Origin of the sequence: Chenggangzhangella methanolivorans (assembly GCF_019797865.1) — a bacterium.
Taxonomy (GTDB): domain Bacteria; phylum Pseudomonadota; class Alphaproteobacteria; order Rhizobiales; family Methylopilaceae; genus Methylopila; species Methylopila methanolivorans.
Genome location: NZ_CP081869.1, coordinates 2,026,485 through 2,084,155, shown reverse-complemented (window position 1 = coordinate 2,084,155; position 57,671 = coordinate 2,026,485). Strand labels below are relative to the sequence as shown.

The window sequence follows — 57,671 nt, the reverse complement described above, 5'->3', positions numbered from 1 at the left end:
CTCCGAGGCCAAGGCGCTCGGCATCAAGATGGGCGACCCCTTCTTCAAGATCCGCGACCTCTGCCGCCGCGAACGGATCGCGGTCTACAGCTCGAACTACACGCTCTACGGAGACATGAGCCGCAGAATGGGCTGGATCTACGAATCCTGGGCTCGCGAGGTCGAGACCTACTCGATCGACGAGAGCTTTCTCGATCTCTCGAACTTCCGGCTGTCCGAACGGGCCGAGCTGGCCCGGGACTTGCGCGCGACCGTGCTGCGCTGGACGGGCGTTCCGACCTGCGTCGGCATCGGGCCCACCAAGACCCTGGCTAAGGCGGCCAACGCCATGGCCAAGAAGGATCCCGAGGCCCGCGGCGTCGTCGACCTCACCGATCCGGCCGAGCGACAGGCCAGGCTCGACCGCTTCCACGTCTCAGACGTGTGGGGCGTCGGACCGCGGTCGTGGGCGAAGATGGAGGCGCTGGGGATCAAAACGGCGGGCGACCTCGCGCGCATGGACCCACGTCAGATCCGGATGAAGTTCACCGTCGTCGGCGAGCGGACGCTCCACGAGCTCCGCGGCGTCACCTGCATCGACCTCGAGACTGTTGTTCCTCAGCGGAAGGGCATCGCCGTCACGCGCAGCTTCGGACGACCGGTGACCACGCTGGAGGGCCTCATCGAGGCCGTGGCCTCGCACGCCTTCCGCGCGGGCGAGAAGCTGCGGCGCCACGGCCTCGCCGCGACGCACCTGTCGGTGTTCGCGCACTCCAACCTCCACAACGGCGACCCGCACTTCTCCGCGGGCGCCACCGAGGACCTAATCGAGGCGACGAGCGACGGGCTGGCGCTCATCGCGGCGGCCTCCCGCGGGGCGCGTCGCCTCTGGCCACCGCGCGGCGCCAAGCTCGCGAAGGCGGGCGTGATCTTGGACGACCTGGTCCGCGCCGACCACGCGCCCGCTGCGCTGATCGGCGGGCGCGACCGCGAGAAGGCCGACCGGATGATGGCCGCGGTCGACGCCGTGAATGCGCGCTTCGGCCGAGGCGCCATCATCTCGGCGGCGGCGGGCATGAAAATGCCGTGGGCGACGAAGTTCGAGATGCGCTCGCCGCGCTACACGACGCGGGTCGACGAGCTCCCGGTGGCGAGGGCGGGCTAGCCCCGGATCAACCCGCGCTCTGACTGACGTAGGCGGCGAGCTCGTCAGGGCTCCCGTTCGGGAAGGCATCCCTCAAGTGGTCCAGGAACGCCGCCACGCGAGCGCTGAGAAGCCGTCGGGTCGGGTACAGCGCCCACAACGTGGTCTCGGGTCCCTCGACGTCGCCCCAGTGCGCAAGTCGTCCGGCGACGATGTCGGGACTGGCGAGCGACAGCGGAAGCCGGGCCGCGCCGACGCCCATGCGAACCGCGTCTCGCACCATGACGAGCGACGACAGCCCCAGCTTGGGATCCACGGCGATGGATGATCGCCCTTCCTGCGTGCTCACCTGCCAGGCTTCGGCACCACCCACCGATCCCCTCACGACGGCCGGGACGGCTTCGCTGCCGATCAAGGGGCGTGCGAGACCGGGACTCGCCACGACCACCAGGCGGTCGCGGAGGAAGACGCGGCCGACCAACGTCGCGTCAGGCTCCGGGTTCACCCGGATGACGAGGTCATAGCCTTCCTCGATCATGTCGACGGGCCGATCCTCGGCCGTGACCTCGAGCCTGACGTCGGGATGCTTCAGCGCGAAGCCCGCGGCGAGTCTTCCCATGGTCGTCTGGGAAAACAGCGACGGCGCGCTGATCCTGAGCCTCCCCCGCGGACGGCCTCCGCGGGATGCGATCTCGGTCGCCGTCTCGTCCAGCTCGGTCAGCATCACAGCAGTCCGCTCGAACAGCGCGCGGCCTTCCTCAGTCAGTTTCAAGACACGGGCCCCTCGCTCGAACAGGCGGAGCTCGAGGCTAGCTTCCAGCTCGGTTACCCGTCGGGACAGCGTGGCCTTCGGGCGTGCGGCCGCGCGAGCGGCCTTTCCGAACCCGCCATGGCGGGCGACGAGATTGAAGTCGGCGAGCGCAAGCAGATCCATCTGTTCCACCAGTGAGACACAGCGTTCAGATATAGCGTCTATCGAGACGAATGTGGATCACTCACTTTCGGGCTGTCCTCAACCCGAACAGGAGCGATTCCAATGACCATTCTCGTCACCGGCGCCACCGGCCGCGTCGGCCGCCATGTCGTCGACCAGCTCGTCAAGCGCGGCGCGGCCGTGCGCGTCCTCACCCGTGACGCCTCGAAGGCGGATTTCCCGAAGGAGGTCGACGTCGCGCAGGGCGACCTTCTCGACATCGAAGCGCTGCGCAAGGCGTTCGACGGCGTGACCACGCTGTTCCTGCTGAACGCCGTCACGGGCGATGAATTCACCCAGGCGATCATCACGCTCAACGTGGCCCGCGAGGCGGGGGTCGACAGGGTCGTCTACCTCTCGGTGATCCACGCCGACCGCTTCGCGAACGTGCCGCACTTCGCGGTGAAGTCCGGGGCGGAGCGGATGCTCGAGCAGGAGGGCTTCAGCGCCACGATCCTGCGGCCGTCCTACTTCATCGACAACGAGGTCATGGTCAGGGACGTCATCGTGAACCACGGCGTCTACCCTATGCCGATCGGCGCCAAGGGCGTCGCCATGGTGGACGCCCGTGACATCGCCGAGGTCGCAGCCATCGAGCTAATCCGGCGCGACCAGGCGCCCGGCAAGCTGCCGATCGAGACCATCAACCTGGTTGGCCCAGACACGCTGACGGGCGCCGATGTGACCGCGATCTGGTCCGACCTCCTGGGCCGCCCCGTCGTTTACGGCGGCGACGACCCCAGCGCCTTCGAGCAGAACATGGCGACGTTCATGCCGAAGTGGCAGGCCTATGAGATGCGGCTGATGGCCGAGCGTTACGTCAGCGACGGCATGATCCCGGAACCGGGCGACGTCGAGAGGCTGACGACAATCCTCGGTCGTCCCCTCCATACCTACCGGGAAGCTGCAGCCAAGCTCGTGCCCACGGTCTGAAGGTCGACGCGCGGGTCGCTTAGCCCGACGCGACGCCTTTTAAGGCCGGATGCCTGAGGTTCCCCAAGGGCGTCCGGCCGCGGTACTCGACCTCGACCAAGGCGAAGCCCTCGGCTGCAATCCGCGCCCTAATCGCGTCCGCGGCGCGCTCGCTTAGGCCCGCCCCGACCGAGCCGACCGAGACCAGGCCACCGTCCTTCAGCTCGGCTAGGTCCAAGGACCGCGAGCCCGGCAGGTAGGCGGTCACACCGAACGTGCCGACCTGCGTGCACTTCACCTTCAGCCAGCTTTTGCTGGGACCCGAGCGATAGGGGGCATCCTGGCGCTTGGCGACGACGCCCTCGAGGCCCATCCGGCAAGCCGCGGCGACGATGTCGGCGGGCGCGCCCTCGACATTTTCCGAGAACCGAATCGCCTCCGGTTCGCCCGCCCTCAGCAGCAGGTCTTCAAGCAGCAGGCGCCGCTCGTCGAGGGGCAGCTCCCGAAGGTCCTGGCCGTCGAGGTGCAGCAGGTCGAACGCGTAGAGAAATGCCTGCGGGGCGCGCTTCTTCGCCAGCGCCGAGTGCAGGGCGAAGAAGTCGCTGATACCGTCCTCGCCGACCATCACGGCTTCCGCGTCGATCACCGCGGCCTCGACGGGCAGCCGCTCGAGGGCGGATCGGATCTTTGGCGCCCGGTCGGCCCAGTCGAGGCCGGACTTCGTAAAAAGCCGGACCGCCCCGTTCACGTGGGCCTGCATGCGGTAGCCGTCGTGCTTGATCTCGAACGCCCAGCCCTTGGCCGTCGGCGCGTCGGTGACGAGCGTCGGCTTGCATGGCGGGACGAACTCTGTGCGGAAGAGCTCCGCCTGCCGCGGATCGCGGCGGCGGACAAGAGGACGGCTCGCGACTGCAGCGTCGGACGCCTCGGTCGACCGCTTGATCTCCCGAAGTCGGCGCGGGGTCTTGGCCATCCACAAGAGGATCACCGGGACCGGTTAAGGGTGGGTGGAGACCCTACGCGCGTTCAGCGGTAGCGCCCCAATTCCAGTGACACGTTACCGGCCTATCGAACGTCTGCTTGTCGGAGAACACACGAAGTCCGCTGTTGATGCTGGACGGCTCTCCGACCCCGAGTGACGGCGCCGCTGATGCGTCCAGCGCCTCGTCCGCGCCAGGGCACCCCTCGAGCATGGGCAGACTAATCGGAAAGAAGGCGGTCCCGCGCCTAGATTCAAAGTATGAGTACATATACTCATCGCAGATAAATGTGAGTATTAATGCTCACGAACAAAACGAAATGTTCACTGTTATCGATATCTATACAAAACAAGAACGCGCTTAGTCAGCGCTATTTATTTCGCCTGACGCAGATATTCCATTTAGACGGTCCGCTTCGCGTTGAGCGTCTTCTTTTATAAGACGGATAAGCAGCCTGTCATCGTCTACGATGGCCCCGACATTATCCACGACGCACCAACTCGCGTCGGTAAAAAAATTGAGCCTTTGAATCGAGTATGGTGGGCGACTTTCGCGTGTGGGGCGCATCGCGCTCGCTCCCTAGAGGGGCGAGAGCGCGTCGCATCTCCCAGTCGCCGATGCCTGTATTTTGTCGACGATGACAGGAACTTAGGTCAGCACAGCAAGCAGGCAACGACGGGTCGTACGCAATCAAAATTTCAAGCCTTGACGACATCGATCCAAGTTAGAGGGAAGAACGATCGTTATTCCATCGCTGGAAGTCGAACGAGGATCGGTCGAAACTCCATGAGCAGAAGCAGCTCAAACGTAGAGACGTGGTCGCCGTCGATTGTTTTCACGTCTATGGTTTCGCGGAATTTGGTCCGCAAAGCTGTAGCCGTTGCAAAGGCCTCAAATGCGCCGAGCACAACAAACGTAGGAAACTCCCGTCTGCCACGTCTTGAGACACAATATGCTTTTTGCCTTAGCATCACGCGCCCCGAGCATGCTCAGAATTCGACCTGCTCGGCAAAATCTTGAGCGGGCTGAGCCGCGATCCTTGAAAAGGATCTGAGGTCCGACAAGCTTCGGAAAATACTTAGGCACCAGTTCCGTCGCTTGACGCGGTGGCTGCGAGACGGACAAGGTCTGGAAGTGATTTCGCGCCGGTCTTGGCCATGATCGCCGCTCTGTGGTTTTCGACCGTTCGCTGACTGAGGCCGAGATCGCTCGCGATGATCTTGTTCGGATGCCCAGCAAGGATTCGTCCGAGGATGTCGTGCTGGCGCATGGTCAGCCCGGCGATCTGCTCCGCTGCGAGACGCCGCGCCGCGTCGCGACGGCCGGCGTCGACCGACTGGTCAAGCGCCTGCCGGACGCTCGCAAGTAAGTCGTCAGGCGTCACGGGCTTTGAGATGAAGTCGGAAGCGCCGGCCTTCATCGCGTCGACCGCCATCGCGATCTCGCCCGCGCCCGTGATCATGATCGTGGGCAGAGGGTCGTGATCCTGACGCAAACGACGAAGCACATCGTGGCCACTCATGCCCGGCAGTCCGACGTCGACAAGCAGGCATCCACTCAACCCACTTCGATAGTTCGCGAAAAAGTCCTCACCGCTCGAATAGGTCAGGACCGTCGCGCCGCTGTGCGCCAGGATTGCGCGCATGGCGTCCAACACCATCGGGTCGTCATCGACGACATACACGACTGAAGTTTCGCTTTGGAGGTCGGCGGAACTGGCCTGTTCTTGTCGCGGCGATGATAGTTGATCAACGAGGTCGAGAAGCGCCGAGGGTTCGACGGGCTTGCTCAAGCGATGGTGGCCGGCGTCGGCGATCTCCCGAAGCGTCGACGTAGAGATGTCGCCGCTCAGGATGATGACCGGGATATCGCGATCCAGTCGGGTACGCAGCTCCTTCGCAGCCTGGACGCCACTGAGCGCCCCGGGCAGATTGTTGTCCGCGAGGATGAGATCGGGTCCTGCATCGCCGCGATTAGCAAGACGCAAGGCGTCTTCGCCGTCGCGCGCCGTGGTGACCTGATGGCCGGCCTGGCTGAGGAGAAGCGCCAAGAGCTCGCGGATCTGCGGATCGTCGTCAATCGCGAGAATCCTGGAGCCGTGCGTTCGCCGTTGCGGCGGCGAGATCCGCCTTCCGACAGTCTCGGACGCCAACCGCGACGACAGCGCTCGATCGGCCGAGATCGAGAACATTGAGCCGCGATACGGCGTCGAACGGACGTGGATGGAATGGCCGAGAAGGTCGGCGAGACGCTTGACGATCGAGAGGCCAAGCCCGAGGCCGCGGCCCCGCCCATGCGCGGGCGAGCCGATCTGGTAATATTCGTCGAAGATCAGAGACAGTTCTTCGCTCGGCATGCCGGCGCCGGTGTCCCACACCTCCAATCGAACCGATCCCGCGCGCCGGCGACAGCCGAGCACGATCCTGCCCTGATCGGTGTATTTGAGCGCGTTCGACAGCAGGTTGCGGAGCATCTGCTCCAGAAGCTGGCCGTCACTCCGAACGGAGAGACTGCACGGGATGACACGCAGCTCGACGCCCTGAGCGCTCGCCGGATAGCTGAACTCGTCCTTCAACCGATTGAGCAGGTCGCCAATCGCGACATCCGCGGCTGCGATCTGGATCGTCCCGGCTTCGATCTGGTTCACGTCGAGCAGCTTGTTGAGCATGCCGGTCATCGCCCCGAGCGCGCCGGACATTCGGACGAGCAGGTTCTGTGCGTCGGGCTGATGGACCGTGGTCGCAAGCAAGCCGTGCAGCAGCGACAGGGTCTGAAGCGGCTGACGGAGATCATGGCTTGCGGCGGCGAGAAAACGGGTCTTGGCGGCGTTGGCCTGGTCGGAAACGCGCCGTGCGGCGTCGAGCGCATGAGCGACGCGACGTCTGTCGGTTACGTCGGTGAACGTGATGACGACGCCTTCGACCGCGCCGTGCTGCGTTCGGTAGGGCTGAATCCGCCGAGTGAACCAGATGTCGTCTTTGGTCTCGATTTCCGTCTCCATCGAGACGGAGGTTCGCATCACCTCGCGGGCGTCGTCGAGCAGGCCGAGGTCGTTCGACAGCGCGCTGAGGTCGGCGAGAGGACGGCCAACGTCGCTCGGGATAACGCTGAACAGTGATCGGATCGCGGGGGTGTAAAATCTGATCCTGAGTTGGGCGTCCAGAAACAGCGTCGCGACGTTGGTGCTGAAGAGGACGTTCTGTAGGTCGTCGCTGGTCCGGCGCTGTTGCTCGAGCGTCTCCTGCAACTGGGTGTTCAGCGTCGTCAGCTCTTCATTCAGCGATTGAAGCTCCTCCTTCGAGGTGACCAGCTCCTCGTTGGTGGACTGGAACTCCTCGCTGATCGAGAGCGCCTCCTCGCGGAACGTCTTCTCCTCTTCAGTCGCCCTCTCGAGCTCCTGGAGCGCGGTCTGAAGATCGAGCCGCGTCGCTGTCAGCTCAGTTTCGAGTTCATCAACACGGACCGTTTCCTGGGGCGAGAGATCCCGCCCGGGCGAGGCGTCGTGGCGCTGTGTTTCGATGAAGCAGACCAGCGTCAAAGGCTCAGCCTCGTTCGGCGCCGCCTGCGCGGTCAGCGTCAGCTCGTACGTGCCCCCGCCATGCGAGACCTTTCCTCCCGTCGCTGTCGCGCGGGCCTGGGTGCGGGCGGCTTCCTCGATGACATTCCTGAGACGCGTGCGAAGCGCCTGTGGGGCCATCGCGAGGAGATCATGCGAGGCGTAGCCCTGCGGGATCTTCAGATATCGGTCGAGCGGTCCAAGCGTGTAGAGGCAAGCATATTGGGCGTTGATCAGGACGGCGGCTGGCGCGTGCTCCGCGAGCACGAGCTCTCGCGTGAGATCCGCGAGCGCTGTCGCGCGGGGCGGAGGTTCACGGCCGGCGGCGCGTAGCGGGCTGCGGACCTCCAGCGCGCCGCCGGCCGAGAACCCGAAGTCCATCGGACGGCTGCGACCGATGCGACGGTACAGCCGCTGGGCCTTGGAGATCGGCTCGAACCGCCCGGCGATGTCGCCGGCGGTCTCGGCCCCGCCAAGCAGAAGCAGCCCTCCGTCTTTGAGCGCGAAGTGGAACAGGCCGATCACGCGCGCATGCGCTTCGGGGCCGAAATAGATCAGGAGATTGCGGCACGAAACCAGATCAAGCCGCGAGAACGGAGGGTCGGACAGGACGTCGTGGACGGTGAAGACCACGGAACCTCTGAGTTCGGGCGACGCCCGGTACCCGGTCTCTTCCTTGATGAAGAACCGGTCGAGGCGTTCGGGCGAGACCTCGGCGGCGATCGACGGATGGAACAGACCGCCGCTGAATGTCGGCATTCAGGACGAGCGGCAACTTCCGTTATTGGCGCCAGGCGGCCGTGCTTCATTGGCCGCGGATGACCCGTTGCGGTCCTTGAGACCGTCCGCTTGATGCAGGCCACACCGGTCACGTTCGGACATCGACGCGACCCCTCTATTCGCTCGCCATTGATGTCGGTCACGAGAGGTTCGGCACGGCATTTCGCGGCACTGAGCGGAAGATTGCGCGCCCTCGACGAGCCATGCGCCGTCGCACAAGCATCGCGCCGGATCCTGGCGACCCGCCCCCGGGGTCGAGGAGACAAGATTGACCTGACGGTGCGGCTCGCCGTCCTCGAAATACGATTCAGAGCTCGCCGGCCCTGACTAGGACCATCTTCCGAGGGGACCGCAGCGCGTCCTCTTGGCCGGATCGGCGCCGCTTGCTCGGCTAAATGAGATCAACAGCGGGCGCCGATAGAGTACGGAAGTCGAGCGCCATCGACAGCAGCCCGCACAAAACTGAACGCCGACAGTACAGTTGTGTCAGTTCCGAAGTAAATTGGCGCAGTTATGTTATGCGCCATCGGCTGAGGCGCGTCCTCCGTAATATTTCCGAAGCCCATAGAGGCGCGCTCTCCGAGCGGCGCATCGGCTCCTGTCGCTTTTGGGGCTGATCACTCCAGCACGGTGTCAGCCAGTGAAGGTAAACGCCATGAGCGCTAGCAACTCACCTGCGCCAGATGTGATTGGTATCCCGACTGAGCCAGACGTCGTAGCGCTGGACCCTCGGCGATGGGCGATGTTCGCTGTGCTGCTGGTCGGCGCTTTCCTGCCTCCGCTCGACTTCTTCATCGTCAATGTCGCTCTGCCTTCCATCCAGCAGGACCTCGGCGTGTCTTCGTCAGTCGAGCAGCTGGTCATTTCCGCTTATGCAGGCCTCTACGCCGTCACTCTGATCACTGGCGGACGGCTCGGCGATCTCTTCGGTCGAGAGCGGATGTTCGTTGTCGGGCTGCTCGGCTTCGCCTTGGCGTCCATGCTCTGTGGTCTCGCCTGGTCTCCATGGGCGCTCGTATCAGGCCGGGCAATCCAGGGCGTGACGGCCGCCGTGATGGCGCCGCAGGCGCTCGCTTCGGTCCAGGCGAGCTTTTCAGAGAAGGAGAAGCATCTCGCGCTCAGCCTCTACGGCGCCGTGTTCGGTTTGGCGTCCGTGGTCGGTCAGGCCTTGGGCGGCGTGCTGATCTCGTTGAATGTCTTCGGACTGGGGTGGCGAGCGATCTTTCTCGTCAACCTGCCGGTGGCGTTCCTGCTCATCGCCTTTGCTGTCCCGCTACTGCGCGCGCCGCGCGCCCGCGATCCGCGCAAGCTCGATCTGGTCGGGGCCGGGCTCTCGGTGGCGACGCTCGCCGCTCTGATCATCCCACTTACTGAAGGCCGAGAGGCGGGATGGCCCCTATGGACGTGGATGTCGCTGGCCGTCGTTCCGATCCTGGCGGGCGCTTTCTGGCGCTATGAAGGGACGCTCGCACGGGCGAGCGGGTCTCCGCTGCTTGACCCCCGCGCCCTGGGCGCGCCTGGACTGGCCCGCGGGCTGACGATCGCGTTGCTGTTCTACACGATCTCGACGTTCTTCCTGCTGTTCTCTGTCTATCTGCAGCAGGCCGTGCGCCTAAGCGCGCTGGAAGCAGGCCTGGTCTTCCTGCCCTATGGCCTGGGCTACCTGCTCGGCCCCCTCATTTCGCCGGCGCTGAGAGGTGTGTTTGGGCTCACCGTCACCCCACTAGGCATGACTCTGGAGGCGATCGCTCTGTTCGGCATCGCCTGGCTGATCGGAACCACGACGCCGGGCGCGCCGCCCGACCAGATTTGGATGGTCGCGCTGCTATTCCTGACCGGAGCCGGTCAGGGACTTGCGACGCCCGGCCTTATGCAGATGGTCACCAGCCGCGTTTCGCCCGCCTTCTCGGGAATGATCGCAGGAGTGACCGGATCCACCCTGCAGGTCAGCGTGGCGCTCAGCGTCGCGGTAATCGGCGGCGTCTTCTATGCGCTCGGCGGAGCACGCGCCGGCGCCAGCCAGATCGCTCACGCTTTCGTCGTGACCCTCCTTGTCATCGCCTCCAGCCAACTCATCGGCGCCGGGCTCGGCCTGACGATCGCCCGACGGCCTGCGCCCGATCCCGCGCACAGATCTCATCCGAACAACGCCAACATCTGACTGGAGGGCGATCATGATCGCGACTTTGAAGGGGTTCACCCAGCGACTGGCGCCGGTGAACGGCATCAAGATCAACGCCGTTACGGGCGGATCAGGACCGCCGATACTCTTGCTGCACGGTTGGCCGGAGACATGGTGGGAATGGCACGACGTGATGCCGCTCCTGGCGGAGCATTTCAGCGTTGTGGCGATCGATCTACGCGGCGCTGGCTTTTCCGACTGTCCGATCGACGGCTACGACAAGGCGACGATGGCGCGCGATGCGCACGAAATCATGGTCGCCCTCGGGCATGAGCGCTACGCCGTGTGCGGACACGACATCGGTGGGATGGTGGCGTTGCCGCAAGCCGCCATCTTTCGAGAGGCTGTCACGCATCTTGCTGTCCTCGATGTGCCGCTTCCCGGATGGAGCGGATGGGAGGCGACGACCTCCAGGCTCTGGCACTTCAGCTTCCATATGAACCGGGATCTGCCTGAGCGCCTGATCCACGGGCGTGAATATGACTATGTATCGACCTTCATGGCCGAGCGGTTCTACGATCACAGCGCATTCGATCCGGCCAACATAGAAATCTACGCCAAAGCGATGGCTCTTCCGGGCCGCATCCGCGGCGGGATGGAATGGTATCGCACGCTCGAAGCCGATCATGCGGCTGCGCTTGAGTACAAGAAGCAGCCGCTTGAGATGCCGGTGCTTGGCCTCGGCGGGGACCAACGGTTCGGCCCGCATATGGTGCCGATGCTCGAGGAGTTCGCCTCTAACGTGAGAGGCGGTTCGATCGCGCAGTGCAGCCACTATGTCGCGGACGAGCGGCCGCATGAAGTCGCGGCCGCTCTCATCGATTTTCTCAAAGCCAACTGAATCTCTGCGCCTGGGCCGCGGTGGCTCCGGCGGGATCGCGACGTTGCCGGTGAAACGCGCCGCAGCGATCGCGATGGATCGACCAAACAAGAAAGGGAAATGTCATGACCAGCCCCGTCATTCGCGGCGTCAATCACATCGGCATCACGGTGCCCGACATCGAACAGGCGAAATCGTTTCTCGTCGAAGCTTTCGGCGGCCAGCTGATCTACCAGTCCTTCGGACCGCAGGACCCGCCGCGGAAGGGTCCCGAGTTCGAGCGGGCCGTCGGGGCCTATCCCGGTACGGTCGTGCGCGCGCAGGCGATGGTCAAAATCGGAACCGGAGCTGACATCGAGCTCTTCGAAATGCATGGCCCCGAGCAAGCTGAGCCTGTGCGGGCGAGCGACTTCGGCATCACGCACTTCGCTGTCTACACCGACGACATCGACGCGTCGGTCGAACGCTTCGAGAAGGCGGGAGGCACACCCTTCACTGCGCCGCGCGCCATCCCCTACGCGACCGAGAAAGGGTCGGGAAACAGGGTCTGCTACGGCCGCATGCCCTGGGGCACGACGATGGAGTTCATCACCACGCCTGACCGGATGGCCTATCGCGATCAGACGGATCTGCGCAGGTGGCAGGACGAGGACTGAGCAAGGCGCAAGTCTGAACAGATGCACCACGCCGTCGATCCAGTCCGCGGCCTCGGCGCGGCGATGAATGCAACCGGGCAGCGCGAAGAGCTTGCCCACAGGCTCCTACTGAAGCACGCGGCCGACGCAGCCATACCGGGCGTCGCGGACATCGCGCCCTACGTGGCCTTCGGCGCCTTCTACTTCCTCGTGTCCCAATCTGGATGACGGTGGAGCAGTTCCGGTCGCCGAGTGAGACCTTCGAACCATCAACCCCGCAGGTGCCGCTCGAGCTCGGCTAAGGGCAGCGAACAGGGAGGTCGGCGGCAGACGCCGGCCTCCAGAAGATATGGCGACCCATGGCGACTCTTTGCGACTTTCCACATAGCCGCTTTAATGTCCGTCTATGAACATCTTAACGACTGCGCGGCTTGTGCTTCGGAGCCCGTCCCCTCACGATTTTCAGGATCTGCACGAACACGTGCTATCTGATCCAGTCGTCATGGGACGAGTTTTCTCTGGCCATGCTCTGCAATTAATGCAGTCCAGAGAATTCTTTGAAGCTAATTTCGATCATGATCAATCCGGTAAGAAGCTCGGTATGTTAGTGGAGCGCGGGACGGGGTCTCTCATCGGCTTCGCAGGCTTAATATCTTGCAGCGCGCTTGATCAGCTAGATTACGAACTTGGCTTCGTTCTGCGTCGGGAAGCCTGGGGCCACGGCTATGCGACCGAGATCGGGCTGGGCCAACTTGACCACGGCTTTAAGACGCTCGGTCTGCCGCGCATTCTGGCCCAGGTTTACCCAAGTAATGCCGCATCGATTTCTGTCATCACGAAAATCGGCATGACGCTTCATTCCAGAGTGCGCAGCCGAGAGCGCGGCGAGCGACACGTTTATATGAAAACGTGTAACTCGCTCTAGCACTCCCGGAAGTACGGTTGAGCCGACCAGTGTGATGGAAGCTATCAGCCTGTCGGCAGAGCTGCCGCAGGTGACAGTCATCCTGATTAGGTCGAAGCGTCTAGGTTGGAGCGCCGAAATCGGTCGCGATGGATATGTCGCGCCAGGCGGCGATGTCAGCTCGGAATGCGTCCAGCTTTCGCTCCGCAATCGCGTGAGCGCGCGGCCCGATCGGAAGGTGCAGCGGCGGATGCTCGGCGTCGATCGCTTGCAGCATGACAGCTACGGCCTTGTCCGGATCGCCCGCCTGCCGACCGTCGTTGGTCTCGCGATAGCGTCGCCTCGCCCTTACGGTCTCCGCGTATGCGTCGATCTCGCGCGCGGCGGTCGCCATCGAGCGGCCCAAGAACTCGGTGCGGAAGGGGCCAGGCTCGACGATGATCACCTTCAGGCCCAGAGGGGCAAGCTCCTGCGCGAGCGCCTCTGAGAGGCCTTCCACGGCGAATTTGGTTGCGTTGTAGAAGCCGAAGCCTGCAGAGCCGGCTATTCCCGCCCCCGACGAGAGATTGACGAGACGGGCGCCTGGACGTTCGCGGAGCGCGGGAAGCGCGGCTCGGGTCGTCTCGATTAGGCCGAAGACGTTTGCCTCGAACATCGGCCGGTATTCGTCGGGCTCCGCCTCCTCGATCGCGCCAATGAAGCCGAAGCCGGCATTATTGACGAGCACGTCCAACCCACCGAACGCGCGCTTGGCCAATGCCACCGCCTTCGCGGCGTCGCCCGCGCGGGTTACGTCGAGCGAGATGCTACGCACCGTCTCGGGATATCGCTCGGACAGGGGCAGCAGGCTATCGGTGGAACGAGCGGTGGCGACAAGCCTGTCGCCGCGCGCGGCGACGGCTTCAGCAAGCCGTTGGCCCAGGCCGGACGAGCAGCCGGTAATCAGCCAGGTCTTCATCATGTTCTCCTTCAGCTTCTGAAGTGGGGCCGGGCGACCCAACGCGATGGGCTTGGTCCGGACCCAAGTCTCGGGATGAGGAGACATGTGCCGATTGAAATCGTTCGATAACTGACAGTATCGTACATTTTTCGTTCGTTTTTGTGGGGGTGCGCGATGGAATGGAGCGATGTCAGAATCTTCCTGGCGGTTGCCCGCACTGGCACGTTGGGGGCAGCCGCGCGCGCTCTTCACCTAAGCCACCCCACGGTCGGACGCCGACTTCGCGCGCTCGAACAGGCTACCGGCCATACGCTGTTTCAAAGAACAGTCGACGGCTTCATTCCAACGGAGGAAGGCGCCGCCGTTATCGCTTTGGCGGAGCAGATGGAGGACGGCGCGCTGGCCATCGAACGGCGGCTCGCAGGCCAGGAGCAGGAGCTCCAGGGCACCTTGCGCATATCCTCCGCCGACTGGTTCGGAGCGTACGTTCTGCCGCCAATCATCAAGGATTATGCGAAGGCGTATCCGCACGTCGACGTCGAAATCCTGACGGGCACACGCCTGTTCAGCCTCGCGCAGCGGGAGGCTGATATCGCCTTTCGGATCGTCCCGTTCGATGGTCCCGACATCGTGCAGCGCCGGCTCGTTCGTCTGGCTTATGGAGCCTACGTGGCGGCGCGCCTACCCGACCCCGAATACGGCTACGGAGAGGGGTTCAGGCTGATCACTCATGACACGTCGACAGGCCAGTTCCCGGATATCGCCTGGCTTCAAGAGAGCTTCCCGAAAGCGATGACGGTTCTTCGCTCGAACAATCGTAACGTTCAGAGCCGCATGTGCAGCCAGGGCATCGGCATCGCCGTCCTGCCGCGGGTGGTGGGCGATCAAATGGCCGATCTGCGCAGGCTCAACCTGCCGACCGAGCCGCCATCGCGCGACATTTGGATGGGGTATCACAAGGACATCAGACGTCTTCAGCGGTTGCGGGCGTTCATCACTATGGCGACCGATCATCTGGCGACCGCGCAAAACCAGACGGAGCGGCCGCAGCCCGACGCGTCAGGTTGAGGTCGGGCGCAAACGCTCACGGTGTCGAGCGTCGGTCGTCAGGCGCGTTTCAATCGATCGAACCGAACGCCGCAACTTCATGGCCCACACAAATGAACGGAGAGCGTTCAAGTTTGTAAATTGAAAGCTGCATTTCATGGGATCAAATACTAGTCCATGACAAGCACAACACTTATCGTGACATGCAGCGGCGGGACATATTTCGATCGCGACTATTACGTCGATGTTCACTTGCCACTGGCGCTCGCATGCTGGGCGCAACATGGACTGGAAAGCGCCAGCGCCTTCTTCCCTCGCGACGCCGACGCCGCAGATGTCTCCGTGGGAATCTATCGGTTTCGCGATGAGGCCGCGCTGCGCACTGCGCTCGCATCCACCGAGACCGAGGCTGTGATGACGGACGTCCCTCGCTTCACCGACGCTGTCGTGTCTCGCAGCATCGGCTTGCCGCTCTGAATGGTCCGGGTAGAGCCCGGCCGCAGATTGGCATCCGCAAATCAGCTTCTTTCACATCGAAGGTTTTTCGCGATGAGCTTTTCTGATCGCAAGGTATTCGTCGTCGGCGGGTAGCCGTGGCATAGGCGCGGCGATCGTGCGGCGCTTCTCGTCAGAGGGCGCGACAGTCACGTTCACTTACGCTTCGTCGGTCGCTACCGCAGCTCAACTCGCCGCCGAAACCGGCGCGCAGGCGCTTCGGGCGGACGCCAGCGAGCGCAAAGAACTCGTCGCGGCGATCCGCGACGCCGGACCGATCGACATCTTTGTCTATAACGCCGGCTTGCTCGTGTACGGCGATCCGCTGACGCTCGCCGCCGGCGACGTCGAGCGGATGATCAACGTCAACGTCAACGGGGCCTATTTCGGGTGTGTCGAAGCTTCGCGCCTGATGCCCGATGGCGGGCGTATCATCGTCATTGGGTCCGACACTGCCGACAGCATGCCGTTCGCCGGGTTGTCGGCCTATGTGATGACCAAGGCGGCGGTGCAGGGCATGGCTCGTGGGCTGTCGCGCGACATGGGCCCGCGCAACATCACGGTGAACGTGGTCCAGCCCGGCCCGACCGACACCGATATGAACCCGGCCGAGGGTCCGCGAGCAGCGTCCATGCTCGGCCCGATGTCGATCAAGCGCTATGGCGCGCCTGACGAGGTCGCAAGCCTCACGCTCTATCTCGCCGGCCCTCAAGCACGCGGCATTACGGGCTCTATGCATACGATCGACGGGGGCTTCGCGGCTTAAGCCCACCAATTTTCGCCCGTGCCATAAGCTGTCGCACATCGCTGCAGCAATGCTTCACGGAATGATCCTGCGTGACGGGTATTCGGCAGCATTGCCTCGCTGTCGCTCCGCAGGCGCGTCCCGCACAACACCCAAAGCTGACACCAATCATGCAAGACATGCTCGTACTAATCGAGCCGGTCATTCCGGCGTTGCGACGCTATGCGAGGGCGCTGCTCCATAATTCGACCGCCGCCGATGATCTCGTTCAGGACAGTCTTGAACGCGCGATTTCGGCATGGGGCCAGCGGAGGGCCGACGGCGACGTCAAATCTTGGCTGTTCACCATTCTCCACAACCTCGCGATGAACAGTTTCACGCAGGCCCGTCGAAGAGGCGAGCATATCTCGCTGGAAGAAGCCGACCCATCGGCCTTCGCGCGCGACGCTCCGCAAGAGAACGGTCTGCGCCATCGCGAACTGGTCAACGCGCTGGCCCAACTGCCGGACGACCAGCGCAGCGTGATCCTGCTCGTGTCGGTGGAAGGGCTGTCCTATGCGCAGACCGCGAAGGTGCTGGCCGTGCCTGTGGGCACCGTCATGTCGCGTCTGTCGCGCGGAAGAGAGCGGCTCGCCACGTTGCTTAAAGCCGATTCTGGGGGCCAAGCGGCGCATAGATCGGCCCCGCATCTGAGGAGGGTAATATGACGGCCGTCCGTCCCATTCTGGAGGACGACCTCCAAGCCTATGTGGACGGCGAACTCGACGCCGGCCGCCGCGCCGAGGTTGAGGCCTATCTCGAAGGCCAACCTGACGTCGCGCGACGCGTCGCGGAGTTCGTCGCCCATCGCGCGGAATTGCAGGCGGCTTTCGGGCCGATCGCTCACGAAACGGTGCCGGTAGAGCTCAGCGTGGCTCGCCTGATCGCTGATCGGCGAAAGGCTTCGGCGTATCCGGGATGGGCTTCGATGGCGGCCGCGGTCGCGATGCTGGTCGTTGGCGCCGGAGCCGGCTGGTATGGCCGTGGAGCGTTCGAACCGCGCCTGGTCGGCGTCGTGGCGCTCGCGCAGGAGGCTTCCGCAAGCTTTGCGACCTACGCGTCCGACCATAGCAGACCAGTCGAGGTCGAGGCCGGTGACAGCGAGGGCCTGCTGAGCTGGATTTCAAACCGCCTCAAGCGCCCCGTCACGGTCCCCGACCTGACATCGTCGGGCTATCGTTTTATGGGCGGCCGCATCGTGGCGACCACGCATGGGCCGGCCGCGATGCTGATGTACGACGACGACCGAGGATCCCGGCTTGTCATGCTGATGCGGCCAATGCGGGAGCAGTTCGTTCCGATGTCGGATCAAAGCGCTGACGGCGTCGCGGGCTTCGCCTGGGCCCAGAACAGCATGGGCTATAGCCTGACTGGAGATATCGCCCCGTCGGTCCTGCACCCGATCGCGAATGAAGCGCGCCGTCAGGCCGACAAAATTTAACGTCGTCGAGATTTGAATAAAAAATTGTAGAGTGCAGGAATAAAGCGCCGATAATACTGTCTAATTATTACGATCGTTTTGGATCGATGGAGACAAGACAATGAAAATCTCACTGATCAAGGCCTTGGCCGTCGCGCTTGCTATTGCGGCCCCAACTGCAGCCTTCGCAGCGCCCCACGACGGCCTGATCCCGGCGTGACGTTCATTCGGCCAACACCGCAAGCGCCGATCACGCCGGCCGCCATGCGAAGCCTGTGGTTGAGCGTGCCGAAAAGGGTGGTGTGCTCGACGAACGCAAAGGCGGGACGCGGCCCGCGCCGCTGGACGACCCCTACGCGCGCTGGGACGCAAACACGAACGCCGGCTGACGGGGCGCGTGGGCGGGCAAGATCATCGTCTTGTCCGCCGCCCTGGCTGGCGCGCTCTGCAGGCGCCCGTATGGTTTTTAAGAGGCGGCCTGACGCCACCTCATGCGGCGCCGCCGGACTTCGGGGCGTTTCGCGGCGAGTGGCCGAAGATGTCCTTGTAAGCCCGACTGAAGGCGGCCTCGGACGCGTAGCCGATGCGCAGGCCGACCTCTCCGGCCCGCGCGTCGGGCTCGGCCAGCATGCGCCGGGCGAGGCCGAGGCGCCATTCGTTCTGGTAGCGCAGCGGGGAGCGGCCGACGAGCGCGGCGAAGCGGTCGCAGAAGTTCGATCGCGACATGCCGGCGGCCTCGGAAAGCGTCGCGACGCTCCAGCGCCGCATCGGCTCGGCGTGGATCATCTTCAGGCAGCGCGCGATGCGCGCGTCGGACAGTCCGCCAAGCCATCCTGACGCGCGGCCGAGCTGAACCCAGGTTCGCAGCACGCGGATCACCACGAGGTCGATCAGCCGCGAAATCATCAAGCCTGATCCCGGCTGCACGTCGTCGGCCTCGATCATCATGAAATGAACGATGCCGTCGATCCAGTCGGCGGCCTCGGCATGACTGAGATGAATACAGGCCGGCAGCGCGAAGACCATGCCGCGCAGGCTGTCCGGATCGAACCAGAAGCGGCAGACCACGATCTCGGCCGAACCGTCGGCAGCCGAAAGCGTCCTGTCGCCGGGGCCATGGGACAGCAGCACGAGGTCGCCGACGTCGATCCGTGAGGGCGCTTGATCGCCGCCCTCCAGACGCACGCCGCCCTTCGTTACGACCACGACATGCGCTTCACCGTCGCTCATCGGCAACTGCTCTCCCGGGGCGAGCGCGCGGGCGAACACATGGTCGCCCGTGAGCCGAATCTGGGACAGCACGCTCGACAGCAGATCGGCCGACGCCGCCGCTGACGTGTCGGGTTCTGGACGAACGATCAAGTTTTCCAGTGAATCGGCCATGGCTGGAAAGCCCCTGACGCCGCAACTTACGGGGCGAAGACGGCGACTATCAGCCTGATATCACGTCGCTTCAAAGTCAGACAACCGCGCCGTCCAGGCGCTTCGGCACCGACCGATATGGGTCGGATCGTCCGATCTCGGACGCCACAATCGTGAGAGCTTCCATGACCATTGAGATGATGCGCCAGCCCGACCGCCTCGCTGCTTCGCGCTGGCTCAGAAACTACTCCTTCGCCCGCGCGGCGTTCTCGATCGCGTGGGTGGCGGCCGCCCTCGCGGTCGGCCGCCAGACGCCGCTCGCCGCCGCGGCGCTCCTTGTCGCCTATCCGGCCTGGGACGCGATCGCCAATCTGGTCGACGCCCGGCGTAACGGCGGTCTCAGCGCCAATCGCAGCCAGAGCCTGAACGTGGCGGCGAGCGCCGTCACGACGCTCGCGGTGGCCGTCGCCCTCGGCTTCGGGCCTAACGAGGTGCTGGCCGTGTTCGGCGTCTGGGCGATCCTCTCAGGGCTGTTCCAGTTGCTCACCGGCGTGCGTCGTTGGCGGATGGGCGCCCAGTGGGCGATGGTTTTGCGGCGCCCAGTCGAGTCTCGCCGGGGCGTTCATGCTTGTCCAGGCGAGCGGCACCAAGCCCGCCAGCATCGCCGACATCGCGCCCTACGCCGCCTTCGGCGCCTTCTACTTCCTGGTTTCGGCGGTCTCGTTGACCGTGAGCAACGCACGCCAACGCAAGGCCGGATTGGCCTAAGCGGCCCCAAAATCACGACCTCCGCAGGAATGACCTGCGACTACGAAAAAGGAATGGATCATGACAGTCGACGTCAAGTATCGCACCGCCGCCACCGCGAGCGGAGGGCGTGACGGATACACCCGTACTGAAGACGGCAAGCTCGATCTGAAGCTGTCCACGCCGAAGGAACTCGGCGGGCCCGGTGGCGAGGGGACCAACCCCGAGCAACTGTTCGCGTCGGGATATGCCGCTTGCTTCCTCGGCGCATTGAAGTTCGCCGCTCGCCAGCTTGGCCTCCAGGCGACCGCGGATGCCACAGTCACCGCATCGGTGGGCATCGGATTAAGCCCCAATGGCGGCTTTGGCCTGGACGTCGAGCTATTGGTTTTGCTCCCGGGTATGGAGCGCGACGACGCTCAGCGACTGGCGGAGGCAGCTCACCAGAACTGTCCCTACTCCAACGCCACGCGTGGCAACATCGACGTCCGTCTCAGCGTCGTCTGAACCCGTCAACGCTTCAGCGTCATGCCTCAATCAACAAGGTAGCCTCAAGATGCGTAGTTTCGACGCGATCATCATCGGGGCCGGCCAGGCGGGTCCCTCGCTCGCTGGCCGGCTGAACCAGGCCGGTCTGTCGGTCGCCATCATAGAGCGCCACCTTGTTGGCGGCACCTGCGTGAACACCGGCTGCAAGCCGACAAAGACGCTCGTCGCCAGCGCCTACGCCGTTCACACCGCGCGGCGCGGCCAGGACTACGGCTTCAACGTGGCCGAGCCGATCGAGATCGACATGAAGAAGGTGGCGGCTCGGGCGGACCAGGTCATCCGCGGCTCACGGTCGTCCAATGAGAGTTGGCTGGCCGGCATGGCCGACGTTGAGCTGATCCGCGGCCATGCGCGCTTCGAGGGTCCAAATATCGTCGCCGTCAATGGCGAGCGACTGACGGCGCCGCGGATCTTCATCAATGTCGGCGGTCGCGCTGTGACGCCGGACATGCCCGGAATTGATCAGGTCCCCATCCTCACCAACACCGACATGGTGGCGCTCGACATGCTGCCAAGGCATCTCGTCGTCATCGGCGGAAGCTACATCGGGCTTGAGTTCGCCCAGATGTACCGTCGCTTCGGCTCAGAGGTCACGGTTGTCGAGCGGATGGACCGCCTCATCGGGCGGGAGGACGCCGACGTGTCCGAGGCCGTGCGTGACATCCTCGAGGCTGAAGGGATCTCGATCCGCACAGGCGCGGACTGCATCGGATTTGCTCGCAGCGGTGACGATGTCGAGGTGCGCGTGGATTGCGCCGAGGGATCGCAGCCGATCGTAGCCAGTCATGTCCTTATGGCGGTCGGGCGGCGTCCGAACACAGACGACCTCGGACTGGAAGCCGCAGGCGTCGTTGTCGACGCACGCGGCTACATCACCGTCGACGACAGGTTGGAGACCAGCGCGCCCGGGATCTGGGCGCTCGGCGACTGCAATGGTCGCGGCGCCTTCACTCACACGGCCTACAACGACTTCGAAATCGTCGCCGCGAACCTCCTCGACGGCGAAGATCGTCGGGTCAGCCAACGCCTTCCGGGCTATGCGCTCTACATCGATCCGCCGCTCGCGCGTGTGGGAATGACGGACGCGGAGGCGCAAAAGAGCGGGAGACGGCTGCTTCATTCGAAGCGACCCATGTCGCGCGTCGGTCGTGCGGTCGAGAAGGGCGAGACGCAAGGGTTCATGAAGGTGGTGGCCGACGCCGACACCCGGCGCATCCTCGGCGCGGCGATACTGGGAACGGGCGGCGACGAGGCCATCCACGGCGTCCTGAACATGATGAACGCCGACCAGCCGATCGAAGCGCTGCGTTGGTCGGTGCCGGTTCATCCGACGGTTTCAGAGCTTGTCCCCACCGTCCTGCTAGATCTCGCGCCGCTCTGAGGCTGCACCGGAGAGGCCACTGCGTCTACCGTGAGACGAATGGAATTAGCGGGCTTGATCCGTTTGGCTCGCCGACCTAGTCGGCTTGCCGGTCTCCGAGTCCAAGTCTGAGGTAAGCGTCCGCAATCGGGGGAAGCGTCAATGGCCGTTCTTGGCCCCGAGCCGCTTTGAGTCGCCTGCGTTCTACTGGCGAACAATCGCCCATCGACAGTCCTGGGCGGCATCCCGCAACAAACCCACTGACGTTCGATCGGTGATGGCTCCGTCTGCTTGACCGCAATCGGGGCGCGCATCCTATCATGCGTCTATGGCTCATAGCTTCGCGAATCTGTCAGCGACTGATTTCGAGGAGCTGAGTCGAGACCTGATCGGCTGCGCGCTCGAAGCCCGGTTCGAGGGGTTCACACCGGGCCCCGACGGCGGGATCGACGGGCGGCACTCCGTCGGGTCGAACACGACCATCCTGCAGGCCAAGCACCTAGAACGGTCGTCATTCAGCGATCTGAAACGCACCATGCGCAAGGAGCGCGCGTCGATCGACCGGCTCGCGCCCCAACGATACGTGCTGACCACCTCCCAGGGACTGACGCCATCCAACAAGAAAGCACTCCGGGAGATCATCGGTCCATCGCTGCAAAGCGAGCGCGACATTTTCGGCGCCGACGATCTGAATGGGCTGCTTCGCGCCTTTCCCGACGTCGAGAAGGCCCATCCGAAGCTCTGGTCCGTCCGCGGCGGCGTTTTGCAGACGCTCATCGCGGAAGCGGTCAGCGAGGGCGTCGCGACCTCCAGGCAGGTCCCGAAACCGCTTGCGGATCTCATCGCCGCGAAAGCTCCCGCCCCGGAGGCTGCGGACAAGTCCCGCCCCGCTGTGGCGCGCGACGTCCTGTTCCTCGCCAAGACAAGCCAGGACGACGAGTTCGCATTGTGGCTGGCGCCCAAGCTCGAGGCGGAAGGCTACAACGTCTTCGCCGACATTCTCACTCTGGAGCCCGGCGACCGGTGGCGAAAGGAGCGAACGCAGGCCCTGCGCAATCGCGCGAGCAAGGTTCTGGTTCTTTGCCGCGACGCGTCGCTGGCGTCCAGCGACATACAGGACGATCTCTCCGTCGCTGTGGAACTCGCCGAGGAGCTCGGCGACAAGCGGTTCGTCATTCCACTGCGTCTTGAGCCCTACAAGAAGGTCCATGGGCTCGGCGACGCAGTTCACGTCGACTTCGTTCGGGGATGGGGCGAAGGCCTGCAGTCGCTCTTGACTACCCTCAAACGCCAGCGCGCGCCAAAGCGTGCGGACGGTCCCCGCGTCCATCCGAACTGGGAGATCTTCCGCAGGCGCGGTGCGATCCCTCTGAAGGACGAACCCGAACGCCTGACGTCGAACTGGCTTCGCGTGGCCGCGGCGCCGGACAAGATCTTCTTCTATGAGCCTGTCGGCCACATCGATCGATCGATGCTCAAGCGCGCGCTCACGAGTTTTCCCCGTCCGATCAGCCCGTACGCTTCCGGGTATTTCACGTTCGCCGACGGCCACGAAGTCGACGGGGCTCTCAGCCATCTGGGCAGGTTCTCGGTCAAGCACGCCATCCCGCTGGACCAGTTTTCTAGAGAATGGGTTTGCCGAGCTAAGCCTTGAGCGCCAGACCGCGCAGAACATTCTCTATTGGTTGAGCCGAGCCGCTTGGGAGGCCTATTGCTCAAGGCTCGGCCTGATCGAACGCCAGTATTCGAATGCGCTCGGATTTCACGTCTCACGCGATCAGGCCGCGATCCGTCAGCGGATCCCATGGAGCCGGCAGGGAGAACGGCGCTGGTCGATGCTGCGCAATGTTGCCAAGGGCCATGTCTGGTCGTTCGGCGTCACGGCAATTCCGGTCTTCGAGCCATTCTTCCACATCCGCCTCAAATCGCGGGTCCTGTTCGCAACCCCGGACGACAAGTCCGGCGAGACCGTAATCGCAGATGTGCGCAAGCAGCATCGCCTGCGGCGTTCAATCTGCAAGGGTTGGCGCAACAAGCAATGGCACGGCAGGCTACTGGCGTTTCTTGAAATCCTGTCCGGCGAGTCCGCCTTTGTCAGGCTTTCGGTGTCCGACACGGCGGCGATCGTGCTCGAAGCCACTCCGATGCTCTTCACCTCTCCCGTGAGCACGCTGTCGCCGGACGCGCTCGAGGACGATGAGGAGGAGCAGGACGCCTCCACGCTCGGCCGGCCCGAGCCTGAAGAGATCGACCCATGAAGTTTCCGGAACGGACTCTCCTCGTCGAACATTTCCATGAGCCCGTCCTCGAATTCGCCAGCGGCCAGACGACGGCCCATCCCAAGGACGGCCTGTTCCTCTATGGGCCTCACGACAAGGCGAAGAAAATCCAGGAAGTGCGGATCGGCGTCGTCGGCACGCCGGACGGCGTCAAGCACTTCAGGGCGTGGAGCGCCAGGATGGGCGCGATGATCGCGGTGCCGCCTCCCGGCAAGGGACAGAAGGCGGACCGCCTTCACCTGGCGAATTTCCCCGGCATCGAACCGACGTTCGGCGTCACCTTTGATCCGGAACGCGCCAGCGTGCTCACGCTCTCACTGGCGGACATCGATCGCAAATCCAGACTGCTCAACCCACAACGAGGCCGTCAGCGAAGTCGCATCGCTCTACGTCAATCGCGTCAGAAACATCTGAAGAACGACGAGAGAGCAGTCGACCTCTGGGTCATCGTCATCCCGGAAATCGTCTACGAGCGCTGCCGTCCCGAGTCTCGTCGTACCGGTCTTCCGATGCAGGTCGGCAGTTTCGTCAAAAAGCGCCGGACCAAGGAGGATCTGCCTCTCCTTGCCCCGGTGCTGGATCAATCGGCGGAGAGCATTTTCGAGAACGCGCCGGACTTCCATCGGCACATCAAGGCCCAGTTCCTCGACATCGGTCCAACGCAGCTGGTTCGAGAAACGACGATCGCGCCTGAGGCGTTTCTCAACAAGGCGGGCTATCCGTCCCGGAAGACCCAGGATGAGGCGACGATCGCCTGGAACCTGGCGACCGGCCTCTATTACAAGACCCAGCCGCGGCCGCCGTGGAAACTTGCGCAGGTCAGACCAGGCGTCTGCTACATCGGCATGGTCTACAAGGCGCTGCCCTCCGATCCCGAAGGCCATTCCTGCTGCGCAGCCCAGATGTTTCTCAACGAGGGCGACGGAGTCGTCTTCCGCGGAGCGAACGGCCCATGGAAGACCGGGGACAACGATTTTCACCTCAAGCCGGCGGCAGCCAAAGAGCTGCTCAAGATGGTCCTAGAAACCTATCAAGAAGACCATGGCAGGCCGCCGGACGAGCTCTTCCTCCATGGGCAGACCTATTTCAACGACGAGGAGTGGCGCGCGTTCGTCGACGTGGCTCCGAAGGGAACGAACGTGGTCGGCGTCCGCATCCGAACCACCAGCGGCGAGACGAAGCTGTTCCGCGACGGCGACTATCCGGTTCTGCGAGGGACGGCCCTGCTGATCGACGACCGAAGCGCGTATCTCTGGACCACGGGTTACGTCCCTCAGCTGGACACCTATATCGGCCCGGAAACTCCCAATCCGCTGCTGATTAAGACCTTGCGGAGCAAGTCGGCCATGCCAGACATTCGCACGGTGCTCGGCGACATCATGGGCCTCACCAAGATCAACTATAACTCCTGCAATTTTAACGACGGGCTCCCGGTGACCGTTCGCTTCGCGCGGATGGTCGGCGACGTGCTGACGATGGGAGCGGCCAAAGGGGCTGAGCGGCAGCCCTTCAATTCTATATCTGACTACGTTCCGCGCAGAAGATCGCACCGGCCAGCATGGCACCCCTACTCTGATATCGCGGCGCAGCCGCAGGGGCCGTGAAAACGCCTCTGCCGGCTTTGCGCAGTCGGAGGAAGGGCTCAGGCGGCGTCGCCGCGTCGCAACCTGGCTCGTAGCTGTCAGCCTACCTACCGACATACGCCACCGTATAGGTTGGCGCCCGCGATGCCCGCTGCAAAAGCAGGAGAGACCCGGCGTTCTCATGCGCCAGCGGACTGGGCGGGCAATGAAGCTAGCAAACATCAGATCGTCAGGCCAAACGACCGAACGCATCCTCCTGGCGAGCCTCATCGGGACCGCGGTCGAATTCTACGACTTTTACATCTATGCGACCGCGGCTAGCCTGATCTTTGGCCCACTCTTTTTCCCGACAGCCCTTCCCGGTTACGAGCTGCTCGGCGCCTACGCAAGTTTCGGCATAGCGTTCATCGCAAGGCCGCTCGGCGGTGCCGTCTTCGGGCATTTCGGAGACCGCGTGGGGCGTAAGACGACCCTTGTGGCGTCCCTGCTTTTAATGGGCGCGTCTACGGCCGCGATTGCTTCCTGCCGACTTATGCGGTCGCTGGCTGGGTAGCGCCCTTTCTGCTGTGCCTTCTGCGGTTCGGCCAAGGCTTGGCGCTCGGTGGTGAGTGGACTGGCGCGACGCTTCTCGCACTTGAAAACGCCCCGCCTGGCTGGAGAGCCCGGTTTGCGATGTTCGCACCCTTGGGCGCCCCGATCGGTTTCATTCTCGCGAACGGGCTCTTCCTGATCCTCACGCTGACTTTGACGTCGGATCAGTTCCGCGATTGGGGCTGGCGGGTGCCGTTCCTGCTCAGCGCTCCTTTGGTCTGGATGGGACTTTGGGTCCGCCTCAACCTGCTTGAAACCGCAGAGTTCGCCAAAGCCCTCATGGAAGCCCAGCCGCCCCGTGTGCCGCTTCTCGAGCTCATGCGAACGCACACCGGCCAGGTGATCGCGGGCACCTTCGGCGTAGTCGCGTGCTTCTCGCTCTACTACACCGCGACCGCATTCGCGCTGGGCTACGGCACGACCACGCTTGGCTACTCGAGATCGTCATTTCTTGTCGTGGAACTGGGGGCGATCCTGTTCATGGCGGCGGGCATCGTCGCAGCCAGCTGGCTTTCGGATCGGCTCTACCCGGAACGAGTGCTCATCTTCGGATGCGCGGGCACGATCCTTTCAGGGATCCTCCTAGCGCCCATGCTGGGCGCCGGATCCTTGTGGATCATCTTCATCTTCCTCGCGTTCTCGCTGCTCGTCATGGGCTTCGTGAACGGACCTCGGCGCGTGGCTGCCTAGCCTGTTCCCGGCGCGCGTGCGCTACACCGGCACTTCGGTCGCCTTCAATCTTGGCGGCATCCTCGGCGGCGCGTTCTCGCCCACGATCTCCCAAGCTTTGGCCGAACAGAGCGGCTTGGCTGCGGTCGGCTTCTATCTGGCTCTGACTGGAGGCGTGAGCCTCATCGCCTTCGACGCCAGCGCGCGAAAGCGAGCACTGGGCGACTTGGCGCGCAGCGAAAAGCGATACCGGTCAATCTTCGAGCAGACGCATGTCTCGCTGCTCGAGATCGACTTCTCTTACGCTCACGAGAAGCTCGTCAGCCTAAGAGCGAGGGGCGTCGTCGACCTTGCCGAACACGCCCGGGACGCCCAAGCATTCTGCTCCGAGTGCGTATCCAGGAGCTTCGTCGTAGACGCCAATGAAGCGACCGTTCGCATGCTTGGTCACAAGTCGAGGGACGATATACTCGGTCCCTTGGACAGGATCCTGCCTGGCAAAGACGACATCATCACTCAACTGCTCGAAACGATGTGGCGCGGCGAGGATCGGTTCGAGCGCGAGATTGAGTTCAGCGCCGGCGCGAAGGGAAACGGAACGGCTCTCCTTGTCATCGCCCTTCCCGAAGAGGCGACCGCTTACGAGCGGCTGGCATGTGCGATGATCGACGTCACCGAGCGGGAGCAAGCCAAAGAGGCGCTCATCGCCGCCCAGGAGGAATTGGCCAGAGCAGGTCGGATATCGACCGTCGGCGCAGTATCGGCCTCCATCGCCCATGAGGTGAACCAGCCGATCGGCGCGATGGTGATGAGCGCCCAAGCCTGCCTGCGTTGGCTGAGACGCGATCCGCCCGATCTCGATGAGGCCACGCTTGCCGCCGAGCGCGCGGTCCGCGACGGGTTGCGGGCGGGCGATATCGTTCAGCGCACACGAGAGCAACTTCGGAGAACCAAACGGCGTCCGGAGGCAGTCGACCTTCGCAGTCTGGCTGTAGAGGCGAGCGGCCTTCTGCGGGAGCTAAGTTCGATCTCTGCAACGGTCGACGTCCAGAGCACCGGCCCTTCTTTGGTGACCGCCGATCGCGTCGAGCTACAGCAGGTCATCGTCAACCTGATGTCGAACGGTCTTCACGCCATGATGGATGTCGCGAGCGCCCAAAGACGGCTTGTCGTGACCGTCGGCCCCTCTGGCGACGATCTCGTCAGTCTGACCGTCAGGGATTTTGGCGCCGGTATCGACGCCGCTAATTTGGCGAAGCTCTTCGATCCCTTCTTCACGACCAAGCGCGAGGGAATGGGTATCGGCCTGGCGATCTGCAAGAGCATCGTCGAAGGCCACGATGGCTCGCTCGCGGCCCGCAACAATGAAGACTGCGGGGCGACCTTCGAGGTCAGACTGCCGAAGACGGACCCCGACGCGATCCACGCGAATGGCGCTGAAGACGTCAGGGCGGTCTTGGCCTAGGTCGGGGCGCTTTGGAAGAGACGCCCCGACACCTGGCTCATCGATCAGCCTTCGTTGCGGTTCGATTCCCACGACTGCTGACGATCCCTCGGCTGACCGGCGCGGTCGCCCTTCATGAGGATCTCTCGGGTCTGGCTCATGGGGGCGATGGCGCGGCCCTTGAGCGCCCCATTGGCGCGCTCGCCGACGGGATTGAGAGGAACACCTTCGGCGACCGCAGCCGACGCCGCGTAGCCGGTAATCGTGTATCGGGTGACCGGACCGTCGTTGGCCTTGTCGAGCGTCTTTCGATCGTAGATCGGGCGCGGCGCGACGGTCAGCGGCAGACCGCGGGCGTAGGCCACCGACGCTGAGTATCCGGTGATGGTGTCCTGGCTGACACGATCGGTCGACTTGACGGTGATTTCCTTCAGTCTGGTCGTCGCGGCTTCAGCCTGGAATGCGGTGGCGGCGGCGATAGCGATGCCGGCGGCGTAGATTGCGAGCTTCATAATACTTCTCCTCTTGGCGAAGGAACCGCTGGCTCCGATGCGGAGAAGGTAAAAAAATCTGCCTTCAACATTAATTCTACTTCGATATGGATAGAGTTATACGGATGTTTGGCCGTTTGATGCGATCGATTTACGTGGCGCGAATGGCCGCTCGCTTGCCGACCTGATCGAACAGGATCGCCAGCAGCACGCAGAGCGCTCCGGTCAGGCCCAGAGCGGTTACGCTGATCTTGTCGACAGTCACGCCGCCAAGAAAAGCGCCCAGCGCAAAGCCCGCATACTGGAAGCTGGCGTTCAGCGAGAGAGTGATCGGCGCGTTGCCGACGCCTCCGGCCCCGATGAGGTGAGACTGTTGAGCAGGGAAGAACGCCCAGGCGCTGAAACCCCAGACTGCGACCAGCGACAGCGCGACCACTAGATGAGGTCCGGCGGCCCATTCTGCGATGGCGGAGAAAAACAACAGAGCAAGCATGAGGGTGGGCAGGGACATCGCCACTACCCAGCCACCACCGAAGCGGTCCGCCGCTCGGCCGCCGATCGCCAGGCCGATACAGGCCGAGACCCCCCATAGAAACAAAACGGGGCTGACCTGATCATGCCCAAGGCCTGCAGTCTTCAACAGGAGCGGAGACACGTAAGTGTAGGCCGAGTAGGTGCCTGCAGCCCACAGGAAGGTGGCGAACAATCCAAAGGTGACGGATGCGTCGCGGAGCGGCTTCGCACGCTCCCGCAACGTCATGGCTTTCGGTGTGCCTCCAGCGTCCTTGGGCAGACCGATCGCAAGACCCGTTGCAGCGATGACAGCCAGGATTGAGACGGCGACGAACGTGACGCGCCAGCCGAGGTGCGCCCCAATGAAAGCGCCCGCCGGCACCCCCAGAGCCACGGCGGCGCTGAGCCCACCTGTGACGATCGCAAGGGCCTGGCCTCGTTTTTCAGAGGGCGCGAGCGCTCCCGCCAGGGCGTTGGCGTTCGGTACGAACAGGCCCGCCGCCATGGCCATCACCAGTCGAGCCACAAGCAGTTCTAAGAAGCTCCCCGCCATGGCCGCCATGACGTTCCCCGCAGCGAACACGAGCATGCAGGCCGTCAGCAAACGCCGACGATCTAGACGCCAGGTCAGCGTTGTCAGGAGCGGAGACGTCACCGCGTAAGTCAGCGTGAAGGCCGAGACCAACAGTCCAGCCGAGCCTACCGTGACGCCTACGTCGCCAGCGATCTGGGGCAAGATCGCCGCAATCATGAACCCTTCCGTCCCGATCGCGAACGCCCCGCTGGACATCCAGTAGAGCGGCACCCTCCAGGCCGGACTGAGCTCGGAAGAGGATTGGGCGATCGCCATTTCTGAAGCCAATCGGATGGAAGCCAATGCAGCGAGCGGCAGCGGTCGAGTAACAAGAAGCAGTCAGCAATGCGCGTCGCCGGTTCTTGGCGACGCGCAGTGAACGAGGTTTGCGGCAAGCGAGCCTTCAAACGCCGGAGAGCTTGGTCTTCGAAATCGGCAAGCTACGGATCCGCTGACCGGTCAACGCCGCGACAGCGTTGACGACCGCCGGCGGAACGCCGGGCAAGCCCGGCTCTCCGATGCCTCCCATCGGTTCGCCGCTTTCGATGATCCCGACATGGACGGCCGGCATGTTCTCCCGGCGAAGGATTTGATAGGCGTCGTAGTTCTTCGCCTCGCGAACGCCATTCTCGTAGACGACCTGCTCGAACAGGGCGGTCGAGAGGCCTAGCGCCGCGGCCGACTCGACCTGAGCCTTCACGATCGCCGGGTTCACGATCGAGCCGGGATCGATGACCACCCAGATGTTGTGCACCCGCGTGGAACCGTCCTCGAGCGACACCTCGGCGATCGTCGCGGTCTCCGATCCGAAGGGCGACGCCATGGACACGCCTCTGGCGCGCTTTCCGCCTTCGGCTTCATACGGGCCACGTTTCCATCCGCCTGATAGATCTGCGACCGCCTGAAGAAGCTTTTTCTGGCGTGGCTTGTCCTTGAGCAGTGCAAGCCGGAGCTCGAAAGGATCCTTGCCGCCCGCCAGGGCGATCTCGTCCAGAAAGCCCTCGTAGAAGAAGTCGTTCATCGAGTGGCCGACCGACCGCCAGAAGGCGATGTTGACCGGGTGAGCCAGCTTTACGAACTCCATCTTCCGGTTCGGGATCGCATAGGGCTTCTCGACGACGCCCTCCACCGCGGAGCTGTCCACCGGCGTGTTGAACAGCGCGCCGAACCAGCGTCCGATCGGACCCTCTCCGACTGTCCGCGCCTCGATCGCGGTCGGATAGCCATCCGCGCCGAGCGCGGCCCGGAAACGGGTATGGCTGAGCGGCCGCAGGGCGTCGTTGAGGAACTCCTCCTCACGCGACCACAGCACCTTGACCGGCCTTCCCGTCGCCTTCGCAAGCAGGATCGCCTGCTGGAAGGGATTAGATGGGCCGTACATGAAATGCCGCCCAAAAAAGCCGCCGAGCATCGGCGAATGGACGATCACCTGGTCAGGCTGGATGCCGGCAGTCTTCGCGGCCGTCGCTTGAAACAGTTCCGGCATCTGGTTCGGCAGCCAGATTTCCAGCTTGCCGTCGCCGTTGAAGCGCGCGATCGCGGAAGGCGGCTCCAGCTGCGCATGCGCCAAGTACGGCGCGTCATATTCAGCCTCGATGACCTTTGCGGCGCGAGCGAACGCAGCCGCGGCGTCTCCCTCGCTTTCAGCCGGCAGCGCCTCCGACTTCGATCCCTTCAAAGCGTCGAGCATGCCCTGAGATGAGAAATCCGCGGCGATCGTGTCGATCCCCGTCGGCTTGGGCGATGTCCACTGGGCCTTAAGCGCCTCGACGGCTTTGCGGGCGCGCCACCAGCTGTTTGCCGTGACCGCCACTGCGCCGGGAAGAAGGTGTATCGAATGCACGCCCGGCATCGCCTTCACCGCAGCCTCATTGTCGAGAGCTGTCGGGTTCGATCCGAAATGAACGGCGTGCTGAACCGCGGCGTAAAGCATGCCGTCGACCTTCTGGTCGATGGCGTAAATCGCCTTGCCCGTCGACTTGGCGCGAACGTCGAGGCGGGCTATCGGCCGCTTGATGTAGCGGAACGTCGCCGGATCACGCAGGACGACGTCGTCCTTCGGCGTGAGCAGAAGCGCCTTGGCGGCGAGTTCGCCATAGCCCACGGTGCGGCCGGAGGCCTTGTGGACGACCTTGCCGTCATCGGTCTCGAGTTCAGAGGACTGAACGCCGAGCCGTTCTGCGGCGGCGCGGATCATCATCTCTCGAGCCGTCGCCCCAAGCCGGCGCATCGGCGCATAGCTCGATCGGGTCGAGAAGCTGCCGCCGGTCATGCGGATTCCGTTCACGAGCGCATAGTCCGGTCCGGGCGGCGCACATTCGACCTCGAAGCGCGCCGGGTTCACATCGAGCTCCTCCCCGACGATTTGCGCGATGCCGGTGTTGATGCCCTGTCCGCCCTCGACGAAGGGGCTGAGCAGCTTCACCGAACCGTCTGGCCGGATCTCCAGAAAGGCCGGAACTCGAGTTCCCGGCTTCGGCGGGATCGCGGCCGCGCCTTCTTCTGCTTTCGCTCGGCCGAGGGGGAGAGCGACTCCGAGCAGCAACGCCCCGGCGGAGCCGAGGAAGCCGCGCCGGGACATGTTCGCGACGCCGGATTGCGGCAGGAGCGGCGTCACGGCGGAAAGGTCGAGGGGAGCGATCGCGTTCATGTCGCCGTCCTCACGCCGCCGCCTGCCGCACGGCCGCGGCGACCATGTTGTAGGTTCCACAGCGGCAGAGGTTCGACATCCCGTAGAGGATGTCCTCCTCGGTCGGCTTCGGAGTTTCCTTGAGGAGCGCCGTCGCAGCCATGACCTGACCGGACTGGCAGTAGCCGCATTGCGGCACCTGCTGCGCCACCCAGGCCTCAACCACCTTGCGCCCGACCTCGTCCTGCTCGATCGCCTCGATCGTCGTGATCTTCGACTTGCCGACACGACTGACGGGAAACTGACAGGAACGCATCGCCTGATCGTCCACGAGCACGGTGCAGGCGCCGCACTGTGCGATGCCGCAGCCATACTTCGTGCCGGTCATGCCGAGCGTGTCGCGAAGCGCCCAGAGAAGCGGGGTTTCCGGTTCAACGTCGACGGTGTGGCTCTCGCCATTGATGGAAAGCGTGATCATTGCGCTCGTTCCTTCGATCAAGCAGCCGCACGCGTCACGACCCGAAGACGGGTCGATGATCTGCGGGTTGAGGTGCCGGAAAGAGCATCCGGCTGGCTTTCGGGCTGATCAGTTCGACAAGTCGTGTGCTTGCGAGGCGCGCCTGGATTGCTGGCGACGAGGATCGACATCCGATCGTTCCAGATCAAGGCAGCCTGAACATCCGTCGTGTCGAACATGTCATCCCCCTTGGTGACCTGGGGGAGGATCGAACTTAGTTGGCGTGCGCGTAAGAATACGTGCGTAGCGAGGCCCCATACGTTGGTATGGATCTAATCTGCACGACGCTTGGACGACGCAGATCCGTCGGCCTGCAGATCAATAGGTTGCAGCGCCGGCTCCGCCCAGGGCTTCCGCCATACGAACGAGGTCGGCAAGAGACCGCGCCGCCATCTTCTGCATGACATGGCCGCGGTGGATTTTGACGGTGATCTCGCTGAGCCCGAGTTCCCCGGCCACCTGCTTGTTCATCAAGCCACGTGTCACGAAGGTCATCACCTCTCGCTCGCGAGCGGTCAGCGTGTCATGGCGCGCGCGCAGATCCTCCTGGGCGCGGACAGTCTCGCGGCGCACGCGGTCTCGCTCGATCGCGGTCGAGACTGCGTCAAGCATGTCCTGATCACGGAATGGTTTGGTCAGGAAGTCGATGGCCCCAGCCTTCATCGCCCGGACGCTCATTGGGATGTCGCCATATCCAGTGATGAAGATCACCGGAGCCTGGAAACCAGCGCTGGCGAGCTGGCTTTGAAAGTCGAGGCCGCTGACACCGGGAAGCCGAACGTCGAGGACCAGACAGGTCGGCGCGTCCGGCAGCTTTGCTTCGATCAGATCGCTGGGCCGTTCGAAGAGTTCAGTCCGCAAGCCTACCGATCGAAACAGACTGCTCATCGCAATACGGATCGACTCGTCGTCATCGACAACGATAACCGTGGGCTCTGCAGGTGCTGACGGCGTCTTTTTGGGGGGCATCGCCAGGATCCTTTGAGTTCCGTCTCGGTCTACGGAGGCCGGAAGGCGCCTGACAGCCGCCAAGCACATACGCCGTCCGGCGCTGCGCCTCCGTGGCGCTACCGTCATGTCCCAGCCGACGGCGCGCAACTATCCCGACGTATGTGTTGCTCGAACTCGTGAACTGGATCCGTGTCCTCTTTGAGCTAGCAGAGGAGGCCGTCGTAAATTCTCGGTTCGAATGGCGCTCGGCCTAATGCGCTCATACGTGCGTATGCTTGAGGCGTCATCTAAGGCGGGATTTTATGCTGCTTCCGATGGTTAGCTGCGAAGAGCGGTTGATCAAGCACGTCCATCAATAGGTTTGCGGGATTTCCGCGCCGGAGCGCCCCACGGTCGTGCAAGTTCAAGCCACCTCTACGCAGCGCGGGAATGACTACCCATTCCGCGAGAACCCGGTCGTGATGCGAGCGATGGCGCTCGTACTCGGCAGCGCGATCTTTGTGGTCGACACATTCACGCCTCTCGAGGGGGCTGTCGCCGTTCTCTACGTCCTCGTCGTGCTAATCGCGGCCCGGTCCGGACTGACAGACGACCTTTTCATAGCAAGCGCCTGCGTCGTGATGCTGACGGTCGTCGCATATCTCTGGTCGCACGGCCCGGCGCCGACCAGCTCTTCCTTGATGCGGGCTGGCGTAAGCCTGGCCGCGATCGGCATTGCGAGCGTTCTCGCCTACCGAAACGTCATGGCGACCCAATCGCTGCTGAAAGCCAACGACGCTCTTCGAAAGAGCGAGCAGCGCTATCGCCGAATGTTCGCCACGAGCCGCATTGGGGTGCTCGAAGAGGATTGGTCGCCTCTGCGACGCATGCTCGACGGGTTCGACTTCAGGACGACGGCCGAGCTTGCTCGGCATATCGGCGAGCATCCGGAGATGATCGCTGAAGCCAAGCGGTTTCCCCAGATCGTAGCTGCGAACCCCGAGGCGCATCAGATGCTCGGGAAGGCGCCGGACACCTCGAGCCTGGGCTCGATCGATCGGCTGTTGGCGCCGACCGACCGGACATTTGAGGGCGCATTACTGGCGTTCGCTTCTGGAGCGCCTTCGTTCGAGGGTGAGACCGAAATCTTGCGCTCGGACGGCAGCACCATTCCGGTGCTGTTCAGTCTAACCTTTCCGAACGGTTCGGACGAGGATGCGGTGCTCGCATTCATGATCGACATCTCGGAGCGGAAGCACGCACAAGAGGCAATGCTGGCGGCGCAAGCTGAGCTTGCTCATGCCGCTCGAGTGGCGACGCTTGGAGAACTGACGGCGTCGATCACGCATGAGGTGAACCAGCCGCTGACAGCCATCGTGACCAGCGGAAACGCAGCCCTTCGATGGCTCAATCGTGACGAGCCCGACCTTCCTGAGGCCATCGCATCGGTGACCCACGCTGTCTCCGAGGGCAAGCGGGCCAGCGCGATAGTTCATCGGATCCGAACCTTCCTCACCAAGACGCCGATCGAACATGCCCCGTTGGATCTCCGCGAGGTCTTGAACGACGCGGCTCGATTGGTCGAACGGGACCTTTCGCAGCACAACGTGGTGCTTCGGTTGGCGATCGCGCGAGACCTGCCCGCCGTTTCCGGCGACGCAGTGGAGCTTCAGCAGGTCGTGGTGAACCTCCTTCTCAATGCTGCTCAAGCGATGTCGGAAACCAGGGGACGGCGGGTCACGACCCTGACCGCGTCCCGGTTGGCGGATGGAGTTCAGGTGGTGATCGCCGACAGCGGGCCGGGCATTTCCGGAGATCTGGAGGACCTTTTCCGGCCCTTCTTTACGACCAAGGCCAACGGAATGGGCATGGGCCTCGCGATTTGCCGTTCGATTGTGACCTCTCACGGTGGTCGGCTCTGGGCGAGCTCAGAGAAAGGCGAAGGCGCCAAATTCCACTTCGTTCTTCCGAAAGCAAATTAGTCCAGATCACGGCGTTGAATGCATGCATATGCCGTCACCTATACGACAGTATGTTGCTTGATTACCGAAGTGCGATTTTAGATTTTGTTAGAGAGCGCAAGACTGCTCCGGCATTCAACGGAGCGCTCAGATGCCTGCTGCTTCTACGCCAGCCAAATACCTTGATCCGGTCGATCCGGCGCTGCCGAAAGTCGACGTCACCCTCGAACTGCCACGAACAGCGCTGGTCGTAACCGATCCGCAGATCGACTTCTTGAGCCCTAAGGGCGCCGCTTGGGGAGCGTTCGGAGAAAGCATCACCGAACTCAATACCGTCGAGAATCTCGGCCGGGTTTTTGAAGCCGCAAAGCGCGCCGGGATCGAGGTCGTGATCTCCCCGCACTACTACTACCCGTTCGATCATCGGTGGGACTTCGCCGCGACGGGCGAAACGCTGATGCACAAGCTTCGGATGTTCGATCGTCGAGACCCCCTCTCGCTTGAAGGGTTCGACGGCTCCGGCGCCGACTGGATGCCGGAATACAAGCCCTACATCGAAGACGGCAAAACGATCGTCTGCTCGCCGCACAAGATCGCCGGCCCGCAGACCAACGACGTCGTTTTCCAGCTTCGGAAGAAGAAGATCGATCAGGTCATCCTCGCCGGGATGGCCGCGAACTTCTGTGTGGAGTCGCATCTCCGCGACTTCGTGGAGAAAGGATTTGAGGTCGCTGTCGTGCGGGACGCCACGGCGGGGAGCAAGCTTCCCGAGGGGGACGCCTATCTCGCCGCGCTCGTGAACTTCAGATGGTTCGCCAACGCCTTATGGAGCGCTGACGAGGTGATCGATCGCCTCGCCGCGAAGGGCGCGTCCTGACGGGTTTCTGATCACCGCACCTAAGCGTGGAATGCGTGAGGCGCAGCATGACGCAGCACCCAAGTCAGTTGGACGTAGAGCGCGAGATCGGTCGCCGCGAGGCTGTCGGCGACTTGGTGATCTCAAGCGCTAACAAGCCTGAAGCAACTGAGCGTGAACAGGGCGGACAGGCGAACCGAGGAGGGCTGCGCAAGCTCCTCATCGGCACGCTGGCGGTCGCAATCGTCGCCGGCGCGTCATGGTTCGGCTGGCGTTACTGGACGGTCGGCCGCTTCCGCATTTCGACCGACGACGCCTATGTTCAGGCGGACAACGTCGCCATCGCACCACGCGTTGCCGGTCACCTCGTCGAGGTCTTCGTTGGGGACAATGAGCCGGTCAAAGTCGGCCAAGCGCTCGCGAAGATCGACGATCGCGATTATCTCGCTGCGCTCGACCAGGCTCGCTTCGATGTCGCGACTTCGAAGGCGGTCATTACTGGCAAGAGGGCGGCGATCGAAACGCAGCGGTCCGTGGTCGACGCGGCCAAAGCGACGGTCGCCGTCGACGAGTCCAACCTGATCTTTGCGCGACAGGAAAACCAGCGCTACGCGGATCTCGCCAAGACCGGCTACGGCTCACTGCAAAATGCGCAGAGTGCGGCGGCTCGCATCTCGGGCGCTCAGGCGAGCCTCGCGCGGACACTGCGAGCTTGGCTTCCGCAATCAAGCAGATCGATGAGCTCAAGGCCGATCTAGCGCAGGCTCAGGCGAAGCTCGGCCGCGACGAGGCCGTCGAGCGTCAGGCCGTGCTCAATCTTGGTTACACGAACATCGTCGCGCCGGCCGACGGGGTGGTCGGCAATCGCACGCTACGGGTCGGGCAATTCGTACAGCCAGGCACTCAGTTGATGTCGATCGTGCCCCTGCATGCCGTGTACGTCGTCGCGAATTACAAGGAAACGCAGCTTACTGAAGTGGTCGCGGGACAGATGGTCGAGATCGAGGTCGACATGTTCCCCGGTCGCGTGTTCCGGGGGCGCGTCGACAGCCTGTCGCCCTCGAGCGGCCAGACTTTCGCGCTGCTCCCGCCCGACAATGCGACTGGCAACTTCACGAAGGTCGTCCAGCGCATTCCGGTCCGCATCGCGCTCGACGACGACGCGCGGGCGTCGGGCGAGCTCCGGCCAGGCATGTCGGTCGAACCCAGCATCGACGTGTCGGCGCGACCGTCCGCGCGCGCCACGGCGCCGAATTGAGCGCTCCGGCGATGTCCGCAGCCTCCGCCACCTTCGACGCGCCGCCCGTTCGCGAGACCGCCAGCGTCCGGGAATGGATCGCGGTCTCGGCCGCGATGATCGGCGCGTTCATGGCGATCCTCAATCCAGATCACCAACGCGTCGCTGCTCGACATCGAGGGCGGCATCGGCACCGGCATCGACAACGGCGCCTGGATCTCGACCTCTTATCTAATCGGCGAGATCGTCGTCATCCCGCTGACCGACTATCTGAGCAGGGTCTTCTCGTTCCGCCGCTACATGCTGACGAATGCAATCCTGTTTCCGCTGTTCTCGATCGCCTGCGCTTTTGCGCACGACCTCGGGACCATGATCGCACTGAGGGGCCTTCAGGGCTTTGCGGGCGGCGTGCTTATCCCGATGGCCTTCACGATGATCCTGACCAGACTGCCGAAGGGCCAGCAGCCGATCGGGCTTGCGATGTTCGCACTTGCCGTAACCTTCGCGCGCGATCGGGCCGACGATCGGCGGCTACATGACCGAGAACTATGGCTGGCAATCGATCTTCTATGTGAACGCGGCCCCCAGCCTGGTGATGATCGTCGCGCTGTTCGCCACCCTCGACCGGTCGCCGATGCGCTTGGAACTGCTTAGGGAAGGCGACTGGCTCGGCATCGTCACAATGGCGATCGGCTTGTCGGCGCTCCAGACCGTCTTGGAGGAGGGCAACAAGGACGACTGGTTTGCATCGCCGTTTATCTTCCGGCTCGCCGTCGTTGCGGCGGTCTTTCTCTCAGCTTTCATCGTGATCGAGTTCACGGTGAGCAAGCCGCTCGTCAATCTCAGGCTACTCAGGCAGCGCAACTTCGCGGTCGGCGTCGTCTCGAACACGCTGCTCGGATTCGCGCTTTTTGGATCGGTGTACCTGCTTCCGCAATATTTGGGGCAGGTCCAGCGCTACAATGCGGAGCAGATCGGGCTCGTCCTGGCGTGGACTGGCCTGCCGCAACTCCTGATCATCCCGTTCATTCCGCTGATGATGAAGCATTTCGACGTGCGGGCGATCGCGTTTGTCGGCCTTGCGCTGTTCGCGCTTAGCTGCTTCATGAACGTCCAGCTTTCAGCAGACAATTCGGGCGACGAGTTCCTGATCCCGAACATCATACGCGCTGTCGGGCAAGCCCTGGTCATCACTCCGATCAGCGCGATCACAACCGGCGGCATAGCGCCGAAGGATGCGGGCGCGGCGTCAGGGCTTTCAAACATGCTGCGCAATCTCGGCGGCGCAGTAGGCACTGCAGCGCTCGCGACCGTCATCACCAAGCGCGAGCAGTATCACTCCAACGTCATCGGACAGTCGGTGAACATCGGGCGGGAGGAAGTCCGGCAGCGCATCGATCAACTGAGCGCATATTTCATGTCCCACGGGGATAGCGATCATGCGGCGGCGACCGGAAAGGCGATTGTGACGATCGGCCAAATCGTCCGGAAGCAGGCGCTCATCCTCGGCTTCGGTGACGCCTTCGCGGTCGTCGGCGCGCTGCTGGCGCTCGCCGCAATTTCCGTGTTGTTCGCCAGGCGACCTTCGGCCGCCAAGCCGGGTCAGGCGCACTGACGAACAGCGGCGCTGGCGGCGCCCCTGGCGGCCGCCGGTGCATTTCCTTTCGAGAGGCGTGACGCAGTTACGCGCCAGCCTCAGCCACGATTCACGGAGATGCGGAATGGCCCAGACGATCGCCGACCTTCTGGTCAAGACATTGGCGAACGCCGGCGTCAAACGCATCTGGGGCGTCACCGGCGACAGCCTGAACGCCATGAACGACAGCCTTCGGCGGCTGAAGTCGATCGACTGGATGCATGTCCGGCACGAGGAGGTCGCGGCCTTCGCGGCCGGCGCCGAGGCAGCGCTCACCGGCGAGCTCGCGGTCTGCGCGGGAAGCTGCGGACCCGGCAACTTGCATCTCATCAACGGGCTCTATGACTGCCACCGCAACCACGTGCCGGTGCTGGCGATCGCGGCCCACATCCCCTCGAGCGAGATCGGACTGGAATACTTTCAGGAGACGCGGCCGACCGAGCTGTTCCGCGAGTGCAGCCATTTCTGCGAAATGGTGCAGGACCCCCGGCAGATGCCGGAGATCCTGCATCGCGCGATGCGGACCGCGATCGGCCAGAAGGGCGTCGCGGTGCTGGTCATCCCGGGCGACATCGCGCTGAAGCCAGCGCCAGGGGCGGCGCGCTCCGACTGGTCGAAGCTTTCCGAGCCGCGCCTGTTACCAAACCTGGCGGACGTCGATGCGCTTGCCGAGCTTCTGGACGGCTCGTCCGCCGTGACCCTGCTCTGCGGCGCAGGCTGCGCCGGCGCCCATGACGAGGTCGTGGCGCTCGCCGACGCGCTTGGGAGCCCGATCGTCCACGCGTTCCGCGGCAAGGAGTTCGTCGAGTACGACAACCCGTTCGACGTCGGTATGACCGGGCTGATCGGCTTCTCGTCCGGCTATCACGCCATGATGTCGTGCGACACGCTGCTGATGCTCGGCACCGACTTTCCGTACCGCAACTTCTATCCGCCCAAGGCGAAGATCGTTCAGGTCGACCGCAATCCCGGCGCGCTCGGGCGGCGGGCGCAGCTCGCGCTCGGGATCGTCGGCGACGTGAAGGCGACGATCGGCGAGTTGCTGCCCAAGATCAAAGCCGGGCGCGGCCGCGGCTTCGTCGACACCGCGCGCAAACACTACGCCGAGGCCCGCAAGGGGCTCGACGATCTCGCGACGTCGGCCGCCAAAGGCAAGCCGCTGCACCCGCAGTTCGTGGCCAAGACGATCGACGCGCTCGCGGCGGAGGACGCGGTCTTCACCGTCGACGTCGGCACCCCGTCGGTCTGGGCGGCGCGCTACCTCACCATGAACGGCAAGCGCCGCATCATCGGCTCGTTCCGCCACGGCTCGATGGCGAACGCCATGCCGCAGGCGCTCGGCGCTCAGGGCGCCTTTCCGGACCGGCAGGTGGTCTCGATGTCGGGCGACGGCGGCTTCGCCATGCTGATGGGCGACCTGCTGACCGCCAAGCAGCTGAAACTGCCGATCAAGATCGTGGTGTTCAACAACGGCACGCTCGGCTTCGTCGAGATGGAGATGAAGGCGGCCGGCTATCTCGACACCAATGTCGCGCTCGAAAATCCCGACTTCGCCGCGCTCGCGCAAAGCGCGGGGATCAAGGGGTTTCGTGTCACGAGCTCCGAGCAGCTGGAGGACGCGCTGAAGGGCGCCTTCGCCCATGACGGCCCAGCCCTGGTCGACGTCCACACCGCGCGCACCGAACTGTCGATGCCGCCCAAGATCGAGATTGAGCAAGCCAAGGGCTTCAGCCTTTACATGCTGAAGGCGATCATCAATGGCCGCGGCGACGAGGTCATGGAACTCGTCTCCACGAATTTCAAACGATGAAATAACGGAAGTCTAGAATTCGCATGTCACTACCTAGACCCACGTATATGTTCGCTTAAGCGAAGATTTGCCTTAACCGGACTGCATACGAGATCTAACTTTTTGCCAAGAAGCGATGTGCGCTTCGTGGACCAAGTGGGGATCTCAATGCGCAAATCGATCGTTGCGGCTGGCGCAGCATTGGCTGCTCTGACCAGCGGCGTTGGCTACGCCAAAGACAAGCCGACCATTGTTCTTGTCCATGGCGCGTTCGCCGAAAGCGGCAGCTGGAGCGGCGTCATCGCGGAACTCGAAGGACACGGCTATCCCGTCATTGCGGCGGCCAACCCGCTGCGCAGCGTCGCGGGCGACGCGGCGTCCGTGGGAGCACTGGTCAAGTCGGTTCCAGGGCCCGTGGTTCTGGTGGGCCACTCATACGGCGGTCCAGTGATCACGGACGCGGCGGCAGGAACGTCGAATGTGAAGGCGTTGGTATACGTCTCAGCCTTCGCGCCGATGTCGGCGAGTCTGCGCTTGGATTGACCGGCAAGTTTCCCGGATCAACCCTGGGTGACACGCTCCACACTGTCTCGACGTCGGACGGTGGGACCGATCTTTTTGTCCTGAAGACCAAGTTTCACGCTCAGTTTGCCGCAGACGTGCCTGCGTCGACTGCGGCGACGATGGCGACGACCCAGCGGCCTGTTTGCGAAAGCAGCCCTTGAGGAGCCGACGAAGCTCGCCGCCTGGAAGACCATCCCAAACTGGTGGATCTACGGCTCGGCCGACAAGAACATCCCGCCTGCGGCCATGGCCTTCATGGCTGAGCGTTCGAAAGCTCACAAGGCAGTGAGAGTTGAAGGCGGATCGCACGCGCTGATGGGTCTCCCATCCGCATGAGGTCGCGCAGATCATCGAAGAGGCGGCGGCGAACTGATCTCGTCTCCAAGTCATCGAATACAACCCATCACCTAAAGACCCAAAAGCATCACGGTGGGCGCCCCTGCTTTGCGGGGGCGTGTCACATGCACGAAGGAGGTTTGCTATGAATGAATTGCTCGAAAAGATTATACAGGCCCACGGTGGCTTCGATCTCTGGAGCGCCCATGACAAGGTCGAAGCGACCGTCGTCAACGGCGGAGGCTTTTTCCGCTTCAAGGGAATGCCCCAGGACACTCTGTCCAGGACGTTTGACAGTCTGGCTTCATAAACCTCGGGTCACGCTCTCGAACATTGGCGCCTCCAACCAAATGTTCGTTTTCACGCCTGAGCGCGTAGCGATCGAAACGACGTCAGGCGACGTCGTCGCCGAAAGGAGCTCCCCCCGGGAAGCCTTCGCGGGCCACCAGATGCATTCGCCGTGGGATCCGCTGCATCTGACCTATTTCAGCGGAGAAGCGTTCTGGACTTATTTCACCGTGCCATTTCTTCTCGCCGAGGAAGGCGTAAGGATCACAGAAGTCGAACCCTGGCAGGAGGGAGCGGAGACCTGGCGTGTGCTTCGCGCTGAGTTCCCCAGCTCGATCGACACTCACAATTACGTCCATGACTTCTTTTTCGGCGAAGATCTGATGCTCCGTCGTCACGACTACAACGTGAACGTCGCCGGCGGTTTTCGGGGCAGCTCAGCTGGTCTCCGATTACGTGAAGGCGGACGGGTTTTCGGTGCCGACAAAGCGTCGAGCCCACACGCGAAGCCCTGATCGCCATCCCATCCCCGAGATGCTCATGGTTTCGATCGACATCAGCGACATCCGGTTCTCGTGAGACAGCGGAACTGACCGACGCGGCACGATCGCCAGAGCGCGGCGCCGACTGGCGCGGCGTCTGGCGATCGACGCGTAGAACTGCGGACGCCGTCAGCGCTTGCGTGCGGCGTCATGTGTCCTGAGACGCGTCCCGGGCGCTCAAGCACGTTAATGGGCCAATCCTGGAGGCGCGGGATCCCTCCCCAATTGGGCTCCGCCTTTCGCCTCCTCCGAGAACGGCAGGGCAGCGTTTCGGCGGAGACGACTGGCGGCGGCATGATGACGACGCATCAGGCGATGTGAGGGATCGCGGCAGGCCCCGAAACTGCACGGCGCGCCCAGCACAACCTCGCATTGGCGAGGATCGGCTTCACACGCCCCTCAATGTCATGCGCTGGCTCCGACGCCTTGCGGATCCGGAGAGAACGGTCGTTTTGACCTCGAAGTCCGTCAAGGTCGCCGCGACGTTGCGGGCAGGGATGGTCGATCAGGCGCGCCGAACGTAGGGGAGCACGGCATCCGCCGGATGAGCCGAGAGATGGGCGTGGATCTGCGCGACCACCGCGGCGCCCTCACCGACCGCCGCGGCAACCCGCTTGGTGGATCCGGCGCGAACGTCGCCAATCGCGAAGACGCCGGAGCGAGACGTCTCAAGGGAGGCTGTTCGGCCACCGGTCTCCCCGGGTTTCGCCTGTCGTCACGAAACCCTTTGCGTCAAGTTCGACGCAATCTGTGAGCCACCCCGTATTCGGATCCGCGCCGACAAACAGGAAAAGGTGCCGAAGGGTCTGCGTCCAGACAGCCCCGCTTTCTCGGTTCTTGAGAACCGCGCAGGTCAACCCGCCGTCTGCAGCACCGGTGATTTCGGTGACCTCGGTGCGGGTGTGCAGTTCGACGTTCTCCAGAGCCGAGATGCGGTCAATGAGATAGCGAGACATCGAGGCGGCGAGGCCATTCCCACGCACGACGAGATGCAGGCGTTTTCACGCGTGACGCTAGGAAGACCGCAGCCTGGCCGGCGGAATTGCCGCCTCCGACCAGAATGACCTCTTCGCCTTCGCACAGCTTCGCCTCGACCGGGGAAGCCCAATAGGACACGCCTGAGCCCTCAAAAACTCAAGGTTCTTGATCTGCGGCCGGCGGTACCGAGCGCCCGAGGCCACCACCACAGTCCGCGCCTGCACAGGATCGCCGGTAGACAGGTCGAGACTATGATAGCCAAAGGAAGGGTAGTTGCATTTGAGAGCCGTCACCTCGGTGGGAATGGCGAGTTCGGCGCCGAATTTCTGAGCCTGATTGTAGGCGCGTCCGGCGAGTGCTTGCCCAGAGATGCCAGTCGGGAATCCGAGGTAGTTCTCGATCCGGGAGGAGGCACCGGCTTGGCCCCCGATCGCGCGGGCGTCAAGGACCAGTACAGACAGCCCCTCCGATGCTGCGTAGACCGCCGTCGCCAGACCTGCGGGCCCGGCCCCAACGACTGCCACGTCGTAGATGCGATCGGGGTCGAGCGTCGGCGTCATGCCAAGGCACAGGGCGGCTTCGGCGTTTGACGGACACTTCAGCACGGTTCCGGTTGGGCACACCAGCACCGGGAGATCCTCTGGAGCAATGCCCAAGCGTTCGACGATCGCGCGCCCCTCGGATGGATCGCCGGCGTTGATAAGTGTTTGCGGATAACCGTTGCGGCCGAGAAAGCCTTGGAGCCGAACAAGGTTCGCTTCTCCAGGTTTGCCAAGCAGAACTGATCCGGCGACGCCGCCTTCGATCAGGCCCACGCGCCGAAGGATGAGCGCCCTCATGACGATTTCGCCGATCTCAGCCGAACCGATCAGCAACGCGCGCAAATGCGCCGGATCGAGCGCAAATGCCAGGCAACCGTCCTTGCCAGCCTTGCCCAGCGCCAACGCCGGACGGCCTGCAAGCTGACTGACCTCACCGGTGAACTGCCCGGCCGACTGAGTGGTGATCGGTTCTTCGCGGCCGAGGCCGTCGCGGCGGATCAGATCAATCGATCCCTCCAATATGACCCACACCGGAGCCGCGGAGCCTATGTTGAAAACCGGCTCACCCGCAGCGAATCTCTGTTCGCCGGAACTGGCGAACCTTTTGACCACCGCCAACTGCGACGAAGTCAGAACAGGAAAGAATTGATGCCTCCGGGCGTCGATCATGCTCATCGTCGCGGACTCTCGAAGAAACGTTTCGGCGCTGCTGGACAGCCTTCAGGCCAAACCAAAGCTTCTGGCTCTGTGACCTGTCGGCTTGGTGCGGGTCGTCGATGATTAGGTCGGGATGGAGGTCAGCGGAGGCTTACCCAGCGACACGCTCTTGGCCACCAGTTTCCCCTGGATCGCAAGGCGGATCGTGCCAATCGCGACTGCGACTACAAGGACGTTCGCCGCGGCGAAGGTCACGGGCGCGATCCAGCTGATCATGCCGCTCTCGCCGCGGGCAAGCAGCAGAAGAGGCGCGGTCGAGAGTGCGGTCGCGCCGAAGGTGAACGCCCAGAACGAGGCGGAGAACCCGCCCTCGCGGATCCACGACATCAACCGAATGAGAACGAGCGCCTGCAGAAGTCCATACCCGATGAGGGCGTGAGCAAAGAACGTCGGGTCACCAGGATAGGCTGAGATGAACGCCACCGCGCCCACGGGGCCGGGCGCTAGCTGAACGCCCATTGTCGGCCTCAGCGGCACGGGCATTTCAGCCGCCGTGAAGAACCGATGGACAATCACAGACTCGATCGCCAGCCATGAGAAGGTGGCCGCGCCGAGCGCAAGCTGGCCCCAGTCGAGATGACCAAAGGCTGACGCAATCGTCGCCGCCACAAAGCCGCCTGCGACGGTCGGGAGGTATAGCACGGGCGTCGACGCCGCCTTTTCGCGCCCGCCCTTCCAGAGCTCACCGGTGCGCCAGACCGCGAAAGCCACAGTCCAGGTTGCCCCAAGAATGAACGTGGTCGCCGCCAAGCCAAAGGCATAGGGCTTAAGCAGTCCAGCCACGAGCATCGTTGCGACACCCGCCAGTCCGATGAAGCAACACTGCACCGGGTGGAAGGCTTCCGTCACCGCGTCACTGCGGGCCGCCAGCCACTTTGCGGCGTAAAGGATAGCTACGACAGCCCAGACCACGATCGCGATTGCTGCCAAAATCTCGCCGACGATTGCGGGCAGCCCCCAGACAGTGTGTGCGACGCGCCATGAAGTGCTGAGACCGGCGAGTCCGAGCACCATCCCAAAGAAGGCTGCGGGAATGACCGGGAGCGAAATTCGACGAGACATCTTCGGGGCCTCCAGTGGCTCGACGATCGACCCCTTCGCCCGACCGTCTGATTGGGGCGCTGAGCCGTCAGGACGGCCGCGACCAGTCCGCCAAATCTGAGCCTCGGCGTCGGCAAAAAGAACCCCACAGTCGTAGGCGAGAGAGATACCTTGGTTCTGTTCTGCCTATACGAAGGTTGGCACGTAGCCCTCGGCCCAAGCGAGACTCCGATCAGTAAACAGGATTGGCCATGCCAAGACAGCGCAGATGGTCTCTCATCCGCGCGTATAGATCAGCCCAACCTACGGGCTAGCTCAGAGATCTCTCAGTTGGATGGCGGAGCCGCATCGCCGCCAACAAACTTCCCTGAACTCGGCTTCGGAGGAAGAGACCTGTCATGTCCAATAGCATCGCAATCTCACGGCGCCGCGCGGCGCTCGACACACCCACGAGACTTGGGGCCGAGGCGCAGCGAGACATTTCCGCCGCACTGACCACCTTGCTCGCGGATATCTTCGCGCTCTACGTCAAAACTAAGAGCTTCCACTGGCACGTATCCGGTCCAAATTTTCGCGACTACCACCTGCTTCTCGATGAGCAGGCGACAGAGATCTTCGCTGCTTCCGACGCAATCGCGGAACGAGTTCGAAAGATCGGCGGCTCGACGCTTCGCTCGATCGGACAGGCCGCACGCATCACTCGTGTCTTGGACAACGACGCCGACTACGTCACGCCTGAGGACATGCTGAGCGAGCTTCGGGAAGACAATCTGAAGCTGGTCACGAGCTTCATGGCGGCCCACGAACTATGCGGCGCCAATCAAGATGTCGCCACCGCGAGCCTGATCGAAAACTGGATCGACGAGGCGGAGCGTCGGGTGTGGTTTCTCTACGAAACCACGCGCCGCTGACAAGGCGCTGCCCCATCGGAACGTCTCGCGTTGGCGGGCGATCGGAACCACGGTCGCCCGCATTTTCCATTGAGCCAACCGCAGCGCTGGTTGAAACGCCCGCGGCTGTCGCGACGAGGTCAGGTGATGGAAACCGTCACAGCTGTGCTCCTTTTGCTCGGCGCAGTTGTCGTCAGTGGTTTCGTCGCGCGGATCCGCGCTGGGTTATTCCCGCTACCGCTGGTTCAAGTTGGGATCGGCGTCGCGATCGACGGCTTTCTGGGGATGGGGTTGTCCATCGATCCAGAGCTGTTCTTTCTGCTCTTTCTGCCGCCGTTACTTTTTCTCGATGGGTGGCGGATCTCGAAAGACGACGTTGTACGCTACCGATCGGTCATCCTGGGTCTCGCCCTCGGACTGGTGGCTCTGACCGTGTTCGGGGTCGGCTATCTCCTGAACTGGCTCGCGCCCGCGATGCCGCTGGGCGTGGCGTTTGCTTTGGCGGCCGTCATTTCGCCGACGGATCCCGTGGCCGTCGCCGCGATCTCCGCACGAGCGAAGATCCCGGAACGGCTCATGCACATTCTCGAGGGGGAGGCCCTCCTCAACGACGCGTCTGGCCTCGTCTGCATGCGGTTTGCGGTAGCGGCGGTCCTTACCGGCGGCTTCTCGCTTGGCGACGCGATCGGTGACTTCGTGTGGCTGGCGTCAGGCGGCTTGGGCATTGGCGTCGTCGTCACGCTGGTGGTGACAAGAGTCAAATGGCTGCGGTCCTTCGGCTGGGCGAAGAGGCAGGTTCTGAAATCCTGATCAGTTTGCTCATCCCGTTTGGCGCGTACCTCGTCGCGGAACGACTTGGCTGCTCCGGCATTCTCGCAGCTGTCGCTGCAGGGGTGACCATGAGCTACGTCGAGCAGACCGGCGTCGTTCTTGCGCTGACACGCCTGCGCAGATCCGCCGTGTGGGACGCGATTCAGTTTGCCGCCAACGGCATGGTCTTCGTTCTCCTTGGAGAGCAGCTTCCGAAGATCATGAAAGGAGCGTCTTCGATCGTAGGGGGCGATGGTTTTCTAGGCGCGATCGAGCTGAGCGCGATCGTCTTGACGGTCTACGCGGCTTTGGTGTCGCTCCGCATCGTATGGGTCTACATATCGATGCAGCTGTTCTTCTACAGTCGAGCAGAGGATCTGCGTCGACACCGGCATCCAAATCCACGATTGGTGTTGGTCGCGTCCTTGGCTGGCGTCCGCGGTGCGGTCACGCTTGCGGGCGTGATGACGCTCCCGCTGGCGACCGCCAGCGGGGCTCCGTTTCCGTCTCGAGATCTGGCGATCTTGCTCGCCGCCGGCGTCATCATCGTGTCCCTGGTCGCGGCGAGCGTCGGTCTGCCGAAACTTCTCAAGAACCTGCGCCTGCCGCCTGAACCCTCCCAGCAGCGCACGGAGGATCACGCACGAACCGTAGCCGCCGACGCAGCGATTGCTGCTATCGCTGGAGCTCTGGAGCGTTTCAGCGTCACTACCGGGAAAGCGGAGGCATACGCTGGGGCCTCGGCGACGCTGATGGCGGACTATCGAGGCAGGATCGATCGGGGCAGCAAGACCGGCGACGAGGCCGCAATGCTGAAGACGTTCGACAAGATCGAGCGCGAACTCCGCTTGATCGGCTACCGGGCGGAGCGGGACGCGCTCTACAGGCTGGCTCGCACTCACGAGATTTCGCATGAAGTCGCCAGGCGACTGGTGAGTGAAGTCGACTTTGCGGAAGCGCGGCAAAGCTGACCCTCAAGCGCTACCCGCTATCGATGGATTGCGAAAGAAGCCAAGGCGCGGTCGCCGCCAGCGCCAGCCGGAGTGTTCGGTCCCCATACCAAGGTATCGCCAAGGGCATTCGTTCAGAGGGGCGCCGAAGCCCTGTGTGTGAATTGCCTGACTTGGAGGTGTTCGAGAAAATGAAGGCGAAAACACTCGTCTCCGCAGTGGGTTACGCCAAAACTTCGATTGGTGGCTCCGGGACGGAAACGTTTTACGTCTTCACGAGCGGATGCGCCGATGACACCAATTTCGCGAAGAGGGTTCCTGGCGGGTTCGGCTGCGGCAGCCGCTGCGACGAGCTTGGAAGCCTTCGGGTTTTCGGAGGCTGAGGCCGCTGTGGCTGCGGCTGTCAAACCCTTCCACCTCACCAACACCACCGAGACACGCAACACCTGCACCTACTGTTCCGTCGCGTGCGGCATCATCGTCTACGCGAAGGGCGATCGCCGCAAAGGCGAGAAGGCCGACATCGTCCACATCGAAGGCGATGCGGATCATCCGACAAATCGAGGCACCCTGTGCCCAAAGGGCGCCGCCCTGCGCGACATCGTAAAGTCCGAGACACGGCTGACCCAGCCGATGGTCAGGCGACCGGGGTCGGATCGCTTCGAGCCGATCTCATGGGACTCCGCGCTAGACAAGATCGCGCGGGCGCTCAAGGACGACCGCGACGCCAACTTCATCGAGAAGAACGAGGCGGGCATTACGGTCAATCGCTGGCTGACGACCGGTTTCCTGGCAGCCTCCGCCACGACAAACGAGACGGCTTACGCGACCTACAAGGTTGTTCGTAGCACAGGAATTCTGGCGTTCGATAACCAGGCGCGCGTCTGACACGGACCGACGGTGGCGAGTCTCGCCCCAACATTCGGTCGCGGAGCCATGACGAACCCCTGGACGGACATCAAGAACACCGATCTCGTCGTCATCATGGGCGGCAATGCTGCCGAGGCCCATCCTTGCGGTTTCAAGTGGGTCACCGAGGCGAAGGCCAATCGTGGCGCGAAACTGATCGTGGTGGACCCGCGCTTCACCCGCTCGGCGTCGGTAGCGGACTATTATGCGCCGATCCGGCAGGGTACCGACATCGCCTTCCTGCTAGGCGTGATCAACTACTGCATCGCCAACGACAAGGTGCAGTGGGACTACACGCGCGCGTTCACCAACGCGTCCTACCTCGTCCAGGAAGGCTTCGAGTACGAGGACGGCCTGTTCACGGGCTATGATGAAAGCAAGCGCGACTACGATAGGTCGACGTGGGAATACCAGATCGGGCCAGATGGCTATGCGGTCGTCGATGAGACGCTTCAGCACCCACGATGCGTCTGGAGCCTCCTGAAGGCGCACGTCGCCGCATACACGCCCGAACTGGTAGAGCGCATCTGCGGAACTCCAAAGGACAAGTTCCTCACCGTCGCCCGGATGATCAGCGAGACGTCATCGCCCGCCAAGGCGATGACGTCGATGTACGCCCTCGGCTGGACCCAGCATTCGAAGGGCGCGCAGAACATCCGCACGATGGCGATGTTGCAGCTGATCCTCGGCAATATCGGCGTCCGCGGCGGCGGCATGAATGCCCTGCGTGGTCACTCCAACATCCAGGGCCTCACCGACATCGGGCTGATGTCGAACATGCTGCCGGGCTACATGAACCTGCCGCTCGATGGCGAGACGACCTTCAATCGGTACATGTCGACGCGCGCTTTCAAGCCGCTTCGTCCAGGCCAGACGAGCTACTGGCAGAACTATCGAAAGTTCTTCGTCAGCTTCATGCGCGCGATGTACGGCGCTGCGGCGCGAGCCGACAACGACTGGGCGTTCGATTATCTCCCGAAACTTGATGTCGCGAACTACGACATACTGCGCGCCTTCGAACTGATGCAGAAGGGGAAGATGAACCTCTACTTCTGTCAGGGGTTCAATCCAATGCAGGCGTTCCCCAACCGAGCCAAGCTCGTCGAGGGGCTCTCGAAGCTGAAGATGCTCGTCGTCATGGACCCCCTTCAAACCGAGACGGCTCGGTTCTGGGAGAACCATGGCGTCTACAACGAAGTGAACACCGTCGAGATCGAGACCGAAGTTCTCCAGCTTCCCACGACGTGCTTCGCGGAAGACGAGGGTTCGCTCGTCAATTCGGGGCGGTGGATGCAGTGGCACTGGCCCGGCGGCTCGCCTCCCGGCTCCGCCCGCACCGACACCTGGATCATGGCGCAGATCTTCGTGCGTCTACGGGAGCTCTATCGGAAGGAAGGCGGCGCCTTCCCGGACCCGATCCTCAATCTCTACTGGCCTTATGCCGATGCTGAGGAACCGACCCCGGAAGAGCTCACCAAGGATGAACGGCTACCTCGTCTCCGAGGTGGTCGATCCCGCTAATCCGTCGCGGATGACTCTGCAGCAGGGGAAGCAGCTCTCCGGTTTCGGTGAGTACCGCGATGACGGCGGCGTCGTCGGTGGCTGCTGGGTTTACTCGGGAAGCTTCACCGAGGCAGGCAACATGATGGCCCGCCGGGACAACTCTGATCCAGACGGCGCGGGGATGTACCTGAACTGGACCTTCGCGTGGCCGGCCAACCGGCGGATCATCTACAACCGCGCCTCGTGCGATCTCGACGGCAAGCCCTGGGACGCGTCGCGCAAGCTTCTGGAGTGGGACGGCGCGAAGTGGACTGGCTACGACGTCCCCGACATTTCGCCGACGGCCAAGCCGCGTGATGTCGGGCCGTTCATCCTGAATGCGGAGGGTGTCGGCCGTCTGTTCGCTCGTCAGCTACTACGCGACGGACCCTTCCCATCGCACTACGAGCCGTTCGAGAGCCCTGTCGCCAACCTCGTTGCCCCAAAGGTGCGCGGTAACCCCGTCGCGCGCGTGTTCGAAGACGATTGGAAGCAGTTGGCGGACATAGGCAGCGCCGATTTCCCCTACGCGGCCACGACCTACCGGCTCACCGAGCACTTCCACTACTGGACCAAAAACAACCATGTGAACTCAGTCCTCCAGCCAGAATCTTTCGTCGAGATCTCGGTCGAACTCGCTGAGGAGAAGGGGATCGCCAAGGGCGATTGGGTGCGTGTCTGGTCCAAACGCGGCGGGCTGTTCGCCAAGGCGGTGGTGACGAAGCGCATCAAGCCGATGCTCTGCGACGGCAGGATCGTCCACGTGGTCGGCGTTCCGATCCATTGGGGCTTCGTCGGCGCAGCCAGAAAGGGCTTCCCTGCGAACGTGCTCACGCCGTTCGTGGGCGACGCCAACATGGAAACCCCGGAGTTCAAGGCCTTCATGGTCAACATCGAGGCCTCGACGGGCCCGGTGGCATAGGAGGCGTAGCTTGTTTCCGCCAATCCCCAATCCGTCCGTCAAGCCCGAAGCCGCCAAGGCGCGCTTCAGCGAAAAGGACCTCGTCCGGCGTTCGGCGTCAGAAATAAAGCCGCCGGCGCAGCGCCTGACCGAGGTCGCGAAGCTCATCGACGTCACGAAGTGCATCGGCTGCAAGGCCTGCCAGTCGGCTTGCCTCGAGTGGAACAATCTTCACGAGGAGATTGGCGTCAATCACGGGGTCTACGAAACCCCATGGACCTGACGCCCAACAGCTTCACGCTGATGCGGTTCACCGAATGGGACAACCCCGAGACCGGCCATCTCGAATGGCTGATCCGGAAAGACGGCTGCATGCACTGCGCCGATCCTGGATGCCTGAAAGCCTGCCCGTCGCCAGGCGCGATTGTCCAGTATTCGAACGGCATCGTGGACTTCATCCACGATAACTGCATCGGGTGCGGCTATTGCATCAAGGGCTGCCCCTTCAACATCCCTCGCATCTCCAAGGTCGACCACAAGGCCTACAAGTGCACGCTCTGCTCCGACCGTGTCGCGGTCGGCCAGGGGCCTGCCTGCCAGAAGGCTTGTCCGACACAGGCGATCGTCTTCGGCACCAAGGAGGAAATGAAGGGCTGGGCTGACTTCCGGATCAAGGACCTGAAGTCCCGCGGATTCGAGCATGCCGGCCTCTACGATCCGCCGGGCGTCGGAGGCACCCACGTGATGTACGTGCTCCATCACGCGGACCGACCGTCGCTCTATGCAGGCCTTCCGGACAATCCCAGTATCTCGGCCGTTGTCCAGGTCTGGAAGGGCGTCACCAAATATCTCGGAATGGCGCTTATGGGCGCGTCGGCGGTCGCCGGGCTCGTGCACTACGCCGTCATCGGCGGGAACAGGGTCACCGAGGAAGACGAGGAGAACGCGGAGCGCCTGCGCAGCCGGCGCGTCAGTGGCGGTGAGGATGCAAGAGCATGAGCGCCGTGGAGAAGGTTGGCTCCCGAGGAACAGCTCAGTCCGGCGACACAGTGACCGACGACTTTCCAATCCGCGTCCGAAGATATGGCGGCCTAGTGCGACTCAATCATTGGGTCACGGCCGTAAGCCTGGCGCTGCTGGCGATCTCGGGGATGGCGCTCTTCACACCGAAGCTGTTCTTTCTGACCGCCCTGTTCGGTGGTGGGCAGATGACGCGGATGATTCATCCCTGGATCGGGCTCGTTCTCGTCGTTTCCTTCTTCCTGCTCTTTGTCCGATTCTGGCGCGCGAACCTGCCGACGATCGCCGACGGCGTGTGGCTGAAGAAGATCATCGACGTGGTTTCGAACCGCGACGAAACGCTTCCCGAACTCGGGAAATACAACGCCGGCCAGAAGTTCGTTTTCTGGTCGATGTCGGCTCTCATCATGGTGCTGGTCAGCACCGGAGTGGTGATCTGGGACCAGTATTTCTCGGGCTTCGTCTCGATCGAGTTGCAGCGCTTCGCCGTGCTCATTCACGCATCGGTCGCGGTGTTCGCGATCTGCGTCTGGATTATTCACGTCTACGCTGCCTTCTGGGTGAAGGGCACATTTGGAGCCATGACCAAGGGCGTGGTCACCGGCGGCTGGGCGTGGCGCCATCACCGCCTGTGGCTCAAGCAGCTGGTTGAGCAGCGCGAGGCGAAGGACGTGGCGTCCGCACTCCCGGCGTCGGCCGATCCTTCAATCCCGCACTCCCGCTCGCAGGCCTAAAAATGCTTCGTGGACCGAGATTCGACCTGGACGCGCTGAGGCCAGATCCGACCGCGATCGGAGACGTGTCCGCACCGACATTCGCGATCGTTCCTGATCCGAGATCCCTTTTCTCAGATCGGGCGCAGCGGCTTAGGACCTATGGGGGCGTCAGCCCGATGAAGCTCTATCTCGACTTCGTCGCGGATATCGCACAGGCCCAGTCAGAGACTGTTTTGAGCCAAGGCTGGGCGCCGACAGACGTCATGGCAGCTCGGGCGCGAGCACCTTCGGGATGCCGCCGATCGATCGAGTAAGGCTTGCTTCCGACGCGACGATCATTTCGACCCTGCACCAGTTCCTCGATAGGCTGGAACACTTCGTTATGCCCGTGGCTGCAGTGACCGCGCTTCACCGCGTGCGCCACGCGGCAAAGGAAGAGACCCAAGCATGGCAGCGCAGCGTGCTTGAGGGCGGGTCTCTGGTCGATGAGCTTGCTGAACATGCCCTCGTAGCAGCCGGCCTTCAGGTGCATTTGGCGACGCTGGCGGCGGGGCTTGATCCAAGCGCGCTTTCGCCAGTGGGCGACGGTGTCTGCCCGGCATGCGGTGGGGCTCCGGTCGCTTCGATCATAGTCGACCGCGCAAATGCGCATGGCAATCGCTACTGCGTTTGCTCCATGTGCGCGACGCAGTGGAATTTCGTCCGTATCCGCTGCTGCTCTTGTGGCTCAACCAAGGGAGTTGGTTATCAGGAGATCGACGGCGCTAATGGGACGATCAAGGCTGAAACCTGCGACGAGTGCGGGACCTATGTGAAGGTCATGTACGAGAACCTCGACACGACCATCGAGGCCACCGCAGACGACATCGGAACTCTGGCGCTCGACCTGCTTATGAAGGACGGCCCCTACCGCCGTGCGGCGTACAATCCGTTTCTGCTCAGGTTCTGAGCGTCATGTTCGAAGGGTGAGAAAGGCGCCTACTACACGACGCCTAGGGACGTCGGAGATGAAGGTTCGCAACGCTAGCCGGCAGATCGCGCGAGACGTATCGGTGGTGAGCTCCCATGAGACCTTCGGCCCTCGCTATAGCCCGGTCCGCGAAGCATCAGCCTGCGGCGGCTCGAGGTCCTCGTAGGCCGGCTTGCGGCTACTAGACCCACAGAGCTGATGCTCTGCAGTCGTCGACGAAGCCTTGACGACGTAACGCTCTAGGGGCGATCTATCAGATCTCTCTGCCCGCGTTGACGCTTGCCGAGACGCCTAGATGGTTTCCGGGTCGACGCCACCAGCGGCGCAAACCGTGGCGAACAGGTCGTCGGGCTCGAACGGCTTTTCCAAGACGCTATAGGCGCCGAAGCGGGAAGCTTGCAGCCTGACCGCTTCCGTCACGAACGCCGAAATCACGACAGTCGGGATCTCGACTCTTCGCTGACGCAGCTCTCCAAGGAGCTCGATGCCGCTCATTTCTGGCATCTGAACGTCGCTCACCAGGCAGGAGAACTGCTCAATATCTCCGCATGACAGAAGACTCAGGGCGTCGGCGAAGCAAACCACTTCCAGCCCACCGCTTCGAAACAAAGCGTCGAGAGAGTATCGGACGTCCTCGTCGTCGTCGACGACTGCAATGACAGGAGGCTTCCGCGGCATGGAGCACCCCTTTGAAACGCTCACCAACTTGTGCAGTTGGACAGGGCTTATAACCCACGCAAGCCATACGACGGTATATGCCGTCAGCTTTGTGCTTCGCTCTCCATTTCGTTACGCTTGCCGCGCTGACGACCCGCTCCGATTTTCCTGAGAGACTCGATTTCGCAGGGCGGTGACAGTCATATCGGGCGTCTCGGCAGCCCGACGGAGGTGGGGATGCTCGTCGAGTGTGACTTGAAATAGAGGGGCCCATCCAACGCCTCCCCAGGTCATCGTTGTGGACGACGATGACGGTGTGCGTGAGGCGCTCAACTTCCTGTTCCAATCCGTAGGCCTGCTCGTGACGTCATACGCCTCGACGCGGGCGTTCCTCGCTGCGGATCTGCCTGATTGTCCTTGCTGCCTGGTTCTCGACGTCAGGATGCCGGAGGAGAGCGGCCTCGAGCTCCAAGCCAAGCTCAACGTCCGTGGAGACAAGACGCCGATTATCTTCATCACCGGCCATGCCGATGTTCCGATGACGGTGAAGGCCATGAGGCTGGGCGCGGTCAACTTCCTTCCCAAGCCATTTCGCGATCAGGAGCTGCTCGACGCCGTCTGGGAAGCGATCCGGTCCGATTCTGAGCGCCGTCAAAGTGAAATGGGCTTGTCAGAACTTCGCAAGCTTGCGGAGCAGTTGACGCCTCGAGAGCTGGACGTCCTGAAGCTGGTCGATCGCGGCCTTCTCAACAAGCAGATCGCCTTCGAGCTCGGATTGGCGGAGGTCACCGTGAAGATGCACCGCAGCAATGCCTTTAAGAAGCTGCGAGCGACGACCGCGACGGATCTGATCCAGAAAATTCGGACTCTCGACATCCGCTGACCGAGGGCGCTAGCCGATCACCAATAAGCAATTCAGCCCTGCACCGAAGTAGAGCCGCGGCATACCGCCGTATGATTTCGGCGCCGGGAACCTCGAAGCATCATCTGTCCGCAGCGTTTCAAGGGGTGCGTCCCCAAGCTAAGGATCCAGACGATGCCTTTCGTTACGACGGCAGACGGTACGAACATCTTCTATAAGGATTGGGGTCCGAAGGACGCCCGCCCCATCGTGTTTTCTCACGGTTGGCCGCTCTGCTCGGACGCGTGGGACGGCCAGATGCTATTTCTGGTCCAGCAGGGCTTCCGCGTGGTGGCGCATGACCGGCGAGGGCATGGTCGCTCTGATCAGCCTTCTTCCGGTAACGACATGGACACCTACGCCGATGATCTCGCGGCGGTTCTGGACGCGCTCGACATCCGCAATGCCGTGATGGTCGGCCATTCTACGGGCGGTGGCGAGGTCGCCCATTATCTTGGTCGTCATGGTTCGAGCCGGGCCGCGAAGGCGGTCCTTATCGGCGCCGTCCCTCCGATCATGGTCTCGACTGCGCAGTGGCCAGACGGTCTCGACATCTCGGTGTTCGACGGGATTCGCAACGGCGTGTTCGACAACCGCTCGAATTTCTATCTCGAGCTCGCAATTCCATTCTACGGCATGAACCGCGGGGGGGTGGCGATCAATGACGGCCTTCGGCACACTTTCTGGAACCAGGGCATGATGGGTGGGATCATTGGCCAGTACGCATGCGTCCGCGAATTCTCGGAGGTCGACTACACCCCCGATCTCGAGAAAATCGATATCCCCGTTCTGGTGATTCACGGGGACGACGACCAGATCGTGCCGATCGCTCACGCCGGTGCCTTGACCGCTAAGATCGTCAAGGGAGCCGTCCTGAAGATCTATCAGGGCGCCCCGCATGGTCTCGCCTCGACACATCAGGACAAACTTAACGCTGACCTGCTCGCCTTCGCCAAGGACTGAGCGCTCAGCCCGGCGCGCCGACGGTTGTCGGCGCGCCATCGCCACGAAGGCGTCGACCGCAGACCCGCTGGGTGCAGCGCGCTCTGGGCCAACCTGCTTACCCTCAGCTTGCCGTTCCTCGCGCGATCGCGAATAAGCGATGGAGAGCAAGCGAGTGCGAGCATGG

At 63.1% G+C, this 57,671-nt stretch carries 46 protein-coding genes and 7 pseudogenes (2 of these 53 cut by a window edge); 39 read left to right on the top strand and 14 right to left on the bottom strand.

Annotated elements, in window-relative coordinates; genetic code table 11:
• Window positions 1–1,144, top strand: the 3' portion of a protein-coding gene (locus tag K6K41_RS10840) for a Y-family DNA polymerase (RefSeq protein ID WP_261405047.1). 134 nt of this gene lie to the left of the window's left edge; only the last 1,144 of its 1,278 coding nucleotides appear in the window; its start codon lies off the left edge, out of view; the stop codon is at window positions 1,142–1,144.
• 7 nt (window positions 1,145–1,151) lie between these two features.
• Here the strand turns inward: K6K41_RS10840 and K6K41_RS10835 are convergent, their stop codons facing one another.
• A complete protein-coding gene (locus K6K41_RS10835; RefSeq protein WP_261405046.1) occupies window positions 1,152–2,057 on the bottom strand; it encodes a LysR family transcriptional regulator in 906 nt (301 codons plus the stop codon).
• Window positions 2,058–2,159: 102 nt separating this feature from the next.
• Here K6K41_RS10835 and K6K41_RS10830 point away from each other — a divergent pair, with 102 nt between their 5' ends.
• Window positions 2,160–3,029 (top strand): SDR family oxidoreductase, encoded by an 870-nt coding sequence (locus K6K41_RS10830; protein WP_261405045.1) that lies wholly within the window; start codon window positions 2,160–2,162, stop codon window positions 3,027–3,029.
• A 19-nt stretch (window positions 3,030–3,048) separates the two neighbouring features.
• On the opposite strand, the gene K6K41_RS10825 is transcribed toward K6K41_RS10830, so the two are convergent.
• Window positions 3,049–3,768 carry an ATP-dependent DNA ligase gene (locus K6K41_RS10825; RefSeq protein ID WP_261405044.1) on the bottom strand — a complete coding sequence of 240 codons (720 nt, stop codon included), beginning with the start codon at window positions 3,766–3,768 and terminating at the stop codon, window positions 3,049–3,051.
• 1,298 nt (window positions 3,769–5,066) lie between these two features.
• Complete coding sequence (locus K6K41_RS10820) at window positions 5,067–8,303, bottom strand: response regulator (RefSeq protein WP_261405043.1); 3,237 nt, start codon at window positions 8,301–8,303, stop codon at window positions 5,067–5,069.
• A gap of 676 nt (window positions 8,304–8,979) precedes the next feature.
• Here K6K41_RS10820 and K6K41_RS10815 point away from each other — a divergent pair.
• The 5 genes from K6K41_RS10815 (at window position 8,980) to K6K41_RS10795 (ending at window position 12,886) form a co-directional block, all read left to right on the top strand.
• Window positions 8,980–10,485: an MFS transporter gene (locus K6K41_RS10815; RefSeq protein WP_261405042.1), complete on the top strand. Its 1,506-nt coding sequence runs from the start codon at window positions 8,980–8,982 to the stop codon at window positions 10,483–10,485.
• A 13-nt stretch (window positions 10,486–10,498) separates the two neighbouring features.
• Complete coding sequence (locus tag K6K41_RS10810) at window positions 10,499–11,347, top strand: alpha/beta fold hydrolase (RefSeq protein ID WP_261405041.1); 849 nt, start codon at window positions 10,499–10,501, stop codon at window positions 11,345–11,347.
• Window positions 11,348–11,451: 104 nt separating this feature from the next.
• A complete protein-coding gene (locus K6K41_RS10805) occupies window positions 11,452–11,982 on the top strand; it encodes a VOC family protein (protein WP_261405040.1) in 531 nt (176 codons plus the stop codon).
• 21 nt (window positions 11,983–12,003) lie between these two features.
• Window positions 12,004–12,189, top strand: coding sequence for a hypothetical protein (locus K6K41_RS10800; protein WP_261405916.1), 186 nt, complete (start codon window positions 12,004–12,006; stop codon window positions 12,187–12,189).
• 178 nt (window positions 12,190–12,367) lie between these two features.
• A complete protein-coding gene (locus K6K41_RS10795; protein ID WP_261405039.1) occupies window positions 12,368–12,886 on the top strand; it encodes a GNAT family N-acetyltransferase in 519 nt (172 codons plus the stop codon).
• Window positions 12,887–12,986: 100 nt separating this feature from the next.
• Here K6K41_RS10795 and K6K41_RS10790 read toward each other — a convergent pair whose 3' ends face one another.
• Window positions 12,987–13,823 carry an oxidoreductase gene (locus tag K6K41_RS10790; RefSeq protein ID WP_261405038.1) on the bottom strand — a complete coding sequence of 279 codons (837 nt, stop codon included), beginning with the start codon at window positions 13,821–13,823 and terminating at the stop codon, window positions 12,987–12,989.
• A gap of 156 nt (window positions 13,824–13,979) precedes the next feature.
• On the opposite strand from K6K41_RS10790, the gene K6K41_RS10785 reads away from it, so the two are divergent.
• From K6K41_RS10785 to K6K41_RS10765, 5 genes are all read left to right on the top strand, one after another.
• Window positions 13,980–14,873: a LysR family transcriptional regulator gene (locus K6K41_RS10785; protein WP_261405037.1), complete on the top strand. Its 894-nt coding sequence runs from the start codon at window positions 13,980–13,982 to the stop codon at window positions 14,871–14,873.
• A gap of 177 nt (window positions 14,874–15,050) precedes the next feature.
• Window positions 15,051–15,329 carry an EthD domain-containing protein gene (locus K6K41_RS10780; RefSeq protein ID WP_261405036.1) on the top strand — a complete coding sequence of 93 codons (279 nt, stop codon included), beginning with the start codon at window positions 15,051–15,053 and terminating at the stop codon, window positions 15,327–15,329.
• 136 nt (window positions 15,330–15,465) lie between these two features.
• Window positions 15,466–16,113 (top strand): SDR family oxidoreductase, encoded by a 648-nt coding sequence (locus K6K41_RS10775; RefSeq protein ID WP_261405035.1) that lies wholly within the window; start codon window positions 15,466–15,468, stop codon window positions 16,111–16,113.
• Window positions 16,114–16,262: 149 nt separating this feature from the next.
• Window positions 16,263–16,799: an RNA polymerase sigma factor gene (locus tag K6K41_RS10770; RefSeq protein ID WP_261405034.1), complete on the top strand. Its 537-nt coding sequence runs from the start codon at window positions 16,263–16,265 to the stop codon at window positions 16,797–16,799.
• A 260-nt stretch (window positions 16,800–17,059) separates the two neighbouring features.
• Window positions 17,060–17,572, top strand: coding sequence for an anti-sigma factor family protein (locus K6K41_RS10765; RefSeq protein ID WP_315855176.1), 513 nt, complete (start codon window positions 17,060–17,062; stop codon window positions 17,570–17,572).
• 468 nt (window positions 17,573–18,040) lie between these two features.
• On the opposite strand, the gene K6K41_RS10760 is transcribed toward K6K41_RS10765, so the two are convergent.
• Window positions 18,041–18,934 (bottom strand): AraC family transcriptional regulator, encoded by an 894-nt coding sequence (locus tag K6K41_RS10760; protein ID WP_261405032.1) that lies wholly within the window; start codon window positions 18,932–18,934, stop codon window positions 18,041–18,043.
• A 164-nt stretch (window positions 18,935–19,098) separates the two neighbouring features.
• Here K6K41_RS10760 and K6K41_RS10755 point away from each other — a divergent pair.
• From K6K41_RS10755 to K6K41_RS10720, 8 genes and pseudogenes are all read left to right on the top strand, one after another.
• Window positions 19,099–19,681, top strand: a pseudogene (locus K6K41_RS10755) (DUF308 domain-containing protein).
• A gap of 60 nt (window positions 19,682–19,741) precedes the next feature.
• A complete protein-coding gene (locus tag K6K41_RS10750) occupies window positions 19,742–20,167 on the top strand; it encodes an organic hydroperoxide resistance protein (RefSeq protein ID WP_261405031.1) in 426 nt (141 codons plus the stop codon).
• A gap of 49 nt (window positions 20,168–20,216) precedes the next feature.
• On the top strand, window positions 20,217–21,590 hold the full coding sequence (locus K6K41_RS10745) for an FAD-containing oxidoreductase (protein ID WP_261405030.1): 1,374 nt from the start codon (window positions 20,217–20,219) through the stop codon (window positions 21,588–21,590).
• Between the two features lie 307 nt (window positions 21,591–21,897).
• Window positions 21,898–23,223, top strand: coding sequence for a toll/interleukin-1 receptor domain-containing protein (locus tag K6K41_RS10740; protein ID WP_261405029.1), 1,326 nt, complete (start codon window positions 21,898–21,900; stop codon window positions 23,221–23,223).
• Window positions 23,224–23,404: 181 nt separating this feature from the next.
• Window positions 23,405–23,827, top strand: a complete 423-nt coding sequence (locus tag K6K41_RS10735) for a hypothetical protein (protein WP_261405028.1) — start codon at window positions 23,405–23,407, stop codon at window positions 23,825–23,827.
• Window positions 23,824–25,452, top strand: a complete 1,629-nt coding sequence (locus tag K6K41_RS10730) for an argonaute/piwi family protein (RefSeq protein WP_261405027.1) — start codon at window positions 23,824–23,826, stop codon at window positions 25,450–25,452. The genes K6K41_RS10735 and K6K41_RS10730 overlap by 4 nt, the downstream gene beginning before the upstream one ends.
• A 570-nt stretch (window positions 25,453–26,022) precedes the next feature.
• On the top strand, window positions 26,023–26,712 hold the full coding sequence (locus tag K6K41_RS10725) for an MFS transporter (protein ID WP_261405026.1): 690 nt from the start codon (window positions 26,023–26,025) through the stop codon (window positions 26,710–26,712).
• A 16-nt stretch (window positions 26,713–26,728) separates the two neighbouring features.
• Entirely contained in the window at window positions 26,729–28,156 is a 1,428-nt protein-coding gene (locus K6K41_RS10720; RefSeq protein ID WP_261405025.1) for a sensor histidine kinase, read from the top strand.
• A gap of 44 nt (window positions 28,157–28,200) precedes the next feature.
• On the opposite strand, the gene K6K41_RS10715 is transcribed toward K6K41_RS10720, so the two are convergent.
• From K6K41_RS10715 to K6K41_RS10690, 6 genes are all read right to left on the bottom strand, one after another.
• Window positions 28,201–28,647, bottom strand: coding sequence for a hypothetical protein (locus K6K41_RS10715; RefSeq protein WP_261405024.1), 447 nt, complete (start codon window positions 28,645–28,647; stop codon window positions 28,201–28,203).
• Window positions 28,648–28,777: 130 nt separating this feature from the next.
• Window positions 28,778–29,989, bottom strand: a complete 1,212-nt coding sequence (locus tag K6K41_RS10710) for an MFS transporter (RefSeq protein ID WP_261405023.1) — start codon at window positions 29,987–29,989, stop codon at window positions 28,778–28,780.
• A gap of 127 nt (window positions 29,990–30,116) precedes the next feature.
• Entirely contained in the window at window positions 30,117–32,363 is a 2,247-nt protein-coding gene (locus K6K41_RS10705) for a xanthine dehydrogenase family protein molybdopterin-binding subunit (protein WP_261405022.1), read from the bottom strand.
• Window positions 32,364–32,373: 10 nt separating this feature from the next.
• Window positions 32,374–32,820, bottom strand: coding sequence for a (2Fe-2S)-binding protein (locus K6K41_RS10700; RefSeq protein ID WP_261405021.1), 447 nt, complete (start codon window positions 32,818–32,820; stop codon window positions 32,374–32,376).
• Window positions 32,821–32,837: 17 nt separating this feature from the next.
• Window positions 32,838–33,038: a hypothetical protein gene (locus K6K41_RS10695; protein WP_261405020.1), complete on the bottom strand. Its 201-nt coding sequence runs from the start codon at window positions 33,036–33,038 to the stop codon at window positions 32,838–32,840.
• A gap of 139 nt (window positions 33,039–33,177) precedes the next feature.
• On the bottom strand, window positions 33,178–33,828 hold the full coding sequence (locus tag K6K41_RS10690) for a response regulator transcription factor (RefSeq protein WP_261405019.1): 651 nt from the start codon (window positions 33,826–33,828) through the stop codon (window positions 33,178–33,180).
• 452 nt (window positions 33,829–34,280) lie between these two features.
• On the opposite strand from K6K41_RS10690, the gene K6K41_RS10685 reads away from it, so the two are divergent.
• The 8 genes and pseudogenes from K6K41_RS10685 to K6K41_RS10650 all read left to right on the top strand — a co-directional run bounded on the left by K6K41_RS10685 (window position 34,281) and on the right by K6K41_RS10650 (window position 42,971).
• Window positions 34,281–35,771 (top strand): PAS domain-containing sensor histidine kinase, encoded by a 1,491-nt coding sequence (locus K6K41_RS10685; protein WP_261405018.1) that lies wholly within the window; start codon window positions 34,281–34,283, stop codon window positions 35,769–35,771.
• Between the two features lie 130 nt (window positions 35,772–35,901).
• Window positions 35,902–36,627, top strand: a complete 726-nt coding sequence (locus K6K41_RS10680; protein ID WP_261405017.1) for a cysteine hydrolase family protein — start codon at window positions 35,902–35,904, stop codon at window positions 36,625–36,627.
• A gap of 47 nt (window positions 36,628–36,674) precedes the next feature.
• A pseudogene (locus tag K6K41_RS10675) lies at window positions 36,675–37,864 on the top strand (HlyD family secretion protein).
• An 11-nt stretch (window positions 37,865–37,875) separates the two neighbouring features.
• Window positions 37,876–39,458: pseudogene (locus K6K41_RS10670) on the top strand (DHA2 family efflux MFS transporter permease subunit).
• A 106-nt stretch (window positions 39,459–39,564) separates the two neighbouring features.
• The gene (gene poxB / locus K6K41_RS10665) at window positions 39,565–41,289 is read left to right on the top strand and encodes a ubiquinone-dependent pyruvate dehydrogenase (RefSeq protein ID WP_261405016.1); all 1,725 of its coding nucleotides are present in this window, start codon (window positions 39,565–39,567) and stop codon (window positions 41,287–41,289) included.
• 147 nt (window positions 41,290–41,436) lie between these two features.
• Window positions 41,437–42,205 (top strand): annotated as a pseudogene (locus tag K6K41_RS10660) (alpha/beta fold hydrolase).
• A gap of 108 nt (window positions 42,206–42,313) precedes the next feature.
• Complete coding sequence (locus tag K6K41_RS10655; RefSeq protein ID WP_261405015.1) at window positions 42,314–42,478, top strand: hypothetical protein; 165 nt, start codon at window positions 42,314–42,316, stop codon at window positions 42,476–42,478.
• Between the two features lie 40 nt (window positions 42,479–42,518).
• Window positions 42,519–42,971, top strand: coding sequence for a hypothetical protein (locus K6K41_RS10650; RefSeq protein ID WP_261405014.1), 453 nt, complete (start codon window positions 42,519–42,521; stop codon window positions 42,969–42,971).
• A 532-nt stretch (window positions 42,972–43,503) separates the two neighbouring features.
• On the opposite strand, the pseudogene K6K41_RS10640 reads toward K6K41_RS10650, so the two are convergent.
• Together K6K41_RS10640 and tehA are read right to left on the bottom strand one after the other, a co-directional pair.
• Window positions 43,504–45,193 (bottom strand): annotated as a pseudogene (locus K6K41_RS10640) (FAD-dependent oxidoreductase).
• Between the two features lie 105 nt (window positions 45,194–45,298).
• On the bottom strand, window positions 45,299–46,249 hold the full coding sequence (gene tehA / locus K6K41_RS10635) for a dicarboxylate transporter/tellurite-resistance protein TehA (protein WP_261405012.1): 951 nt from the start codon (window positions 46,247–46,249) through the stop codon (window positions 45,299–45,301).
• Between the two features lie 425 nt (window positions 46,250–46,674).
• Here tehA and K6K41_RS10630 point away from each other — a divergent pair, with 425 nt between their 5' ends.
• The 8 genes and pseudogenes from K6K41_RS10630 to fdhE all read left to right on the top strand — a co-directional run bounded on the left by K6K41_RS10630 (window position 46,675) and on the right by fdhE (window position 54,963).
• Complete coding sequence (locus K6K41_RS10630) at window positions 46,675–47,187, top strand: Dps family protein (RefSeq protein ID WP_261405011.1); 513 nt, start codon at window positions 46,675–46,677, stop codon at window positions 47,185–47,187.
• Window positions 47,188–47,313: 126 nt separating this feature from the next.
• A complete protein-coding gene (locus K6K41_RS29410; RefSeq protein WP_315855173.1) occupies window positions 47,314–47,976 on the top strand; it encodes a cation:proton antiporter domain-containing protein in 663 nt (220 codons plus the stop codon).
• Entirely contained in the window at window positions 47,928–48,947 is a 1,020-nt protein-coding gene (locus tag K6K41_RS29405; RefSeq protein ID WP_315855172.1) for a cation:proton antiporter domain-containing protein, read from the top strand. Before K6K41_RS29410 ends, K6K41_RS29405 begins: the two co-directional genes overlap by 49 nt.
• A gap of 270 nt (window positions 48,948–49,217) precedes the next feature.
• A pseudogene (gene fdnG / locus K6K41_RS10620) lies at window positions 49,218–52,299 on the top strand (formate dehydrogenase-N subunit alpha).
• Window positions 52,300–52,309: 10 nt separating this feature from the next.
• A pseudogene (fdxH, locus tag K6K41_RS10615) lies at window positions 52,310–53,277 on the top strand (formate dehydrogenase subunit beta).
• Entirely contained in the window at window positions 53,274–54,032 is a 759-nt protein-coding gene (locus K6K41_RS10610; protein WP_261405010.1) for a formate dehydrogenase subunit gamma, read from the top strand. Before fdxH ends, K6K41_RS10610 begins: the two are co-directional and overlap by 4 nt.
• A 2-nt stretch (window positions 54,033–54,034) precedes the next feature.
• Complete coding sequence (locus K6K41_RS10605; RefSeq protein ID WP_261405009.1) at window positions 54,035–54,328, top strand: formate dehydrogenase accessory protein FdhE; 294 nt, start codon at window positions 54,035–54,037, stop codon at window positions 54,326–54,328.
• Window positions 54,307–54,963, top strand: coding sequence for a formate dehydrogenase accessory protein FdhE (gene fdhE, locus K6K41_RS10600; RefSeq protein WP_261405008.1), 657 nt, complete (start codon window positions 54,307–54,309; stop codon window positions 54,961–54,963). The genes K6K41_RS10605 and fdhE overlap by 22 nt, the downstream gene beginning before the upstream one ends.
• Window positions 54,964–55,275: 312 nt before the next feature.
• Here fdhE and K6K41_RS10595 read toward each other — a convergent pair whose 3' ends face one another.
• Entirely contained in the window at window positions 55,276–55,662 is a 387-nt protein-coding gene (locus K6K41_RS10595; RefSeq protein WP_261405007.1) for a response regulator transcription factor, read from the bottom strand.
• Window positions 55,663–55,939: 277 nt separating this feature from the next.
• On the opposite strand from K6K41_RS10595, the gene K6K41_RS10590 reads away from it, so the two are divergent.
• The 3 genes from K6K41_RS10590 to K6K41_RS10580 all read left to right on the top strand — a co-directional run.
• Window positions 55,940–56,524 (top strand): response regulator transcription factor, encoded by a 585-nt coding sequence (locus tag K6K41_RS10590; RefSeq protein WP_261405006.1) that lies wholly within the window; start codon window positions 55,940–55,942, stop codon window positions 56,522–56,524.
• A 153-nt stretch (window positions 56,525–56,677) separates the two neighbouring features.
• Entirely contained in the window at window positions 56,678–57,505 is an 828-nt protein-coding gene (locus tag K6K41_RS10585) for an alpha/beta fold hydrolase (RefSeq protein ID WP_261405005.1), read from the top strand.
• Window positions 57,506–57,667: 162 nt separating this feature from the next.
• On the top strand, window positions 57,668–57,671 hold the beginning of the coding sequence (locus K6K41_RS10580) for a PAS domain-containing protein (RefSeq protein ID WP_261405004.1). The gene runs 1,001 nt beyond the window's last position; 4 of the gene's 1,005 nt are visible here — the first part of the coding sequence; it begins with the start codon at window positions 57,668–57,670; the stop codon falls past the right edge of the window.

Excerpts from the sequence above, each read along its gene's own strand:
- K6K41_RS10695 (WP_261405020.1), bottom strand. The coding sequence starts at position 33,038 with ATGTTCGACACGACGGATGTTCAGGCTGCCTTGATCTGGAACGATCGG.
- K6K41_RS10810 (WP_261405041.1), top strand. The coding sequence starts at position 10,499 with ATGATCGCGACTTTGAAGGGGTTCACCCAGCGACTGGCGCCGGTGAAC.
- K6K41_RS10765 (WP_315855176.1), top strand. The coding sequence starts at position 17,060 with ATGGCGGCCGCGGTCGCGATGCTGGTCGTTGGCGCCGGAGCCGGCTGG.
- K6K41_RS10630 (WP_261405011.1), top strand. The coding sequence starts at position 46,675 with ATGTCCAATAGCATCGCAATCTCACGGCGCCGCGCGGCGCTCGACACA.
- K6K41_RS29410 (WP_315855173.1), top strand. The coding sequence starts at position 47,314 with ATGGAAACCGTCACAGCTGTGCTCCTTTTGCTCGGCGCAGTTGTCGTC.
- K6K41_RS10800 (WP_261405916.1), top strand. The coding sequence starts at position 12,004 with ATGCACCACGCCGTCGATCCAGTCCGCGGCCTCGGCGCGGCGATGAAT.
- fdhE (WP_261405008.1), top strand. The coding sequence starts at position 54,307 with ATGCCGCCGATCGATCGAGTAAGGCTTGCTTCCGACGCGACGATCATT.
- K6K41_RS10705 (WP_261405022.1), bottom strand. The coding sequence starts at position 32,363 with ATGAACGCGATCGCTCCCCTCGACCTTTCCGCCGTGACGCCGCTCCTG.
- K6K41_RS10815 (WP_261405042.1), top strand. The coding sequence starts at position 8,980 with ATGAGCGCTAGCAACTCACCTGCGCCAGATGTGATTGGTATCCCGACT.
- K6K41_RS10680 (WP_261405017.1), top strand. The coding sequence starts at position 35,902 with ATGCCTGCTGCTTCTACGCCAGCCAAATACCTTGATCCGGTCGATCCG.
- poxB (WP_261405016.1), top strand. The coding sequence starts at position 39,565 with ATGGCCCAGACGATCGCCGACCTTCTGGTCAAGACATTGGCGAACGCC.
- K6K41_RS10785 (WP_261405037.1), top strand. The coding sequence starts at position 13,980 with ATGGAATGGAGCGATGTCAGAATCTTCCTGGCGGTTGCCCGCACTGGC.
- K6K41_RS10710 (WP_261405023.1), bottom strand. The coding sequence starts at position 29,989 with ATGGCGATCGCCCAATCCTCTTCCGAGCTCAGTCCGGCCTGGAGGGTG.
- K6K41_RS10795 (WP_261405039.1), top strand. The coding sequence starts at position 12,368 with ATGAACATCTTAACGACTGCGCGGCTTGTGCTTCGGAGCCCGTCCCCT.
- K6K41_RS10750 (WP_261405031.1), top strand. The coding sequence starts at position 19,742 with ATGACAGTCGACGTCAAGTATCGCACCGCCGCCACCGCGAGCGGAGGG.
- K6K41_RS10835 (WP_261405046.1), bottom strand. The coding sequence starts at position 2,057 with ATGGATCTGCTTGCGCTCGCCGACTTCAATCTCGTCGCCCGCCATGGC.
- K6K41_RS10610 (WP_261405010.1), top strand. The coding sequence starts at position 53,274 with ATGAGCGCCGTGGAGAAGGTTGGCTCCCGAGGAACAGCTCAGTCCGGC.
- K6K41_RS10585 (WP_261405005.1), top strand. The coding sequence starts at position 56,678 with ATGCCTTTCGTTACGACGGCAGACGGTACGAACATCTTCTATAAGGAT.
- K6K41_RS10605 (WP_261405009.1), top strand. The coding sequence starts at position 54,035 with ATGCTTCGTGGACCGAGATTCGACCTGGACGCGCTGAGGCCAGATCCG.
- K6K41_RS10690 (WP_261405019.1), bottom strand. The coding sequence starts at position 33,828 with ATGCCCCCCAAAAAGACGCCGTCAGCACCTGCAGAGCCCACGGTTATC.
- K6K41_RS10825 (WP_261405044.1), bottom strand. The coding sequence starts at position 3,768 with ATGCAGGCCCACGTGAACGGGGCGGTCCGGCTTTTTACGAAGTCCGGC.
- K6K41_RS10700 (WP_261405021.1), bottom strand. The coding sequence starts at position 32,820 with ATGATCACGCTTTCCATCAATGGCGAGAGCCACACCGTCGACGTTGAA.
- K6K41_RS10715 (WP_261405024.1), bottom strand. The coding sequence starts at position 28,647 with ATGAAGCTCGCAATCTACGCCGCCGGCATCGCTATCGCCGCCGCCACC.
- K6K41_RS10760 (WP_261405032.1), bottom strand. The coding sequence starts at position 18,934 with ATGGCCGATTCACTGGAAAACTTGATCGTTCGTCCAGAACCCGACACG.
- K6K41_RS10730 (WP_261405027.1), top strand. The coding sequence starts at position 23,824 with ATGAAGTTTCCGGAACGGACTCTCCTCGTCGAACATTTCCATGAGCCC.
- K6K41_RS10820 (WP_261405043.1), bottom strand. The coding sequence starts at position 8,303 with ATGCCGACATTCAGCGGCGGTCTGTTCCATCCGTCGATCGCCGCCGAG.
- K6K41_RS10790 (WP_261405038.1), bottom strand. The coding sequence starts at position 13,823 with ATGAAGACCTGGCTGATTACCGGCTGCTCGTCCGGCCTGGGCCAACGG.
- K6K41_RS10805 (WP_261405040.1), top strand. The coding sequence starts at position 11,452 with ATGACCAGCCCCGTCATTCGCGGCGTCAATCACATCGGCATCACGGTG.
- tehA (WP_261405012.1), bottom strand. The coding sequence starts at position 46,249 with ATGGTGCTCGGACTCGCCGGTCTCAGCACTTCATGGCGCGTCGCACAC.
- K6K41_RS10655 (WP_261405015.1), top strand. The coding sequence starts at position 42,314 with ATGAATGAATTGCTCGAAAAGATTATACAGGCCCACGGTGGCTTCGAT.
- K6K41_RS10740 (WP_261405029.1), top strand. The coding sequence starts at position 21,898 with ATGGCTCATAGCTTCGCGAATCTGTCAGCGACTGATTTCGAGGAGCTG.
- K6K41_RS10735 (WP_261405028.1), top strand. The coding sequence starts at position 23,405 with ATGCTGCGCAATGTTGCCAAGGGCCATGTCTGGTCGTTCGGCGTCACG.
- K6K41_RS10685 (WP_261405018.1), top strand. The coding sequence starts at position 34,281 with ATGGCGCTCGTACTCGGCAGCGCGATCTTTGTGGTCGACACATTCACG.
- K6K41_RS10770 (WP_261405034.1), top strand. The coding sequence starts at position 16,263 with ATGCAAGACATGCTCGTACTAATCGAGCCGGTCATTCCGGCGTTGCGA.
- K6K41_RS10595 (WP_261405007.1), bottom strand. The coding sequence starts at position 55,662 with ATGCCGCGGAAGCCTCCTGTCATTGCAGTCGTCGACGACGACGAGGAC.
- K6K41_RS10830 (WP_261405045.1), top strand. The coding sequence starts at position 2,160 with ATGACCATTCTCGTCACCGGCGCCACCGGCCGCGTCGGCCGCCATGTC.
- K6K41_RS10745 (WP_261405030.1), top strand. The coding sequence starts at position 20,217 with ATGCGTAGTTTCGACGCGATCATCATCGGGGCCGGCCAGGCGGGTCCC.
- K6K41_RS29405 (WP_315855172.1), top strand. The coding sequence starts at position 47,928 with ATGGCTGCGGTCCTTCGGCTGGGCGAAGAGGCAGGTTCTGAAATCCTG.
- K6K41_RS10650 (WP_261405014.1), top strand. The coding sequence starts at position 42,519 with ATGTTCGTTTTCACGCCTGAGCGCGTAGCGATCGAAACGACGTCAGGC.